The sequence below is a fragment of the Campylobacter sp. 2018MI10 genome (assembly GCF_018501175.1).
Lineage (GTDB): Bacteria > Campylobacterota > Campylobacteria > Campylobacterales > Campylobacteraceae > Campylobacter_E.
On record NZ_JAHCZD010000012.1, the window covers coordinates 1 to 57,671 of the forward strand.

Below are 57,671 nucleotides of genomic sequence, written 5' to 3' on the forward strand. Positions count from 1 at the left end.
TTATTATCAATGCAAAAGCGTGTGTTATCATATGAAGTGCATCACTAATTAATGCTAAAGAATTAGCTAAATACCCATAAATTAATTCAGCAAACATTACTACAAAAGTTACTATAAAGCTTAATAATAATGCTTTTTTATTCTTAGTAAAATCATAAGAATGAGTATGAGAATGGTCGTGGTGTTCGTGGGAGTGATTAGAATTATTATGGGAGTGGTTATGGTGTGAGTGATTACAAGAATGATTGTTTGAATGTTGTTTTATTGGTTTATGAATTAAGTCTTGATAGGTGCAAGTCATTGTTTTTCCTTTAAATTTAGTTTTAGGATAACTTTAATCCTTTTTAATTTTTATGATTATAATTCATATTTAAGTAAATGTAAATTACTTACGAATTTGTAAGTATAAGGAGTTTTTATGCAAATAAATATGAATAATGTAACCTGTCCTTTGCAAGTAGCTGCAAATATGATAAATGGAAAATGGAAAAGCATAATCATTTTTCAATTAAGTTTAGGTAATTCTTCTTTATCAAAATTACAAAAAGATATAATTGGAATTAGTCAAAAAATGCTTCTTGAACACTTAAATCAATTAAGAGAAAATGGCTTAGTAGATAAAATAACTTATGATGGCTATCCGCTAAAAGTAGAATATTTTTTAACAAATCGTGGAAAGCAAATGTTAAAAGCAATTATTATTTTTCAAGAAATAGGCATTGAAGTTTTAAAAGAAAAGAAATTATTTAATGCTTTAAATGAAAAAAGCTTATCATACATACGAAAAAGTAAGTAATTTACAATTATTTTTAAAAAAGATAATATCTATCCTTTAATTTAAATTAAGGAGATTTTATGAATACAAAAGTTCAATTAATTAGAAGTGCTTGTGTAAAAATCACTATAAATAATGTGTGTTTTTTAATAGACCCTATGTTAGCACCAAAAGGCACTTATGAAGGTTTTGCAAATACTTATAATTCACATTTAAGAAATCCTTTAGTGGATTTGCCATTTAGTTTTGAAGAAGTTATAAATGATGTAAATGCTGTAATAATTACTCATAATCATTTAGACCATATAGATGAGTATACCTGTAAAAAATTAGATAAAAATATTAAAGTTTTCGTTCAAGATAATCAAGATTATAATTATTTTAAAGATTTAGGATTTAAAAATCTTGAGATTTTAAGCGATACTTTAGAATTTCAAGGAGTAAAACTAACAAAAACTAAAGCAAAACACGGAAGCGAAGAAATATATAAAAACGAAGAATTAGCAAGGCTTTTAGGTGATACTATGGGAGTTATTTTTAGTGCAAAAGATTGTAAAAGTGTTTATTTAATAGGAGATAGTGTTTTAACAAAAGATGTTGAAAATACTTTAAAACAAAATTATGATATTGTTATTGTAAATGCTGGAAATGCTATGGTTTTAGGATTTGATGATAGTATTATTATGAATGAAAACGATATTAAAAATATTGCTAAAATATCAACTAGCAAGATAATAGCCGTTCATTTAGAAGCTATTAATCATTGTATTTTAACTAGAAAAGCTTTAAAAGAATTTGTAAATAAGAATAATTTAAGCGATAGAGTTTTAATCCCAGATGATGGGGAAAGCTACATTTTTTAAAGGAGATAAAATGAAAAAATATGAGATTTTTAATGTAAATTGCAATCATTGTGTAAATAAGATAAAAAATGCTTTAGAAGAAGATTTTGGGGCAATTAATTTTAGTGATGATTTAAAATATATTTTTATAAATGCGAATAAAGAAGAATTTGAAGATGAGCTTTTAGAATTAGGATTTAGATTAGGTAAATTAGTATGAAAAATATAAGGCTTTTTATTAATGGAATGCATTGTGTAAATTGTGCTAATTCAATCAAACAAGAAGCCTTAAAATTAGGCGTAATAGATGCAAGGGTTGATTTTATCAATAAATTTGGAGAATTTAGTGTAAATGATGATTTTGATAGTGAAAAGCTAATTTTTGCTATCAAAAAACTAGGCTTTGAAGTAAGCTTAGAAAAAATAAATGCAAAAAAAACTTACGAAGGCATTAGGCTAATTTTTTTAGCGATTTTTAGTGTTTTAACTTTTATTGATTTTAGCTTTTTATTCTCTTGTGTTTTTGCAAGTTTGGCTATTTTACTTTCGCTTGATTTTTATAAAAGAGTAATATTTCATAAAAGCTATGGAATGGATTTACTTGTAGTGCTTGGAATTAGCATTAATTATTTTTATTCATTTTTTAGTATTCATCATCATTTCTTTTTTGAAAGCACTTTTGTCTGCTTTGTGATTAGGCTTGGAAAATTTATTGAAAATAAAGCAAAAGCTAAAGCAAATTCTTTAATCACACCAAGCAAAATCCCTACAATAACCCTAGCAAACAATAAAATAATAAAAGCAAATCAAATAAATAAAGATGATGAGCTACTTATTAAAAACGGCGAAGAAATCTTAGTAGATGGAATATGTCTAAATGAAGCCTTAATTGATGAGAGCGTTATTAGTGGAGAAAGCTTTAGTCTAAGCAAAAAAATAGGAGAATTAGTCTATGCAGGTAGCATTAATAAGGGCGAATTATTAAAGATAAAAGCAACTAGCACTTATTATGAAAGCTCACTTGAAAAGCTTAAAGATGAAGCAATGAAAGCTAATAATAAGGATTTAAAAGCCTTTAAATTAGTTGATAAAATTAGCAAATATTTTGTATTAATAATTTGTATAATCGCTAGTATTACAGGACTTGCTTGGTATTTTATAGATTCTTCTAAAGTGTTTTTTTATGTTAGTAGTGTGTTGTTAATCTCGTGTCCATGTGCCTTAGGACTTGCAATTCCTATGGTAATAGTAATTTGCATTAATTTATGCTTTAAAGAAGGAATAATTTTAAAAAATCCAGAGCTAATTAACTCAATAAAAGATATAGAATGCTTTGTTTTTGATAAAACAGGCACACTTACAAATTCCGTGCAAAAAATATCGCACGATTTAAGTGAAGCTGATTTTAGGCTAATTGCAAGTATTGAAAATACTCAAAATCACCCAATAGCTAAGAGTATTACGAATAATTTTACTGATTTTTTAGATTTAAATGGAACTTGTGCTTTAAAGGATAATTCTTTAATTTATACTGATGAGAATTTAAAAGTAGAAATAAAACCTTGCGAAAATGAGTTTTTATGCTATAAAAATGATTTGTATTTAGGCAAAATTACTTTAGAAAACGAAATTAATGAAAATGCAAAAGAATTAATTAGCTTTTTAAAATCACTCAATAAAAGAATAATAATAATTAGCGGAGATAGTAAAGAAAGAGTAGAAAATCTAGCAAACAAGCTAGAAATTAGCGAATATTATTTTAGAGTTACACCTGAAAATAAAGCTACGATAATAAAGAATTTAAACGCAAAAAGTGTATTTATTGGGGACGGGGCTAATGATATTAAGGCATTAAGAACGGCTAATTTTGGTATATCATTTAGCAACGCAAATGCAATTGCTAAAAATAAAGCCGATGCGATATTGCTAAAAAATGATTTGATTAAAATCATAAAACTTTTTGAGATTTTTGATAAAGCTTATAGTAAGATTAAGCAAAATTTATTCATATCGTTTTTTTATAATTTCATAGGAATTGCTCTAGCTTGTGGGGTTTTTAGCGAGATTAATTTGCATTTAAATCCTGCACTTTGTGCTATGCTTATGAGTATTTCATCGCTTGTTGTGGTGTTTAATTCTTTGCTTTTGTTTAGAAAAAATAATTTATCTAGTTAGTAGTAACTAGATAAATACTAAATACTAAAATTTTTAAAATTCTGCCTTAAGGCTTCCGAGCTTAAAAACGCAACGCTTTGAGCTAGATTAAGCGACCTGCCATAGCTTTTCATAGGTATTAAAAAGGTATTTTCATTACTTAAAATCTCTTTAATTTCAGGCTGTGGCAAACCAAAACTCTCACTTCCAAACACTATGAAATCTCCTTCATTAAAACTAGCGTTAAAATAAGGATTTTTTGATTTTGTGCTAGCGAATTTCATTTTAGCAATATCATTATTAGCTAAAAAATCCTTTGCATTATCCCAAAAAATCGGCTCAAGTTTATCCCAATAATCAAGACCTGCGTGCATAATCTTTTTGTTTGAAAAATCCAAAAAATGAGGTCCAACAAGATGCAATTTAAAACCTAAGTTATAGCACATTCTACCTATTGTCCCTACATTTCCTGCAATTCTTGGCTCAACTAAAACTATATTAAACATTTTTCATATACTCCTTAATGGCTTTTTCTTCGCATATTAGTGCTTCTTCTTTTGAGCTAATATTCTCATATACGACTTTTATTTTGTCATTATAAATTCCTAATTCTTTAGCTCGTTTTACAATATCCTTATTTAGCCCAAGCCACTCTCTAAGCGGCATTTTAATAGCAATTTTACATAAATTATAGTCATTTAAATCATTAAAATTTGGCTCTTTTGTTAAAAAGAAAAGCATTTTTTTATAAGGCATAAATTGATAATATATATTAAAATAATCAATAAAATAAAAAAACATTAAAGCAAATCTTTTTTCCTTACAAACTAAATTCTTATTATCTTTAATCTTTTTTAAAACAGCAAAAAATTCATATTTGCTAACACTAAAACCAAAACATTTTTCAAATAATTTTAGTTTATACAAATAATAAAGCCCAATTTCAGGGTATTTTGCTTCAAATAATTTTATTAATTCATTATAAATTCTATCCTTGCTAAGGTTTGAAATATCAATTTTTTTTAAATACCTTAAATCCTTTTTCTTAGTCTTTAGCTTAAATCTTGCGATAAATTGAATAAATCTTAAAAGCCTTAGCGAATCTTCTTTAAATGTAGAATAATTCACTATTCTAATTAGCTTTTTTTTACAATCTCGTATGCCTTTATGTAAGTCTATTATTTCTTGTGTAAAAATATTAATCATTATTGTATTCATACGAAAATCTCTTCTAAGCGAGCCTTTGTATATGCTTGTTTCAACTTTTACACGAAAATCCGTATGTAAATCGCCTGTTTTTTTCTCTGTTCTTGCAAGTGCTAAATCATAATTTGCTTTTTTATATACAAAAAAACTTTTACCTACACCTAAAGCGTTTAATTCTTTAGCAACCTGCTCCATTTTACTAGGACTTACATCATAAATCTCTATATCATAATCATTTGTATTATTACTTAGATAAATATCTCTAACACAACCACCCACAAAATAAGCTCTTTTTGTGTATTTTGATAAAATTGATTGTATTGTTAAAAAAGTCTCATCATCCCAAGGAAGCATTAATTTTTTAAACGCTCTTCAATACTTGCTAGTAAAAATTCAATAAAAGATATTGTTATTTCTAATCTTTTTTGTAAATCTTCTTCATTTTGCTTGGTGTTTAAAGCTTCAAAAAGAACTAAAATTCTTTCTTTAATTTTCAATAAATATTGCTTTTCATAAGTTGATAGCATAGCTGTGCTAGTAGTTTCTTTAGCTCTTTGAATATCTTCAATCTTAGCTATTATCTCTTCTTCGCTACTGATTTCATTTACTGCTTTTACTTCATTTATTTGCTCTTCTTCAGTTTTTTCATATTCTTTTTTAATCTCTTCTGCTGCTACTTGAGATAATCTATCAATCATTTGTGATAATTCTTCATTATTCATATATTTATTAGCCACCTTTTAAACTCATTATATTCTTGTTCGCTTTTAGCATTCATAAAAAAATCATACATTAATAAATTAAGTTCAAGCTTATGCACCTTAGCACCACTTAATCTATAAATACCTTCTTTAGCTGCTTGATTGTTTTTATCACGCTTTAAAATATTTTTATATATTTCAAGGGCTTCTTCTCTTAGCCCTTGTTCTTCATAAATCTTTGCTGCGGTAATTGTTTGCATTAGCAATACTTCGCTACTAATTCGCCCATTTCTTGGGTATTTAATTTAATTTTTGCATTAGCTAAATCAGCACATCCATAGCCTTCGCTTATTACTCTTTTTACTGCATTTTCTATTTTTGATGCTGATACTTCATCGTTTAATGCAAATCTTAACATCATAGCAGCACTCAAAATTGTAGCAATTGGATTTGCTATGCCTTGACCAGCAATATCAGGAGCACTTCCGTGAATTGGCTCATAAAGTCCAACTTTTCCACCTATACTAGCACTTGCAAGTAATCCGATTGAGCCAACTACCATACTAGCTTCATCACTTAAAATATCTCCAAATAAATTCTCTGTTAAAATCACATCAAATTGCTTTGGATTTTTAATAAGTTGCATAGCAGCATTATCTACATACATATAGCTTAATTCAACTTCAGGATAATTTACAGCCAACTCATCGCAAACTTCTCTCCATAAAGCCGAAGTTTCAAGCACATTAGCTTTATCTACCATACATAATTTTTTGCGGCGTTTCATTGCACTTTCAAAACCAATTTTTGCAATTCTAATTATCTCATCACGAGTATAAACCATTGTATTATAAGCTCTATCTTCTAATTTTTCTCTAGGTTGTCCAAAATAAATTCCACCCGTTAATTCTCTTACCACAAGTAAATCAACGCCTTTTACAACACTAGCTTTAATAGTGCTAAGCTCTTCAAGCCCATCATATACAAAAGCAGGACGAAGATTTGCAAATACTCCTAAAGCTTTTCTAAGTGCTAATAATCCACTCTCAGGTCTTAAATGGCGTTCTAGCTTATCCCATTTTTCTCCACCAATTGCACCAAATAAAACTGCATTAGAATTTAATGCTACATCAATAGTTTCTTGTGGTAAAGGAACTCCAACAGCATCAATCGCAGCCCCACCCATTAAACATTCAGTATATTCTAAATCAGGGCGAACTACTTTTAAAACTCTTATAGCTTCATTGATTATTTCAGGGCCTATTCCATCGCCTTTAATTACACAAATTTTATTCATTTTGCAACCTTACTAGCGTATTCAATCAAACCACCCGCATTTAATAATTCTTGCATAAATACAGGGATTGGATTTATTTTATAGCTTTCGTTTTTTGTGATATTTTTAATAATTCCATTTGTAATATCTATATCTAACTCATCATTTTCTGCAATTTTATCAGTATCGTTACACTCTAATATTAAAAGTCCAGTATTATATGCGTTTCTATAAAAAATTCTCGCATAAGTTTTTGCGATTACACATTTAATATTTGCAGCTTTAATAGCAATTGGTGCGTGCTCACGACTAGAACCACAGCCAAAATTCTCTCCTGCAACTATGCAATCATTTTCTTTAATTTCTTTAAAAAATCCAGGTCTAGCATCTTCCATAACATAACTAGCTAATACTTTTTCATCACTTGTATTTAAATATCTTGCGGCTATGATTAAATCTGTATCTATATTATCGCCAAACTTAAAAACTCTCATTAAAGCTCCTTAAAAATTATAATTAATACCCAACATAAACTTATTAGCAAAATAATCTTTAGCATAATTTAACTTATAATTTATCCCAAGATTAAGCCTATCGTTAAAAGAATAACCTAAACCTAAATTAATATTAGTTAATAGTTTTTTTGAAAAACCATTACTAATATCAATGCTATTTTGATAGCTTATATTTTTTGCCTTTAATAAATAATGTTTGTAAAAATTATATTCTAAATCAACACTAGCTAACAAGTTTAAATAATTTAAATTTTTCTTATACTCAAGTCCTATATTTGAATAAGTAAAAAACTTTTTAAAGCTATTAATACTTACGCTAAAATCATTGCCTAATTCATTAAAAGAATTTTGTTTATAAAAAATACCATTTAAAGCGACAAAAGGATAAAAATCATTCAATTTATAAGCAAATTTTAAAGTATATGCTAAAGAATTATCATAAAATTTCGCATAATTGCCAAATCTTTCTGTCTTATTTAAAGTATTAATATAACTTAATTTATTATTGATATAAAAATCATCTAAATTAAAATTCGCATTAGCAATTAAGCCAAGAGTTCTTGCATTGTTTTTAAAATCATCATTATAAATATTTGAATTATTATAAACAAAACCTAAAGCGAATTTAAAATCATCTTTTATTAAAGCATTGCTAATTAAAGTCTCATTTGAGCTTTCTTTTAAAGAATTAATTTTATTATATTTATAGCTTTGTTCTATATTAAAATCATCTTTTAAATCATTTGCTTGAATACTTTTAACCTTTGCAATATTCATTAAACTATTATCGTATAAATCATTAGCAAAAAGCTTATTTGTATTTTTTGCTAATTCGTCTTGGGTAGTATTTAAAATACTAGCATAAAACAAATCAGCTCTTCTTAAATTGTATTCAGCTTCGCTTAAATACCCATCTAAATTAATATTATTATAAGCTAAATCATCGCTTGTTTTATCTCTTTTACCAACTTCGTATTCTAAATAATTATCAAGTTGATTAAACAATAATTGATAATTTTTGCTTGCAAAATCATTTAAATTATTAATTTTATTCAAATCAATTCTTTTAACCATAACGCTTACTTTATCATTAGTATAAGTTGGCTCATTAATTTCTAAAAAAGTTACCAATGATTGCACTGATTTAAATCTATTTTCAATGCTTCTTGCCGTTAGAATATCTACATTTTGACCTTGAGTTATATTCGCACCTGATTTAACACCTACTAAATTAAATTCCCCGTCTAATTTAGCATTACCTAAAACTCTAAAACTCTCGCCTAAATTAGAATAAATCTTGCTATTTGAACCTAATTCAAGGCTACCTAAAGTTAAACCTTCGTTTATTAAAACACTATTATTTGTAATACCACTTGCAGTTGTATTGCTTACTCTTAAAACACCATTTGTATTTGTAAAATGTGCTTGATTTTTCTTGCCAGTTAGCCACAATGTGCCGTTTTTAATCTCGCTATTACCTTTAAAAGTATTATCCCCACTTAATACTAAAGTCCCAATTCCATCTTTAATAAGACCAAAATCACCTTTAATATTATTTGAAAATACATATAAATTATCTAAATCCACATTAGCATAAAAGTCTTTTCTAAACTCAGCAACCCCATTCATAGCACGAGTAGGATTTAAAATCCCTACCCCAAAACGAGCCTTAATATCATCAGCATTATTTGTAGTGCTTGTAACCTTAAATGCGGTTGTAAATAAACTCTCTTTAATATTATCATTACTCATCCAAGGGTATTTTTCATAAATTAAAGCCGCCACACTAGCAGTTGCTGGAGTGCTATAACTTGTGCCTTCAATTCCATTTATTTTAAAAGGAGCTGAAATACAATCATCCCAACCATTTTTCTTGCAAGTATTTCCGTGATGAAAAACTTCTTTAATTGCTCCATCATTATCTTGTATGTAAAAATGCTTACCATATTCATCTGCTCTTGCAGTATCTGTTTTATATCCTAAAACAATTACCCAACCTTTTCTTAAAGGACTATCAAGTGGGATTGCGTGGGTTGTAAAAGGCTTATTAATATTATCAGTAATATTACCTGCTGCATTAAAAACTAAAGCATTATTTTTCATAATTGCCGTATAAAATATGCCTGTATTTGGACTTGAATAATCTAAATTACTATATTCATAAGATTGATTAAAAAACCTAACTCCACTATTTGATAAAGCATCAATTGTAGCGGCTAAATTAATATCATCGCCAATTTCACTTTTACTAATAGGATTTACTATATTTGCAAATTTAATCTCACTTGCAATTGTATTTGCAGTATTCATTACATTTTTGCCGTGTAAAATAGGGCTATTATTACTATCTTTTAAAATAGAATTTGAATAGTTTTTACTTATAAAATTATCATCATCTATCCTATTTGCCAATGAATTCCATTTAGTTTGATTTGTCTTTTTATAATCAAAATGCTTATTTACTAAGACATTTTTTAAATCATCAGTCCCCGAATCATTTACCCCGATAATTATTCCTTTTCCTAAAAAGCCTTGATTCCAATTAGGGCTAAATCCATAGCTAGTTTGATTATTATTTGACCTTGAAACTTCTTTGTTTGAATAGCTTGATGGATTATTTGCACTTTGAAAAGTAGCTAAATTTGTATCATAAAGCTTAGCAAAAACACTAATAGTAGCAGTATCAGTTTTAGTGTTTAACTTAGTGGCTATATTGGTTTTTTTAGGTATATTAATTACAGGCAAATTAGAATAATCCGAAGTTATTTTGGCATTTTCAACTATGTTTTGAAAATTCTCATTAGTTGATACTTTAGCTGTAGGTTTATGTGGTCTTGAAGTAGAAGTATCTTGTGAAGATTTTATATTAGGAGTTTGAGTATTAGCTTCGCCTCCACCACCACAAGCACTTAATAAAAATATAGAAGCAATTAATGATAGTTTAAAATTCATATAAAAATCCTAAATTAAATTTATTTGCAAAATAATTCTTAGCAAATGAATTATTATAATCAAAATTAAAATTAACTTTATCATTTAAACGATAAGATAAATTAATACCTAAATTAAATAAATATTGTTTATAAAAGCCATTTGATATTTTTAATTCATCAGAAAAATCATATTTAGCTAAAAAATAATAATCTTTATTGAAATTATATTCTAAATCAGCATAAGTTTTAAGATTTAGCTTTTTAAAAGCAAAATTAGAATTAATTCCTAAATTAGCATAATAAAAGTCTTTATTAAACTTATTAAACGATAAAGCTAATAGATTGCTATTTTCACTAAAACTATCTTGAAAATACTTCAAATAATTTAACCTAAAATAAGGACTAATATTATTATTTAATCCTAATTCACTTGAGATTAAAAAGGCTTTATTTTTAAATTTTGAGCTTAAATCAAATCTATTTGCATTATTTTTAATATCAAAATATGAAATCAAATTCTTAGAATAATAATCATCTAAATCTATTTTATAACCTGCTAAAAAGCCTAAAGTTCTTGAAGTGTTTTTAAAATTATCATTATAAATCCTAGCGTCATTATAAACAAAAGCAAGACCTAAATTATCAAAATTATTAGCTATTTTATATTCACTTGAACTTTCTTTTAAATCACTAATTTTATTGTAATTATAACTTACTCCAAAATTATCAAAACTTATTTTATTTAGTGATTTTATCCTTGCGATATTTAAAATTGAGTTTGTATAAATATCTTCTGCAAATAATAATTTCGTAGTAGATGCTAATTCATCTTTTGTTGTATTTATTATCGCATTTGCAATCATATTGTATTTTAAAAACTCGCTTTCGCTTAAATTACCATTTAAATTCACTTCTTTATAATTTGCCGTATCCAATGGTAAATCAGGCTTTTTTGTTTCATAAAGTAATCTATCAAATTTTGAAAATAAACTTGTGTAATTTTTCTTAGCATAAGCATTTAATTCAGGTAAAGTATTTAAATCATCAATTTTATCTACCTTAATGCTTAAATTATTTTTATCATATATTGGTTCGCTTAATTTTAAAAATGTAGAATTTGGTTTTATATTTGTAAACTCACCTTCAATACTTCCTGCTGTTAAGATATTTTCTCTTTCTTTATTTAAGGTATAGCCGTATTTAACCCCAACTACATTTAAATCTCCATTAAGAGTAGCTTTATTAATTACATTAAATTTTTCGCCTATATTTGTATAAACTACGCTTGTATCAGCTAAACTTAGATTATTAACTTCCATTCCTTCATTAACTAAAATTCCATTATTGGTTAAATTTGCAGCACTAGCATTACTCATTCTTAATATAGAATTATTAGTGATACTAGCTTTATTTGAATTACTAAGCCACAAAACACCTTTTTTAATACTTATATCTCCTGTAAAAGTATTTTTTCCACTTAAAGCAAGAGTTCCAATCCCATCTTTAATAAGCCCTGCATTACCACTAATATCATTTGAGAATACATATAAATTATCTATATCTACATTAGCATTAAAATCATGCCTTAAACTTGCAACTCCATTCATTGCTTTTGCTGGATTTATAATGCCTTCTCCAAAATGAGCTTTAACTTCGCTTTCACTTGCTCCATAAACCTTATAAGCCGTTGTAAAAATACTCTCTTTAATATTATCATTACTCATCCAAGGATATTTTTCATAAATTAAAGCACCAAGAGTTAAAATAGCTGGGGCACTAAAGCTAGTTCCTGCATTATTATTTATTAAAAAAGGAGCTGCTATACAATCATCAATTCCGTATTTTTTGCAAGTATTTCCTGCAGAATATACATATTTTCTAACCCCATTATCCATAATATAATAAATATCTTTGTAATCTTTATTTGGTTTTTTATCATAATAACCAAGTGCAATTATCCAACCTTTTCTAAGTGGGCTATTAATAGGTAAAGCATGAGCTGAAAAATCTCCTGTTGTTTCCTCATTTCCCGCTGAACTAACTACAAGAGCATTATTTTGCATAATCGCTGGATAAAATACCCCGATATTATCTTCACTAGTATCTATTGTTTTTGTTCTTGCAAATGAGCGGTTAAAAAACCTTACCCCGCTATTTGATAAATAATCAATTGTAGCAGCAAGATTTACATCATCTCCTGAACTTAACTTATTTCCATCTGAATCAAGTAAAGGCAAAGGCACATTAGCAAACCTTATATCCTTTGCTAAATAACTTGCAGTACTCATTACTAGCATTCCATGAGTTGCTTTTGCGTTTGTTTTTTCATTAATCAAAACAGAGCTTTTGTAAGTGTTAGCAGTAAAATTAGTATTTTTTAATCTATAATCTAATGATTTCCAATGCGCTCTATCTACTTCCTTATATTCATAATGATTATTAAAAGCTAATTTGCTTAAATCACTTGTCCCTGTATCTAGGATAGCTAAGATTATTCCTGTTCCTAAAAAACCTTGATTCCAATTAGAGCTAAAGCCTATATTTGTAACATAGCTTGATGAAAAATTTTGTGGTGTGAATTTTAAATAACTACTATTGTATAAACTATCTTCTAAATTAAAATTAGCAGTAGGCAAATAATTTGTATAATCTTTATTAATTGTGCTTTGATTATTTGAACTATTTGGCTCTACACTAGCAGCACCACCGCCACCACCACAAGCACTCAAAAACAATAAACTAAGTAATAAAACACTATATCTCAATGTAAATTCCTAAAAAATAATTTCGTGTAAAACATAAAAAACACAAGTTGCTAAAATAATGCTAATAAAACCTTTTTTAAACATTATATGAGAGATTAAGGCAACAAGCCCAGCCACCAAATAATCACTTGCATAAGGTGGGTTTTCATAATCTAATCCTTTATATAAAAAGCAAACTAAGATAACCATAATTAAAAGTGGCATATGTTTTTCAAGATACATTAAAAGCTCATTTGGTTTTTTTGTCCCAAAAAATATATAAGCTAAAGCCTTTAAAACAACAGCACTAAAACCAGCAATTAATAAAGCACTCATCGTATAAGACATAATTTCTTTCCTAAAATCAACATAAAAATTCCTGAAAAAATACAACTTAACATCATATATTGTTTATCTATGAAAAATAAACCTATAAGCCCAAGAGTTAAGGCTATGAAAAATACTTTATTTTCTTTATGTTTTATGTAAAGTTCGTAAGCTAAAACTATAAATAAAGCATTTAAAGAAAATCCTAAAGCACTATAATCAGCCTTAGCAAAACTTGCTATAAAATATCCTACAATACAACCAAAAATCCAATAAAAATGATTAAAAGTTAGAATTAATACGGCAGTTTTTTTATCATAATCTTTTGCACTAAGTAAGGCAAAACTCTCATCAGTTAAAGTAAAAATCGCATAGTATTTTATAAAGCCTAAATCTCTAAAATATTTTAAAGCTCCTAAAACATAGAAAAAATGTCTAAGATTTAGCAAACTTGAAGCTATTAAAATCTCTACTAAACTAGCACCAGAGCTAAGTAAAGATAATAATAAAAATTGCAATGACGCAGAAAAAACAAAAACAGCAGCCACAAAAACTTCAAAAAAACTAAAAGAATTTGAATAAGCAAGAATGCCAAATGCAATACCAATTACTATATAAGCAACAGCAACGGCAAAAGTATCAATTAAAGCTTGTTTTATCATTTTGTATACTTTTTGATATATTCATCTACATTGCTTACTTCTTGTTTTTTTATAACTTTTTCTTGTTTTACATTATTATCATCATCTTGAAAATATATGTAATCAATCCCAAAAAGTATTCCTATAAATATAATTAATGGTATTAAAAAAATCATTTTCTCTCCTAAATGTATGCTTATAAATAATAACAAATTTTTTTAAAAAAACAATTCAAAAATTTTAAAAAAATCCCCTTAAAATAGAACTTTTAAAAGGATTTATAATTTATTATTTAATTCATAAAACTTTTAAAAATAATTAATACTTTAATTATTTTTCATCAATCAATCTAGTAATTTCACTATCTTTTAAATCTTTTGCTAATTCGCTTAATTCTTTTTTGTTTTTAATACCTAAGGCTTTTAGATTTTCTAAACGAGAACTAATACTACCTTTACCATATAAATGAGTATCAATTTTTAAAAAACCATTTTCGCATTGTTTTTTTAATTTTTCATAATCTTCATAAAAACTAGCGTATTTATCATAAAATTTACCAAATTCATTAAAGACTTTTAAAGCGTTTTGATTTACTTCATAGTTTTTCCAGCCAAAATAAATCATTTTAAGTCCCATAAAAAGCGTAGTAGGACTTACTAAAAATATCTTTTTAGCTTCGGCTTTTTTAAAAATCTGCGAATCACTTTCTAAGGCTAAATCTAAAATATTTTGATAAGGCACAAATAAAATCACATATTCATTTGCAAAATCAACTGCTAATTCATAATCTTTTTTCGCAAGTTCATTTATCCTAGCGTTTAAATTATTTGCAATTTCATCTTTATAAACTTCTAAATTATCACTACTTGGTAAAGAAAACTTAGAATCAATAATAACGCATTTGTTAGGTTCAAAATACACAATCGCATCTGGTCTTTTTGTATTATTATCACTATCTTTAAAGCTTTCTTGCATAAAAAAATGCTCGTTCTCAATAAGCCCACTAGATAATAAACACTGCTTAAGCATAATCTCTCCAAAATCCCCGCGAGCCTTTTTATCACCTTTTAAAATATTAGCAAATTCATCAGCCTTTTTACCCAAATTCTGACTTGTTTCAAACATTGTTTTTATATTGTTTTCTATACTTGTATTTTGCTTTAATAAAGCTTTTTCATATTCGCTAATTTGCTCCTTTAAAGGGCTAAAAATCTTGTTTAAAAGCTCATTTGAATTATTTAATAATACTTTTGTGTTTTCTTCATAAATTAATTTTGAGCTTTTTTCATTTTGCTCTTTTAGGTTATTTTCTAAGGTTTTTAAAGTATTTTCATATTTTTCTTCTAAAGATTTTAAATTGTTTTCATACAATTTTACTTTTTCGTTTAAAGCTTCGTTTTTAGCATTTTCTAAATGGTATTTAGAAGATAAATTATCTAAAATATCTTTTGTATTTTTTAAGTTTTCACACTCTTTTTCAAATTGCTCTTTAGTATTTTTAAGCTCTTCATTTAGCCTTGAAAGTTCTGTATTTAGAATTTCATTTTGATTACGCTTGTTTGCTATTTCAGCATTTATAAAATTATTCTCGTTTTTTAATTCTTTATAATCATTTTCAAGATTACTTATTTTTTCGCTTAAAGCCGAGTTTTGAATATTTAAATTATTTCTTTCATTTTCAATTTGCACTAAATTATTTTTATAATTATTTAATTCTTGTTTTAAATTCTCACTCAAAACACTCAAATATTCTTTATCTTTAGCAAGAGATAAAAACTCGTTTTTAAGCGAGCTCTCACTCTTAAAAATATTTATATAACGAATATAAAAAATAATGCAAACTATAAAAAATACAATACTAATAATGGCTAAAATTAGCTCATTTGTCATTTTCTAAAACCTGCAATAATCTTTCGTAATCAGCCTTTGTATCAATACCAAAAGACTTTGTATTAATCTCGCACATTTTAATGATTTTGCCATTTTCAATAGCTCTTAATTGCTCTAATTTTTCAATATGCTCTAAGCTTGATTTAAGAGTTATAAATTCTTTTAAAGACTTAGCTGTATAAGCATATATGCCTAAATGATGATTGTATTTTACACCCTTTTTATCTCTATCATAAGGAATTACAGCTCTTGAAAAATATATAGCATTTTGCTTAGTATCAAGGACTACTTTTACCATATTTTCATCACTTGGAGTATCTTTTATAGTATAGCAACTAGCCATAAAAAATTCATTCTTAAATTCATTGCAAAATTCTTTAAACTTAATTAAATTGCTAAGCTCAAATAAAGGCTCATCTGCTTGAAGATTTATAATTAATTCATCATCATTAAGACCTAAAATATCAACGCATTCAGCTAATCTTTCAGTCCCACTTTCGTGAGTTTGCTTTGTTAAAATAGCTGTTAAATTATATTCTTTTGCTAATTCTAATACCTTAGAACTATCAGTGGCAATCACAACCCTATCAGCCTTACTAGCATTTAAAGCTGTGTAAATACACATAGGAATGCCTTTGATTGGCACTAAAATCTTTTCACTAAAACGACTTGATTTAAGTCTAGCAGGAATTATAATCATTGTTTTATCCATTCTATTATTGTTTTTTTAATCTCATCTACTTTTATATCTTTTGCATAATAATTAGTTGAATTTAAAGCATTTAAAAGACTATCATTCAGCTTATAATTATACTTTTTAGCCAAATCTTTAATGCCACTTAATTCATCTTTAAATATGCCTAAAGCTTTTTGAATACTAGGGGTAAACTTAGTCCATTCAGCAGTAGAGCAAATCACATTGAAACTATCATCAAGAGCATTAATAGCTGTTGCTGTGTGTGGGTCTAATAAATAATTTTTATAAGCTTTAATATTTTCTAAAGTTTCGGTATCACTGCATTTATAAGCTATAAAATGCTCTTTTAATCTAGCAAGTTCATCTTTAGTGATTTTAAAATATTTATCACTTTCAAGACTTAAATATAATTGTTTAGTTCTACTAGCTCCGAAGAAATAATACATTAAGCGTTCAAGATTTGATGATTTTAAAATATCCATAGCAGGAGAATAAGTGCATTTAAACTCACGATTTCTTAAATCATATTCGCCTGTAGTAAAGAAATCATAAAGAATTGTATTTTCATTGCTTACGATTTTGATTTTATCTATATTTGCACCCATTTGCTTAGCATAAAAACAAGCAAGTGCATTACCGAAATTCCCACTAGGAATTATCACATTTATTGGGTTTTTGTATTGAAGACTAAGATAATAATGATATAGCAATTGATAAGTAATTCTTCCAAAATTAAGTGAATTTGCAGCACTTAGATTTAAGCCTTGATTTTTTACAATTTCTTTAAATTCTTTATCATTTAATAGATTTTTTAATGTGCTTTGAGCATCATCAAAATTACCATCAATTGCTAAAACTAAAGAATTACCATAATCTACATTAGCCATTTGACGCTCTTGAACAGCACTTGTTTTTCCTTTTGGGAAAATACAAACTACTTTTGAGCTTTTGTTTTTACTAAATGCACTAAGAGTTGCTGGGCCTGTATCTCCGCTAGTAGCACAGATAATTAAATGTTTATCATTATCCATAAGTCTTGCAAGTGGTGCTAATGCTAAGTCCTTAAAAGCTCTAGTTTTTCCGTGAAATAATTCACATATATCAGTTTTACTATCAAGTTTTTTGATAACAAAAGGCTCTTTAGTATCAAAATCTAAATATTCATCTAAACTCTTTTCAAAATTACTCAAATCATCACTCAAACTTGAAAAAATCTTTTTAGCAAATTCTTTATAACCCAAACCTTTTAATTCATCTTTATTAAATACTTGCAATTTACTAGGACAAAACAATCCCCCATCACTTGAGAGTGGATTTTTAAGTGCATTTGCAAAATCACTTGTAATGTTTTCATCTCTACTTGAATAAAATATCATTATTTCTCCTTTAAAAATTCTAAATACTTATCTTTTGCTTTAAATTTATAATACACAAACTCAAAACATTCGTAATTATGGTGTTTTTTGATTATTTTATAAACCTTTTTTATATTTTTTGATTTTATTTCTAAACTAAACTCATCATCATTAATAATTTTTCCATTCCATTTATAAATACTTGTAATTTTAGCAATATGAATACACTTGCTAAGCTCTTTTTTGATTATTTTATTTGCAATTTTTTTAAGCAATTCTAAATCATTGCTGGTTGTCTTTATAAGATACATTAAATTCCTTTAAATAATTAAATATAGCTGTTTTTAACTCATCAAAAATTATTAATTCTTCATCAATTAATATAGTTTCTAAATTAAAATCTTTTATTTTTACATAATCTTTTTTAGTTAGCAAAATATATTTTGCATTGTGCTTTTGCATAAGATTTATTAGCTCTTCTTTATTAAAGCTTGAATGGTCGTTATAAAAATAATAAGCTTTTACTAAATCTTTATATTGCAATAATCTAAAAGGCTTTGCAATAGCTGATATTAAAATCATATCTTCTTTAACGTCTTTAATAAAAGAAGTCCTTTTAAAATGCAAATCTTGATAAGCATTAAAATCTGCAAATTTTTCATAACTTTTAGGAAGTCTATAAGCTCCACTTGGAAGGGTAAAATTATATTTATATTTTATATTTGAGTTTAATAAAATATCAAATTTTTTTATATTTGTCTTAGAAAAAGCATCATCTAAAATAATACATTTTGCACCCAAACTAATAGCCTTTTGAATGCCTTTAATTCTATCTTCACTAACTATTACATTTGCTTTTGTAAATAAAGCGTGTTCTAATGCTTCATCACCTGCGTTTAAATAATCGCTTAGAATTTGATTACGCAATTTTACTACAAGCAAACCTTTGCTTTTGCGTTTATAACCACGAAGAATAATAAAAATATTATCTTTATAAATAGGATAAAGCATATCGCTTAAAGCCTTGCAAAATGGGGTTTTACCATTACCGCCTACGCTGATATTTCCTACGCTAATTATTGGAATTTTAAAATCATTTTTCTTTGTAGATTTAAAGTTTTTACTAGCAATAAAAGAATATATATAAGAAAACGGCAAAAGAGTGAAAATTAAAATCTTTTGCCATAAATTAGGATTAAAAAAATATCTATCAATAAAACCCATTAAATCCAGCTTGAATCAAGAGTTTTTATAGCATCACAAACTCTTTTTACATCTTCATCGCTAAGATTTATATGAATTGGTATTGATAAAATCTGAGCATAGTTTGCTAAAGCATTTGGAAAATCATTGATTTTTAGATTATATTTTTGTTTATAGTAGCTTAAGAAATTTAAAGGTATAAAATGAATTCCTGTATTTATCCCCATTTCTTTTAGCTTTTTAGCAAAATTATCTCTATTTTTATCAACCTTTATTATGTATCTTAAAAATGTGTGTTCTGGGGTTGTTGTAGGTAATTTAATATGTTTTAAACCTTTTAGCTCTTCATTATAAATATTTGCTATTTCTCTTCTTCTTTTTAAGTAATATTTATAATTTTTTACTTTAGATAAAGCCAAAGACGCACATACTTTAGTGATTTCATACTCGTGTCCAATATCTGTTACATCATAAAAATATCCAAGATTGCCATCATCTCCCCAAGCATTTGATGAAATTCCATTTGAGTTTAATAATTTTGCTCTTTCATAAACTTTTTCATCATTAATTACTAAAAATCCGCCTGCAAACACAGGGTCTTTTCTCATAGCATTAAACCCAAAAGAAGATATTAAATCCTTAGTTCCTACTAATTCGCCTTTATACTCCATACCAAGTGCAAAACCACAATCATTTATTACAGATACATTGTATTTTTCACATAAAGCTCTAATTTCATCAAGTTTTGCTGCAAGTCCTGCGGTATGATTTACAAAAACTGCTCTTAATTTCTTGTGATTATGTTTAATTAGTGCTTCTTCTAAACTCTTTATATCAATATTAAAACTATCAAGCTCAACATCTACAAAAATAGGTTCAGCATCAAAATATCTAATACTTTGAGCAATTGTTGGAAATGAATTTACAGAGCAAATTACCTTATCTCCACGCTTTAAATCAATCGCACTTAAAGCCAAATGGTGTGCTGCTGTGTGATTATTGGTTAAAACTATACGAGAACCTTTATAAATTTCACTTAAACTATCTTCTAATAATTTAATACTATTTATATCATTATCTAATGATTTAATTAAAAACTCTTTATCATCTTCTGTAATTACATTTAAAAAACAAGAAATTTCTTTCATATTTATGACCTTTTAAATATTTTTATATTTTCTCTTTTGAACTTATTTTTATTTATTCTATCTAATAGTTTTATATAATTATTATCAATTATATTTTTTTCATAATTTTTTAAAAACTTATCAATTTCTGTATAAGTAAAACCAATATCGCTCTCATCATCTTGACCTTCATAAAGGTCTGCACTTGGTTTTTTACTAATTATATTATTAGGTAGTTCTAAAAATTTAGCAAACTCAAATAATTCACTCTTGTAAAAATCACCTAAAATATTAAAAGCACAGGCTAAATCTCCCCAAATAGTGCCATATCCCAACATTAATTCACTCTTATTACTTGTCCCTGCTACTAATAAATTATGCTTAGCTGAATAATCATATAATAAAGTCATTCTAATCCTAGCTGCAAAATTTCCTATTAATACCTTATCATTAGAACCACTTGCTTTAATAAATTCATCTAAAATGTTTTGAATATTTATAATTTCATATTTTAAAGCATATTTATTTGCTAAATTAATAGCGTCATCAAGATTTGTTTTATTTGAAATATTAGTAGGCATTATAAGACAATGTGGCTTTTTTTCGCACTCGCTTAATATTCTTAATACAATAGCACTATCAAGCCCACCACTAAGCCCTAAAACAGCACCATTAAAATTTTTTAATATTTCATTAGCAAATGAAATCATTTGATTTTTAATATTTTGCATTATTTATCCGTTTTTAGGGGCATTTTATAAAATAAATATTAATCAATTCTATTATAACTTGGCTTTAAAAAACCATCTTCTATTAATTGATTAATAGCAAGTGCTGCAACAGGTAAAGCTGTTTGGGCTGCATAATATCCTTCTTTATCTTTATCAGGACTCATTACTAAAACACCAATTGTGTATCTATTGTTTTCATCATTTGCAAAACCGAAGAAATTTGCATTATATTCTCTTTCATATTTTCCACTAACGCTAATTCTTGCTGTTCCTGTTTTACCACCTACGCTAATTCCTAAAGGCCAATATTTTGCTAAAGATTTTTGATTTGCAGTTTTTATTAATATCCTATTCATCTGCTTTGCAATTTCAAGTGGCAAGACTTCTTTTTCTGTTTTAGTATATATTTCTTTTAATTCCTTATCTTCATTATAATATTTAGCAATTTTAGGACTAATCCAAATTCCACGATTGTTAAATACATTATAAGCTGCTAAAAGTTGTATAAAGGTGGTTCTAAAACCATATCCATAAGCCATAGTATTTTTTTCTACTTCATAAGTTTTTTTAGCATCTTTTATAAAACCTGCTTTTTCATAAGGCAAGTCAATACCAGTTAAATTTCCTAAATTAAATTCCAAATAACCATTAATTAATTCTTTTACATTTTCTTTATTAGAAATTTGAACCATTCCTATATTTGATGAATGAACTATAATATCTTCAGCAATCATACTATCCATAGGATGTGTATCTGTTATGTAAAACTTATCAAGCTTCATTCTTCCGCCATAAGTCTTTACCCATTCAAAAGGGGTTATACGATTTAGTTTTAATAAATTAGCAAAAGCAATTGGTTTAATTACCGAGCCTGGTTCGTATTCAAATTCTACAGCATCGGTATTTAGATACGATAAATCACTTTTTCTATGATATGGGTCATACCTTTTGCTAGTTGCTAGTGCAATTACACTTGCGTCTTTGCTATCTAAAATGCCTATTATTACTTGCTTAGCACCAAAATTTTTTCTAGCAACACTTGCTATATTTTCTAACCCTTTTTGAAGCTTTAAATTTACATTTAAATATACATTACTACCATTAATTCTATCACTTAAAAAACTATCAGAATTTATGATTATATTTCCACCAATATCCTTACTACCTGTTATTTTATAATCACTTTTAGGACTTAAATACTGCTCATAATATTTTTCCAAACCTTTTTTTGGAATATTTGAATATATTCCATCTTCTAAACTTAGTTGAGAATAACCAAGAATTGGGGTTAAAATATCTCCTTTAGAAAAAACTCTTTCTTCTTTATGTTCAATTATCTCAAGTCTTCTTGTGCTTACTTTTCCATTTGCATTTTTAAAGGATTTAAAAAATCCTGAAACATAAAGTTTTTTAGATAATTCTTGTAAATAACTTGCAGCTTTTGAATCAATTTCTTTTGATAAAACAAAATTATAAACTTTTTTTTGCTTTAAAGCTTTTAATAATCTTGCTTTAATATCTTTCATTTCTTTATCATCAATAAAGGCATAAATCTGAAATAATTTTAAAAAATAATCTAATTTATCTAAATTAATACTTCTAATATCAATTTCAGCTCTATAAATTCTTCTACTAGTTACTAATGTATATCCATCAGCACTAATAATATCTCCATTTAAAGCACCTACTCGCTCACCTCTTTCAATACTACCTACATTCCTTTCATTAGTTTTGCTTCTAACAAAAGAAAAAATAATAAAAAAAGAAGCGAGCAACAAAAAAAACAATACTATAAAAGTCTTTTTACTAGGCTCGTAAGGTGTTTGCATTTTTTATATTTGAGTTCTACTTATCTCTTTGTATGCGTTAATAGCTTTATTTCTAACTTCTAACATAAATTTCATACTTGTTTCAGCCTTGTTAATAGCAATAGCTGCTTGATGTAAATCTTTCACATTTCCAGTAGCTACATCAGCCATAGCTTTATCTGATACAATTTGTTCTTTATTTAGCTCTTCTAATTCTTGTTTTAAAGCATCTGCAAATGAAAAACCATTATCAACTTTATTAGAATTTGATTTGGTATTTTCAATACTTTGAATCAAACTTGGATTGATTTTAATATTATTCATATTTTAAATTCCTATCTTAATAAATCAATAGCACTTTGAGCTATTGTTTTAGCACTTGTAAATGCTGCCACATTTGCTTGATAAGCCCTTGTTGCCTCAATTAAATTACTCATTTCTACAACAGGATTTATATTAGGATATGCTACATATCCTTTAGCATTTGCATCGGGATGATTTGGCTCGTATTTTAATATAAAATCCTTATCATCTCTTACTACTTTATCTACTACTACACCCATAACAGCAGGCTTTGCTTCAGGAAAATTTACAGGGTCATTTAAAGGATTTTCATACTCAAAAAAACTATTTTTAGAATTAATTTCTTCATTTAAAACATCATCAAAATTAACGGCTTTAAATACTACATCTTGCCTTCTATAAGGACCACCTTCATTTGTTCTAGTAGTATTTGCATTAGCTATATTTGAGCTAATTAAATTCATTCTAAATCTTTGAGCGCTTAGTCCATATCCACTAATATCAAAATCGCTTAAAAATGCCATAAATTATCCCTTAACTTAATTTAGAACTACTCTCAATTATAGTTCTTACAACTTCACTTTGTTTTTTTAGCACAGAATCAAGCGCACTAATCATAATTGCGTTTTTGCTTAATTCACTTGTTTCTACATCTAAATCAACGGTATTTGCATCATTTCTTTGCAAATGTCCATCTCTAGCAAAAATAGTTCCATTTTCGCTATTTTCAAATTCTAATGGTTGTAAATGCCTTTCATTAGTAACTGCTAGTTTATTACTCATACCTTTTCCAAAATGCATAAAATTTGTAGCTGCAATTTGTGCATTTTGTGTAGTTTTGTAAAGTTTATTTGCATTTTCGTTTAAGGCTGTTTCAAAATCAATATCTCTTGATTTATAAAAAGGAGTATCAATATTAGCTATGTTTGAGCTAATTAATTTATTTCTTAAATCTCTACCGGCTAAGGCACTTACAATCAATGGTTTAGATTTATAAAATTCCATTTTCTCTCCTTAAATTAAAATGCAAAAATCCCATAGCAAATAATATTCCAAAACTATTAATAATAATATACTCTTGTAATATTTACCCAATTTTCACTAAACTAGCTATTTATTTTCAAATTTTATGAAAGGATAAGTATGGCTAGTAGAAGAAGCTTTATGGGCTTTACATTAGGCGCTGCTGCGGCTGTTGGTGGTGTTTTTACACTAGTGGGTATGAAAAAAACTTGGGATCCACTTCCTAGTGTAAAAGCAGCAGGTTTTACAACCGTTGATTTATCGCCTTTAGCTGATGGAGAGCTAAGAACTGTTGAATGGAGAAAAAAACCAATATTCATTCTAAAAAAATCAAGTGATATGGAACAAAGCAATACAGATATAATAGCAGGAGATGCAAGATATACGGTAGTAATTGGACTATGCACTCATTTAGGTTGTATTCCAGCATATCATTCAGCTGATAAAGAATTTGTTTGTGCCTGTCATGGTGGAAAATTTAATGTAAGCGGAAAAAATATGTCAGGACCACCTCCTAAACCACTTGAAATTCCACCTTTTTCAATTGATGGAACTAAATTAGTTTTAGGAGAAGTTGGCAAAGAGTATGAAGAAATTATGAAAAATGTAGGAAAGGCTTAATCATGGCACATTTTGAAAAATCAAATGGAATTGTTGATTGGCTAGATCAAAGACTTGCTATCAAAAAATTTATGCAAGTTATGATGACACAATACTGGATTCCTAAGAAAATTAACTTTTTATGGGCAATGGGAGTAATTTTACTTACTATGTTTGCAATACTATTTATTACAGGACTTTTACTTGTAATGTATTATAAACCTGATGTTGCACTTGCTTTTGATAGTGTAAATAAAACTATTATGCAAGAAGTTGAATATGGTTGGCTATGGAGACATATGCACGGGGTTGCTGCGTCGGTAGTATTTTTAGTAATGTATATACACTTATTAACAGGTATTTATTATGGCTCTTATAAAAAAGGTCGTGAAATCATTTGGATAAGCGGTATGGTATTATTCGTATTATTCTCTGCTGAAGCATTTAGTGGTTATATGCTACCTTGGGGACAAATGAGTTATTGGGCTGCTATGGTTATTACTAATCTTTTTGGTGGTATTCCTTTCATAGGACCTGAATTAGTTGAATGGATTAGAGGTGATTACGCTGTTGGAGATGCTACATTAAATAGATTTTTTATGCTACATGTTTGCTTATTACCAATAGTTGTTATTGCATTTGTTGCAATTCACTTTTATGCTTTAAGATTTCCACATGTAAATAACGAAATTGCTGAAGAAATTGATTTTGATTTAGAAGCTGAAAAATATTTAGCTGGCAAGAAAAAAGAAGCTAAAGTTATATCGTTTTGGCCTGATTTCTTATGTAAAGATATTTTTTATGTTTGCTTATTTATAATTTTCTATTTTTATCTAGTATGCTTTCACTATGATTTTGCTATGGATCCAATTAACTTTGAACCAGCAAATGCACTTAAAACTCCACCACATATTTATCCTGAATGGTATTTCTTATGGAGTTATGAAATCTTAAGAGGATTTTCTTATGAAGTTGGTCTTGCTTGCTTTGGTATAGCTCAAGTAATTTTCTTTGTATTACCATTCCTAGACCGCTCAAATGTAGTAGCGCCTGCACATAAGCGTGGAGCATTTTTTGTATGGTTTTGGCTATTAGTAATTGATATGATTGTTCTTACTATTTATGGTAAATTACCTCCTGTTGGAATTAATAATACAATAGCAACTATTGCTTCTGTTACATTTTTAGCATTATTAATAGTAGTTTTACCAGTAATTACTCTTATGGAAAGAAAGGCTAAGTAATGAAAGAGTTAAAAATATTTGCAATATTAGTTGTATTCACAGGTATTGTTTATTGGGGAGTTGAGCCTTACGCTCATTCACAAATGCACGAACATACTAGCGAAGTTAATTTTGATTTTAAAGCAGGCGATATAGCTCAAGCTGAAGTTGAATTAAAAAAAGCTAATGAAAGTGGTAAAAAAGATGATATTGATTTTGCTACAAAAAAATTAGAAGATACTAAAAAACTTTGGGCTAATGTTGATAAAATAGCTAGTTTAAAAACTGATGTTGAAGCTGGAAAGGCTGATTTTGAAGCTAATTGTGCTAGCTGTCATAGAGTTGAATTTGATGAATTAGTAGCTGCTGATGATGGAATTAGCGCTCAAGGTATTATTTATCCTGATTTAAGCACAGCAGGAGCTATTTATGATAGTAAATTCTTAATGGCAATTTCTCTTAATCCTGCACTTGCTATGAAAAATAACAAAAAATATAATGATGAAAATCCACATCCTATGATGACAGCATTTTTAGAAGATGATGGCAGTATAAGTGATGAAAATGCTCAATCAGTTGCTAATATATTAGGATATTTAAATAGTATCGGAAAAGCTGCTCTTGAAGCAAAAAAAGCAAAAATTGCTAATGAAATAAATGCAAGTAAATTAAGCGATAGCGAAAAAGTTGCAAAAATTAATTTTGAGAACAAAAAAGTTATCTTTGAAGAAGCTTGCGGAAGATGTCATGATGTTAAATACGATGGTTTTATTGCTAAAGTAAATGGCGGAGATTTAAAAGATTATATGGGTTCAACGCCACCTGATTTATCAATAATAATTCGTGCTAAAGGAGATGAGTATTTACATAAATTTATAAACGATACTCAAAAACAACTTCCAGGAACTGCAATGCCTAGAGTTGGACTTAACGAACAAGCTCAAAATGATGTTGTTGCTTATTTAACTAGCGTTGGAGATAGTAAAAAAGCTGAACGCGAAGATTTAGGATACAAAATAATGGCTTATTTTGCATTATTAGCAATATTAGCTTATGCTTGGAAAAACGCAATCTGGAAAGAACTACATTAAAAAATTAAGCTAGGTTTTCCTAGCTTAATTTCACTATAATTACTCATATTCATAAAAACGTATTAAAAGTATTAAAAATATTTAATTATCCATTTTAAATTCTAAGAATTTAAAAATCATATTTTAACTTTTAAACACACTTGCAAACCAAGAAATATTCTTAAATAATGCTATGATATGAAAAATAAAGGAGAGTTATGTTTAAAATATTAATGATTTTACTAATTACAAATATTTATTCATATAAAATAAATAAGTTAAAAATAGAGCTAGATAGTATTTATAAAAGCTTTCCTTATATTACAAAAGAGATAAAGCAAGACCAAGATGAATTTCTAAAAAGCATTAGTGATTGCAAAGATGATAATAATTGCATTATAAATTCTTATAAAGCTAGAATAAAAGAGCTTAGCACTAGTCTTGAAAACTCAAAAACCTATCCTAAAGAATTAATAGAACATATAAAAATAATTCAAGAAAACTCAACTGAGTGTTATAAAGGCAATTATGTTGTAGAGTGTGAAGAAACACCACTAAATAATTTTTGGCAAGATTTTTTTAGATACAAAGATATAAAAATAAAGCCAAAAATTGTAGATGCTAAGCCTTACGCAAGCCAAGAAGTAAAGGACACTCTTAAATACTGCTGGGATTTAGGGCTTGATAGGAGAGTTTCAAAAACTGTAGAGCCAAATTATGGGGTTTATTCTTTTTTTGAAGTTGATAAAAATGGAGAGCTCTATTTTGCAAGTAAAATTAAGGGTAAAAAATACATAGAAAAACACAAAAATATAACTATAAGTGATGTAATTTTAAATGATAAAAATTACTTAGCCTTATCAGGAGAATTTGGAAATATATTGTTTATAGAAAAAGATTTTTGCAATCACCCTATGAAAAATAAGGATTTATTAAAGCTTTTAAAAAAATCTAATAAAATGAAAATGTCATATCGTTTTTACGAACATACAAAAAATGTTTTTGCGATAAACTATAGAGAAAGAGATTATATTCTAAGTTATATTATATACAATAATACAGGCTATAGCATAAATCTCAATAGTATTTTTGCTATGACTTCTGATGAATATTATGCTTATTATAAAAACTGCTCTTTTCATAAAACCAAAATAGAATATTTAGATTGTGAAACAAATTTAAAAAAGGAGAAAATTTGAGCGAATATTTAACTTCTAGTAATTTTACGCCTTTATTTTCTTTAAAAGATAAAAACGCTTATATTACTAGCTTAGTTCATTCTAGCGCTTTGTTTATTTGTTTTTGTGTTTTTATGTATATTGGAAATTTTTCTATGAAAGTTTCTAGTATTAATTTATTTATTATTGCTGCATATTTTGATGAGCGATATTTACATTATAAGTTTAAAAAACCTAATATTATATATTTTCATAAGGATTTTATTCATTTTGTTAATCATAGTTGTAGGCAAAGAGATGAGCTTAATGAAGAAGAAAAAACAATATATTTAAAAAATGCTAAAATCTATAAAACCTGTCTTAATATTCAAAGCAAACAACAATTATATAAATTAAATAATTTTTTAAGTATATTTTATATTTTTATAAGTGTTTGTAATTTTATACTTTTAGTATTTTTTAAAAATATTTATAAAATTTTTACTTTAAATTATCAAAGATTTTATGATACTTTACTAATAGAAGATGATGAGAATATTATTTGTATTTATATGAATAAATATAATTATTCGCTTTTGTATGAATATTTTTTAAATAATTTTAATATTGATATAACAAAGCTTGATGTTAAAATCAAGCCCTTTTTATTTCATTCGCACTTGGCTTATAAATACACTTAAAATAAGCAAATTAATCACAATAGCTTTTATATTAATTAGAATTTGATTTGTTTAATTTATAAAAATTAATATCATTTATTTTCACACATTTTATTATATTTTTATCTACTAATTCATCTAACATTTTTATATCTTTTTCATCAATTTCTTGTGAGCTTAATGGTCTTAAACTAATAGTTTTAAGCAAATCATCATATTTATTTATATTAGTATTTCTACTCATAATATTAACTTTTATATTAGTTATTAAACTAGCCAATTTGCTTAATTTCTCAAAACTTGCAGCCTTTACATTATAATCACTCGGTCTATCAATAGTTCCTAAATCAAGTCTAGCTGCTTTAATATCCTTTAAAATATCATTTAAAGCAATAAAATCCTTTTCATCATCATTAATACCATCTAAAACCAAGCATTCTAAAATCAACTCACCTTTATAAATTTGGCTAAATTCTTTTATACCTTGAACTATTTTATTTATATCTATATTCGTCCTATCAATTTTGCGAAATACTTTAGGATTTACACTATCAATACTTAGTTTAACGCTATCAAGATTTAATAATGCCTTTTGAATATTTTTATCAAAGATTGTGCTTGCATTACTCAAAATTAATGATTTTGCATTCTTTTTAACTTCATTTATTTTTATAATCAATTCATCTAAATATGGATATAAAGTAGGTTCGCCATTTGCACTAATGCTTATATAATCGCAATCTTTATGTATTTTCAAAGCTTCTTTTAGCTCATTTATTATATATTCAACACTTAAATTTGATTTATTTTCATATTTTAATTTAGCTTTTCCAAGCTCACAATATAAACAATCAAAATTACAACATTTCTCATTAGGACTTAAATCTATACCCAAAGATTTTTTAAATCTTCTTGAATTAACTGGGCCAAAAATTACTTTCATAAAAATACCTTTAATATTAATTACTATTGAGATTTTAGCACTAAATACTAATGGAATTTAACTTAATCAAGCGTTTATGCTTGATTAAAATTTTTGTTTAGATTTGTTTATACAACGATATATGCTTGATTCTGAAAGATTTAAAAGATTAGCTATTTCTGTAATTGAGCCTTTTATATTAAAAATACCTTTTTCATAGATTTTATCTACTATTATTTGTCTTTGTTTTGGTTTTAGATTAGTATTTTTTAGCTCATTTACGCTAAGCCCTGTTAATTCTTGAATTAGCTCATTTAAATCAAGGCTCAAAACTTCTTCATAAGCAGCTTCTTCTACAGGTATATCACTACCTAATAATTGTGCTGCTATATTTTCCATTCTACTTTTATCGTAGTTTATACATAACATTCCACTTAATTTATTGCCTTCTTTGATAAAAAATGTGCTACCTCTTATATTTTTTCCACCTGCACTTGCTTTATAATTGCTTAAAAAATCTCTTTCTTCATAAATCTTTTTATTAACAAGCTCAAGTGCAAATCCTGTAATAGGAGAATTAATACTTCTTCCGCTTATGTGATTATTAGCAATTTCTGCAATACTCATTCCATCATCATTTATATCGTGCAAAACTATTTCATAATCCTTGCCTAAAGCTTGTGCTAAAAAATGCACTAATTTTATATATTCTGTTCTTGTTTGTTGATTCATAAAGCCCTCGGTAAATGTTTTGTAAATTATAGTTGCGTAAAGTAATTATAAGCCCTATTTTAGGGCTTATTTTATAATAATTCATCTCCTGTTTTAATAAATTCAGCCATTTCAGCGTCTGGCACCATACTTCCACCTGTTGCCCATATTAGATGAATTGCGTTTTTGTGTTCAGTTTTAAGCTCATTAGAAATCATTAAGCCTTTAACCCCAGCTAAAGCCGAAGGCTCAAGTTTAATACCTTCGCTAGATGCAAGTAAGCTTAAATATCTATACATATTCTCATCACTCACCGTAAAGCTTCCATCAATTACACGCTCAAGCACTTTACCTACAAGACCACTCGCACGACCAACAGCAAGCCCATCAGCAGCCGTAATATTATCAAGCCCAATATCAGCTACACTTATTTCATTATGTTTTCCGGTAGCAAGTCCAAGTATCATACAAGGACTATGCGTTGGCTCAGCAAAAAAGCATTTTACACAATCGCCAAACTCAGCCTTAAGACCATAAGCAACCCCACCAGGACCACCACCAACACCGCAAGGAAGATAAACATAAAGCGGTCTATCTTTGCTGATATTAATATCTAATGCTTGAAATTGTCCTTTTAATCTCTTTGCAGCAACGCTATATCCTAAAAATAAATTATGCGAGTTTTCATCATCTATAAAATAACAATACGGATTATTTTCAGAACTTTTTCTTCCTTGCTCTACTGCGACACCATAATCATCTTCATAAGTAATCACGCTGCATCCGTGCTCTCTTAGCATTTTTTTCTTCCATTCTTTAGCACAATCACTCATATGAACTTCTACTTTAAAGCCAAGTTTTGCACTCATAATTCCTATTGAAAGACCAAGATTACCTGTTGAGCCAACTGCTATTTTATATTTACTTAAAAATTCTTTATATTTTGGCTCGGCAAGTTTTGAATAATCATCTTGAATACTTAGCATATTATTTTCTATTAGCAAATCTTCTGCGTGTTTTAACACTTCATATATTCCACCACGAGCCTTAATAGAGCCTGATATTGGTAAATGCGAATCAAGTTTTATATAAACATCGCCTTGAATACTAGCACCACTTAATTTTTCTAACTCTTTTTTATAATTATTCACACAAGCTAATGGGCTTTCTATAATACCATTAGTAATATTTGTAGCAGGGAAAATTATCTTAAGTAAAGGTGCAAAACGATTAAGTCTAGCCCTTGCATCATCAATTCTATCAAGCTTAATAGCACCTTTGTTTAATTCATTTAATACATCATTGCTTAGATTTGTATTAATCCAACTTGTTTCTTTCATTGCTTTTAGATTTTCAATTAACATTTTTACTCCTTATAAAATTATTGATAAAACATAGCTTAAAACTAAGCCACAAATACTTGCTACTAAAGTCGCACTTGTAAAATATTTAAACATAGCTTTTACACTCATTCCTAAGCTTTCTTTTACTAGCCAAAATAAGCTATCAGTTACGATAGTACAACCTATAGCACCACTTCCTATTGCAAGGCATAAAACTTCTTTACTAACATTACTATCCATTTGCAAGACAATTCCTGCTGCACTAATCATAGCAACCGTTGCACTTCCAACACTAGCATGTAAAATAATAGCAATTAACCAAGCTAAAAATACAGGATTTAAACTCAAACTTCCTAAAGTCTGCTTTAATGCTTCGCCAATGCCTGAAGCAATTAATATCTCATTAAAAGCTCCACCTGCTCCTATAATTAATAAAATTGAAGCAATTTGCGTAAATGAATTAGAACTAAATTCCATTAAATTTTGCATAGAATAGCCTTGCTTTAAGCCTAAAGTATAGTATGCTACAAAAACACTTATTAATAGTGCGATAATAGGATTTCCAATGAATGCAAATACTGCATTATCTTTAAATACTAAAGTCTTAAGCAACATTAAAACTAAAGGTAAAAGTATTGTAAAATAAGTAATTGCTGTGCTTGGCATAGAGTTGTAAGTAGAACTTGTATTATCAAAAACACTCATCTCATTATCTTTTGAAAAATCAAAGAATTTCAAAAACAAAACCCCACCTATAAAAGCACATATCATACCCACAACTATACTCATCCAAATTACTTGACCTATATCAGCACCTAAAGTAGCTACTATGCTAGTAGCTGCTGGGTGTGGTGGCACCATACAATGAACTGCCATTAGCGAAGTTGCTAATGCTATGCCTATTTTTATTCTGCTAACACCTATTTCTTTAGCTACAACTAAAACTAAAGGCACTAATAAGACAAATCCAACCTCAACAAATACAGGAATACCAGCAATAAATCCAACCAACATCATAACAATATCAGCTCTTTTTTTACCAAGTAGATTTAGTAATGATAGGGCTATTTTTTGCGCTCCACCACTAACTTCTAGCATTTTTCCTAAGATACTTCCACAACCAATAATAACAGCTAAAAATCCTAGCGTCCCACCTACTCCATTTTCAATAATAGAGCCGATTTTTGTTAAATCAACACCAGTTATAAGTGCGACAAAAATACTTGCTAAGCTTAATGATAAAAAAGCGTGGATTTTAAGTTTTGTAATACAAAACACAACTAAAGCAATAGAAGCTATTAAGACCGAAATTAAAGCAAAATTGCTCATCTTTTCTCCTTTATTTAAAAATCATCATTTGATTATACCCCCCCCCATCTTTAAAATTTTCTTAAAATAATAATTTTTTTGATTTTTTTTAATAAATTTTCTTAATTTTTCTTACTTTTTCATAAAATATTACAAAAAGTAACAAATTTTTATTAATTTTAGAAAAAATAATAATAAAATTTTATTATTTTTATATAATGAAAATAAGTTAATTTTAAAAAAAGGAGAAATTATGAGATTTAGGTGGCTTATAGCCTTTGTATTTTTCCTAATAGGCTTAATCGCTTATATGGATAGGGCAAATATTTCTGTCGTTGCTAGTTTTATGATGCAAGAATTTAATATAGATAAAACTCAATTTGGTTTATTAAATTCTGCATTTTTTATAGCTTATGCCGCAGCTCAAATTCCAAGTGGTATTTTAATTCAAAAATTTGGCAATAAATTTATGACTATTTTTGCATTAATTTTATGGTCAATTTTTACTATTTTAACGCCACTTGCAGGAACATTTATGCTACTTTTAGTAGTTAGATTTTTATTTGGTTTAGGAGAAGCTCCTATATATCCTAGCAATGCAGCATTTAATAATAACTGGTTTGGTAAAAAAGAAAAAGCAAGAGCAGCTTCATTTTTACTAGCAGGTTCATACTTTGGGCCAGTAATTGCTCCATTTATATCTGTTTGGCTTGTCAATAATTATGGTTGGCATAGTGTATTTTATGTATTTGGTGCGATTGGAATTTTAATCGCCTTGATTTATTATTTTATAAGTTCATCAAGACCTGAAGATAATAAATTTATTAGTAAAGACGAACTTTTATATATTCAAAGTGAAAGATTTGTAGATAGTATTAAAAAAACTCCTTGGAAAGCATTCTTAAAAAATAAAGAATTTTATGCACTTGGAATTGCATACTTTTTTTGTGTTTATATGACAGGTATGTTTATGACTTGGCTTCCTACATTCTTACTAGAAGCTAAAGGGCTTGATTTAAAAGCTATGGGATTTTACGCTGGAGCTCCTTGGCTTGCTATTTGTATATTTGTTGCACTTGGTGGTGGATTAAGCGATAAGATTTTAAAAATTACAAATAGTTTTAAAAAAGCTAGAACTTATTTAGCAGTTGCTGGATTTTTAATATTTGATATATGCTTATTTTTAGTTGTATATGTTGAAAATACAATGCTTAGTATTTTATTTTTAAGTCTTGGTTTTGGATTTTTAGGACTTCCTGTTGTTGTATCTTGGGCTGTTGCAGCTGATAAAGGTAGAAGTCAAGCAGCAGCGGTTAGCTCTTGGATGAATTTATGGGGAAATGTAGGTTCAGCGTTCTCGCCTATTTTAGTTGGCTGGATGGCACAAAAATATGGATGGAATATAGCTATATTATTTAATATAATTCCTGTAACACTTGCTATGATAGCTTATTTATTTGTCAAACCTGACAATGCTTTAGAAAGTAATTAATTTTAATAAAAGGAGAAAAAATGTTTATTTTAAACAAAAGAGTTAGTAAAGTTTCAGATGAAATTCTTAATCTTTATAAAGAGGTTTGCCCTTCAACTATAGGACATATGCAAGATTGTGGTTTTATTAGAAATTTAAAGCCACTTCATAGTGGAAAAAAATTAGTAGGAACTGCTATAACCGTTAGAATACCACACCTTGATTCTACTGCTGTTCATAAAGTATTTGATATTGTAAATGAAGGTGATATTGTAGTAATTGATACTAATAAAGATTATGAAAGAGCACCTTTTGGAGAATTAGTTTGCTATATGGCAAGACACAAAAAAGTTGGTGGAGTAATCATTGATGGTTGTGTAACTGATTTGAATGCTATTAAAAATCTTGGCGTTAATGTTTGGTATAGAAATGTTAGTGCTTTAACAACTAGAATTAAAGGAATTGAAGGCTCAATTAATGTTCCTATTGCTATTGATAATGTTGTTATAAATCCAGGAGATTTGATAGTAGCTGATGATGATGGAATACTAGTTTTAAATCCAGATATTGATAATGTTGAAGAACTTGGCAAAAGAGCAATAAATGTTCAAATAGGAGAAATTGAAACAAAAGCAAAAATAGATAAAGGCATTCCACTTAGCGAAATTTTAGGTGCAAATAAATATTTTGAGGGTTTATGATGAATAAATTAAAAATTGCTTTAGCTCAAATAAAAACCGATAGAAATTATAAAATTAACCTTGAAAAAATTATTGATTTTATGCAAAAGGCAAAATCTTTTGGTGCTGAGCTTGTGGTGTTTCCAGAAACTTCACAGGCTTTTGTGCCTAGTAATGAAGGGATTAATTTTAATACCATTGCTCAAAATATTGATGAAGAATTTGTAACAAGCATTATTAATAAAAGTAAAGAGTTAAATATCGCAGTTGTTTTTGGCTTTTATGAAAAAGATAATGAAAAAACTAAAAATAGTGTAATTTTTGCTGATTGTGGCAAAATAATCCATAAATATTCAAAAACTCACCTTTACGATGCTTTTAGCTATGATGAAAGTAAAGATATAAATGCAAGTAATGAAAAAATAAAAGCCTTTGATACAAAATGGGGTAAAATGGGGATAATGGTGTGTTATGAACTTCGTTTCCCTGAAATTGCTAGAACTTTAGCACTTGATGGTGCAAGGCTTGTATTAGTTCCTACTGCTTGGGTAGATGGCAAATATAAAGATGAACATTTTATGCTACTTACTAAAACAAGAGCTTTAGAAAACACAATATATTTATGTGCTAGTAATCAAACAAGTAATATCTACACAGGTCGCTCGTGCCTAATAAATCCACTTGGACTTGAAGAAATAAAATTTGGTGTTGATGAAGGTATTCAAATATTTGAAATTGATTTTAATAAAATTGATGAAGTTAGAAAAACCTTGCCTTGTATATCTCAAAGAAAGCCTAATTTATATAGCCTATAAACTAAATTTCGTATGCCTTAAACATACGAAATTTATAATAATTCAATTAATTGTATTTCATCACTAGCAAGTGCTTTTAAATCATTTGTAAAACCGCTTTTGCTAAATAAAATATATTTTTTAATAGGTAAATTACTATCTATTTTAGTAGCTTTTGCTTTTAAATCTTCTAAAACATTAGTTCCTACTGCTTTATTTTTATATTTACATTCAGCAACTATTAAATAATCTTTAGCGACCCCAACCGCATCAATTTCTGTATTTTTATCCCACCATCTACCACATTTTAAAAGGTCTTTATGCGTATTTAAAAGATAATTAATCGCTAAATCTTCATACACCCTACTTATAAATTCCATAAAACTTGTCTTAATTATATTAATTACATAATCTGTATTATCAAGTTCAAGTTGAGATTTATAAGGAAATATATATGCAAAATAAAATCTTAAAAAATTATCTTTTATAAAATATAAACTTTTTTTTGATTTTTCTGGATTTTGTTCGGTTATAGGAATAATTTTATAAATAATATCAAGCTCAATTAATTTATCTATAAAAGATGTTATATTATTTGGACTTTTACCTAATTTACTAGCAATATTTCCAATCTTGTGTTCTCCACTAGCAATAATTTTTAAAATTGAAAAATAAGTTATAGGTTCATTGATTTCATTTTGCAATACAAAACTAGCTTCATTATATAAATATGAATTTGGATTTAAAATATTTGCTTTAATATTTTCATAAATATCCCCTTTATCATTTATAAGCTCAAGATATTTTGGGATACTATAAAAAACGCTATATATTTCTATAAGCTCATTTTTAGTTTTATTAGGAAAAAAATCTTTTAAATACTTAAACTCAAGTGCTTCAAGCTTAATAGCACTAGTTCTTCTACCATATAAAGGAGAATTGTATGATAATGTATATTCATACATCATAGAAATAATTGAGCCACATAAAATCAAATGAATATTTTTATTCTTAAATATCTCATCACAAATATACTGAAATTGCGATGGAATAGAATTATCAAGCTTTGCAAGATATTGAAACTCATCAATTACTATTACTATTTTTTCATCTATTTTATTTGCTACATATAAAAATAAAGTTTTAATATCATTTATTTGAATTTGTTTTAATAAATCATCATTATAAAAATTAGCTAATTCATCTTTCATTCTATTAATTGTAATGTTAATATTTTCAAGGCTTGATAAAAAATAAAAAGCTTTTTTATCTTTTATATATTCTTTAATAAGTCTAGTTTTTCCAACCCTACGCCTACCATAAAGAATAGTGAAAGTAAAACCAATTTTATTAAATTCATCGTTTAAAGTTTTTAAATGTTTTTCTCTATTAACAAACATATTTAACCTTTATCGTTTTTAAATTATTATAATCTAAAAACGATAAATTTTAATTTATTCAAAACTTTTTATGTTTTCTAAATCTAAGACTTGTTTTTTAATTTTTTCTGAAAGATTTTTATCATTTACATTTGCATTAAATTTCTCAAGTAATTCATCTAAACTTAAAGCATTATCTGGATTACCTTTATTAATTTTTACTTCTTTAATAATAGTGCTTCCATTATTAAGCGTTGCTTTAAATTTACCACAAAAATACTTTGGAAATCCACCTGAAATATATTTTTCATATTTAATTTTTTTAGCAAAATTAACAATCTCTTCACGATTTAATTCATTATAAGAATTTAAATTCACTTTACCATCTATAAACATATAACTTATTAAATACGCAAATGAAAATTTTGCTTCATAATCTGTTTTTGGATTGTGTTTTTTATCTATAGGGTCGCATATAAAAGAAATAGGAACGCTATCTACATAGCATAAAATCTCCTTTATATCATCAGGCTTTAAACCATCATTTTTAAGTTCTTTAGCACAATCAATAAGCCCGTGTGCGAAATGACAACTTGGATATGGCTTAATTGATACTTCTTTTACCATATAATCTTTTCCTAAATTTTTATCAAGCCTTGTCTTATCGCATTCATCTTCTATACCAAATGCTCTAAAGATATTATCACGACCTTCAAAAATACTAACAGGAGCAAAAAGACCAGCTTTTGCATATTCACAAGCTCTAATTCCATTTAAAACCGCACTTGCTATATGAAGTATTTTAGAATTACTTCCATTACTTAAAAACTCATTTATCCCACCTGCAAAACTAGCAGCAAAACCTAAAGCATTGATTGTTTGCGAAACACTTAAATCATTGATAACACAAGCTGCAGCACTTGCTCCAAAAACTCCAGCAATAGCACTTGTATGAAAACCATTTTTATGAAATGTTCCATTACTAGCAACCCCAATTCTTCCTGCAACTTCCCAACCCATAATAAAAGCTTTTAATATTTTTTTACCATCGTTTGTTTTAGAAAATCCATAACTAAGACAAAGCGGGGTTAAAATAGCACTTGCGTGAAGTATAGCTTCTGTTAAAGTATCATCAAAATCAAGTATATGAGAACTCATAGCATTTATCATAGCAGCATTAAGTGGGGTAGCCTTAAATTCACTACCCCAAATGCTTGTATTAGCATTCTCTTCTTTAAATGCCTTAATGGTTTTTAAAATAGCATCATTTTTGCTACCCGCAAGAGCAACTCCAATGGTATCTAACATCAATTCTTTTGCTCTAGTTTTTACATCAGCTGGTATATCTTCATAACTTTTATTTACTACAAATTCAGCTAATTTTTCACTATAAAGCATAATTAATCCTTTAAAATCTCTGCGTTTTTAATTTTTTCTAAAAACTCATCAACTAATTTTGGTGCATATCCAACATAAGTAGTAGCATCAAGTAAAGCATCTATTGATTTTTCATCTAAAACTTCTCTTACTCTACTATCTGCTAATAAAACTTCTTTAAATGTTTTATTATTTTCAATTCCAATCATAGCATTTTCATATACAATCTCATGAGCGTGTTGTTTTCCAAAATGCTCACTTAATGCAAACATAACCCTTTCGGCTAAAACAAAACCTTTTAAAGTATTAAGGTTATTTAACATTGAATCTTTTTTAACTTCTAATCCGCCTAAAGCTGTTTTCATATTATCAAGAACACAAGAAAGCATTAAAAAGATTTCAGGAAGTAATTTCCATTCCATTTTCCATACTTGTCCATCTCTTTCGTGCTCGTGTCTTTCAATATCGCTTAAAATTGCAATATTTGCTTTTAAAGTATTGCTAACTGTTACAGCATTTTCGCTTATTGCTGGATTTCTTTTATGTGGCATTGTAGAGCTTCCTACTTGACCTTTGCCAAATGGTTCAGCCACTTCATTTACTTCATTATGAGATAAAATCAAAATCTGATGAGCTATTTTATTAAATGTAGCATTTATATTAGCTAATACATATCCAAGCTCAATAAATCTATCTCTTGCTGGTTGCCAAGAAATATAAGGAACTTTTAATCCTAAACTCTTTATTGTTAGTTTTTCAACTTCATTATGTTTATCACTTAAACTAGCTTTAGTGCCAACCGCACCAACTATAAGACCTACATAAAGTCTTTCTTCGCATTCAAGTATTCTTTCATAATGTCTATTAAGCTCATCAAGCCAAATAGCAACTTTATGTCCAAAAGTAATAGGAAGAGCTTGAAGCGCTAAAGTTCTTCCCATCATAGCTGTATTTTTATGCTCTACTGCTAGTTTTTTTAAAGATTTTGCTATGATTTTTAAATCATCTTTTATAAGCTTTAAAGCTTCTTTAAATTGTAAAACAAACCCAGTATCCATAATATCTTGAGTAGTTACCCCAAAATGAACAAATTCTCCATATCCATTCTCGCAAGCTTTTTCTAAGCCCCTAACGGTTGGAACTAATGGATGTTTTGTCTTTTTATATTCATTAAATATAAAATCCATATCCATATATTTATAAAATGATTTTTTAGCTATTTCTGTAGCTGCAGCTTCTGGGATAATGCCAAGCTTTGCTTGAGCTTTTGCAAGTGCAGCTTCAACATCAAGCCATTTTTGAATTCTATTTTCTTCACAAAAAATATCACGCATAGCTTTTGTGCTCCAAGAATCACCTAATAATCTCATATCAAATACACTAATACCTGTCATAATTTCTCCTTTTATTTAATTTTGTTAAATGCTTGTTCTAAATCAGCTATTAAATCACTAGCGTCTTCTAAACCTATATGAAATCTCACAAAAACCCTATTACTATCAACTTTAGTAGCAGTTCTTGGTGGCATAGTAACCGTTGCAAGACTTTCATATCCACCCCAACTAGCACCTATTGAAAAATATTCTAAATCATCTACGAATTTAATAGCTTGTTCTTTGCTAATTCCTGAATTAAATTCTATAGTTACCATACCATTAGTTCCTATGAAATCTCTTTTAAATATTTCATTGTTTGGATGGGTTGGTAATTTTGGATAAAAAATATTTTTAATTTCTTTTCTTGTTTGTAAAAACTCAACAACCTTATCTGCATTTTCTTCGTGATTTTTAAGTCTAATTCCAAGAGTTCTCATACCCCTAAGAACTAAATAACAATCATCAGGACTTGTAGTTAAACCTAAAGCTTCTGGTAATTCATTAAAATTTTTGTATTCTTTTTCATTAACAATCACACAACCCATAACAACATCAGAATGTCCGCTAAGGTATTTTGTAGCTGCAATTACGCAAATATCAACCCCAAGTTTTATAGGATTTGATAAATATGCACTTGAATATGTGCTATCAATTGCTACAGGTATATTGTGTTTGTGTGCTATTTCGCATAATTTAGGAACATCAATTATTTCATACATAATAGAACCAGGGCTTTCACATAAAATGAGTTTTGTATTTGGCTTTATTTTACTTTCAACATCACTAGCATCTGCTTTTAAAAACTCAACTTCTACTCCAACTTTATTTAAAAACAAATCACATATAGTTCTAACAGGTCCATAAATTCCATCAGTTATTAAAAAATGTGCATCCTTACTTGCATAATTTAATAAAACCATAGCAAGTGCTGCAAGTCCTGTTGGATAAAGCGAAGCTCTAAATCCACCTTCTAGCTCACATAATAGTTTTTCAAGTTCAAAAGTAGTTTCAGTTCCCCTTGCACCATAACTTAAAACTCTTTGCGTTTTTCTAAGCTCACGATATTCTTGCCAAGTTTTATGGTCTTTAAATAATATAGTTGAAGCTCTCATAACACTAGGATTTACTGCTTTTACAGGTAAATCCTGACCACGACCTAAATGAATTAATTTTGTTTTAGTTTTCATATTCTCTCCTTTTTTTAAATATAAATACAAGTGCAAATAATATTTACAATACCAGCTACTATCATAGGTATTGCTGTTCTTTTTACAACCGCAAATGGGCTAACTTTAGCAATTCCTGCTACTGCTAAAATAGCAGGTGCAATTGGACTTACGCACCTTCCAAATCCTGTCATTATTTGAATAGGTGCTATCATCATAATTGTTTCAACATTAAAAGATTTTGCAATATTTGGAATTAATGGTGCAAAACTAAAAAATGCTGCATTTCCTGAACCCATCAAAAATGCTGATAAAGAAAGTAAAATTGATACAAATATAATTATTGCTAATACACCAAATCCAGCGTCTTTTGCAAAATTAATTAAAGTATCCACAAAACCTATTGATAAAAGCCCAGCAGCAAATACTTGACCGCATACAATAAGGCTTACGGTTATTACAAATAAATGTCCCATACCTTTAAAAAATACCATAATAGAATTTAAAGTTTCAATTACGCTTTTATATCTAATCATTTCAAAAATAATTGCTGCAAATGTAGAAATCATCATAGCTACAGGAACATTCATTTTTATGCTACTTCCAACAACTTTTGAAAATCCTAATATTAAAATTAGTGGAATTATTGGCAATATCGCATAAATTTTTGGCGGATATTTTGTTTTATTTTCACCATTTTCACTAAGTTCTTTTTCAATTTCATCTTTATTAAACACAAAATTATCTTTTTTATCAAAATATTTAGATGTAAAATAAATAGCAATCGCAACAGCTAATATAATAGGTATAGTAGTTGGTAATTGATACTGAACAAAATAAGTAGCTGGATCAACTCCTGCTGTTTTAGCAGCTAATATAACATTACCACTTCCAGGGCCATGGTCAATATATTGACAAGTCCCAATAACTGTTAATGCTGATAATTTTGAAACACCAGTCCTAACCAAAATAGGATACATAGTAACCATAAGTAAAAGTCCAAGTCCAGCGTGAGATGGTATAAAAATTACCAAAAATTGTGTAACAAAATAAGAAACTATTAAAAGCATATAAGGAGATTTTACCATACTAAGTGGCTTTTCAAAAACCTTAAATAAAGCATAACTAGCCCCAACATGCTCCATATACGCACTAAAACCTGCTATACACATAAGAGTAAGCCCAAGACCACTAAGTGTAGAAGAAAGGTTTTTATTAAAAACTTCAAAAAGATTAAAAAACCAAAAATTTAAATCCCCTTTAGCGTCTAAGACTTTGCTAGTAAAAATAGCATTACTATCGTGCATAGTCGCAACTAATAATAAAAACAAACCACTAAGCAACAACGCCATATGAGCATTTATCTTTTTTGCAAGCATAAAAACTAATATAGCAATTGCTACTAGTGAAAACAAAATGCTAAACATCTCAACTCTCCTTTAAAAATAAAATTATTATTTTGAAGTAAATTTAATAAAATTTTCTTAAAATTAGATAAATTTAAGAAAATTTTAGTAAAAAAGTAATATTTTTTATTATTTTTTATCAATTAATATTTTTTTGCTAATATTTTTGCAAAATTTTTCAAAAAAGGAGAAAAAATGAATTATCCAAAGGCTATTGGACCTTATAGTGTGTGTGGTAAATCAGATGATTTAGTATTTGTTAGTGGTCAGCTACCAATTGACCCTAGTACAGGAGAGTTTGTAAAAGGCGATATTAAAGAGCTTACAAGACAAAGTTTAAGAAATATAAAAGCTATCTTAAACGAGCAAGGTTTAGATATGAATAATGTTATAAAAACAATGGTTTTATTAGCTGATATAAATGATTTTGCAGCTGTTAATGAAGCTTATGCTGAGTTTTTTAAAGAGCCTTTCCCTGCTAGAAGTGCATTTGCAGTAGCAGCATTACCAAAAGCATCAAGAATAGAAATAGAAGCGATAGCTAAAAAATAATTCCGGTGAAAATCCGGATTTAAATTCCGTAAAGTATTTTTACTTTTAAAATCAAGTTTTTATTAATTGTTTATAAGATAAAATCAGTTCTTTAATTTAAGGAGATGAGATGTTAAATAATTTATTAGTATTTGATTATGAAGACGTGCAATTAATCCCTGCAAAATGTATAATCAATTCAAGAAGCGAATGCGATACTAGCGTAAGGCTTGGTAATAGAACTTTTAAACTACCTGTAGTTCCTGCAAATATGCAAACAATCATTGATGAAGAATTAGCGATTTCATTTGCTAGAAGTGATTATTTTTACATTATGCATAGATTTGAGCCTGAAAAAAGATTAGACTTTGTAAAAAAAATGCAAGAATTAGGGCTTTTTGCGTCAATTTCTGTTGGCATTACTCAAAAAGAATACGAATTTATTGATGAATTAAAAGCAAATGAGCTATATCCTGAATATATTACAATTGATATTGCTCACGGACATAGTGACAATGTAATTAAGATGATTAAATACATTAAAAGCACATTAAAAACTAGCTTTGTAATAGCAGGAAATGTCGGAACTCCTGAAGCTGTTAGGGATTTAGAAAATGCTGGAGCTGATGCAACTAAGGTTGGTATTGGACCTGGTAAGGTATGTATTACTAAGCTTAAAACCGGTTTTGGAACTGGTGGTTGGCAGCTTGCAGCACTTCGCTGGTGTGCTAAAAGTGCTAAAAAGCCAATAATTGCAGATGGTGGTATTAGAAATCACGGAGATATAGCAAAATCAATTCGTTTTGGAGCTACTTTTGTAATGATAGGCTCATTATTTAGCGGACACGAGCAAAGTCCTGGAAAAACCATAGAAATTGATGGTAAAAAAATGAAAGAATATTATGGCTCAGCAAGTGAATTTCAAAAAGGTGAGCGTAAAAATGTAGAAGGTAAAAAAATGTATGTTCCATTTAGGGGAAATATTTTTGATACCTTAAATGAAATGAGAGAAGATTTGCAAAGCTCAATTTCTTATGCAGGTGGAAAAGAACTTCGTGATATTAGAAAAGTTGATTATGTAGTGGTTAAAAACTCAATCTTTAACGGAGATACTATCTAATTAATAAATTTTCCTAATTTAGCTATAAATTAGGAAAATACATATTCTATTAAATAATTTTTTTAATTTAAATTCCAAGCTAGTAATTATATTTCTTACAATAAAGAGCAATAATCACATAAATACAAGCTATAAAATATAAAAACAAAAAGCTAAAAACAGCTATTGCATTAACAATATCATAAAATAATCCAATCCTATCAAGGGTAATAAAACTAATATAATAAGAAAGAATTGAAATAACAAAAACAAATCTAAAAAATCTCTTATTTAGCTTAGAAAAATCATTAAAAATATAAAAAATCTCACAATATAAAAACGGAGTAAAAACTACGAATAAATGTGAAGCTAGTATGAAAATAGCAAAACCATATTTCTTCTCAATCAATGTTATCAAAATTAGCAAGATTGCAAAAAAATTAAAAAATATGAAAAATCTAGGCTTGATTTTAGTATCAAAATTAAGCATAAATGCATTTGCAAATGAGCTTGAAGCTTGTATTTCACTTATATTTTTATCTTTAAAGCACGATAAAATTAGCATAAAAATTATGTTTAAAACAAAAGTTAAAATAAAGAATAAAATAAAACTACAAATATTAAAAATAATAAATCCAAAAATCACAAAAAACCTTAAATATTTATTAGTAATAACCGCATTTAATCTCTGAATATTAGTTATTGTTAAAAATAAATTAATCACAAAGGATAAATATAAATACAAACAAGAATAAACATCACTAGCAAGATTAAAAAACGGGTCATTATTAAATGTAAAAATAGTGTATTTAGCTAAGATAAAACGGACAAAAACCCCAGTGCATTTTAAAACGAAAAAAGACAAAAGACACAAAATTACGATATTTATACTTGATAAAATATGAGTTGTTGAACTGATTTTTGATTTTAAATCCATATTAAGTGCTGTTATAATACTAGCTTTCATATTAATTCCTAATTTAAATTCTTTTAATTTTAAAATATAAAAATCATCACAAGATTGAATTTCAACTAAAATTCCTAGTTTGTATGCTTAAATTAAACTTAATTAATTCATATATTAAATTATCATTATAATTTTTCTAATTTTTATTTTGCTAATTAATAATTTTTATTATAATAAAATAAATTTAATTTAAAAGGAAATAAAATGTTAGGGAAAAATCTTTCTTTAAAAGCCCAATTATTCATTGGTTTTGCTAGTATTCTTGCATTTATTTTAATCATATTTTTTAGCGGATATATTAAAATTAATAGCGTAAATAATGATTTAAACGAAATTAGCGATGTAAATGCTGTAAAACAAAGGTATGCAGTTGATTTTAGAGGTAGTGTGCATGATAGAGCAATAGCTATTAGAGATGTTGTTTTATTAAGTGATAAAAACGAGATAAATAATGCTATATCTTTAATTGATAAATTAGAAAACAATTACAATGTAGCAGCTAATAATATGGCAAAAATATTTGCAAATGCTAATTTGGTAGATGATAAAGATAGATTGATTTTAGAAAAAATTAAAGGCGTAGAAGCAAAAACTCTTCCTTTAATAAAAGAAATAATTCAATATAAAAACAATAATGATACAAATAAAGCTCACGAAATATTATTATCTCAAGCAAGAGATAGTTTTGTTACTTGGCTAAATGTTATTAATGAATTTATTGATTATCAAGAAGCAAAAAATCAAGCATTAACAAAACAAGCAAGAGGAACAATTAGCAGCTTTTTAAGTAGTAGTATAGCAATTAGCATAGTTGCATTTTTAGTAGCGATTTTCTTAGCACTTTATATAACAAGATTAATTATTAGTTCACTTGGTGGAGAAGTAAAAGACGCAGTTAAAGCAGTAATTAGCATATCACACGGGAATTTAGATACTAAAATTGATACTAAGTATAAAGATAGTATGCTATATGCTTTAAAAGAAATGGAAAATAAATTAAAAGATATTGTAGGAGAAGTAATTCATTCTTCAAAAGAATTAGAAAATAGTGCAAAAGAAGTAACAAATGCTTCAAATAATGCTAGCAAATTATCAAACGAACAACAAAACAAATCAAGAGAATCTTTAGAAAATATAAACAATGCTAGAATAGCTATGCAAGATGTATTAAATATAGCAAATCAAACGAAAGAAAATTCTCAAAAAACGGTTGAATTATCAAATAATGGAATTAATTCTATGAGAACTACAATTAAAGAAATAGAAAAAATCACAGAAACCGTGCATTATTCTTCAGAGCAAATCAAAATGCTAGATAAACACTCAACCGAAATTAGCAATAGTGCAGAATTGATTAAAGAAATCACAGAGCAAACAAATCTTCTTGCATTAAATGCTGCAATTGAAGCAGCTCGTGCAGGAGAGCATGGGCGTGGATTTGCAGTTGTAGCTGATGAGATTAGAAAATTAGCAGAAAAAACTGACACAGCAACAAATGAAATATCAAATATGATTTCAATAATACAAAGCGAAACTCAAGCAACGGTTGATGCTATTCAAACAGCAGTTCCACAAGTAGAAAGCGGAATGAGACTAGCTAATGAAGCTAATTTGATTTTAGAGCAAATCAGCCATCAAGCAAATGATTCATTATTAAAAGCTAATGAAGTAAGTAATGCTGCTAACGCACAAGTAGAAAAACTTCAAAGCCTAAATAACGATATGATAAGTATCACAAAAAGCTCTGAAAATACCAATAAATCTATGCAAGAAAACACACACGCAGCAAATAGCTTAAAAGAAATTGCAAATACCTTAACACAACATATAAAATATTTTAAAATATAAAAAGATTTTTATCCTAGTTTTTGCTAGGATAAAAATTAAATATCAAAACTTATCAATAATCTTTATTAATAATTCTTGTAATTTAGTAGCAATACTAGGAGTATAATCAATATCTTCAATCAAATTATCAGATACAATTCTAATAGCTAAAAACGGCACATTAAAAGCTTTAGCAACTTGAGCAGCAGCTACACTTTCCATCTCTTCAACACTTGCATTATAGGTTTTATTCCAAAGATGAAGCATTAAGATTTCTTTATTAAACGCATCAGCACTAGCTATATTTACCTTTAAAACCCCTTTAGGAGCTAGGCTTATAAATTTATTTACTAAAGTTTCATCACTTGTAAAATACTCATTTTTTAAATCTTCATTATTTGTATCTAACAAAGTTAGTGGAGCTATCATTGGCTCTTTTGCTAAAGGATTGATAGTGTATAAACTCTTAGGAGTTTTATAAGAATTTGCATTATAAATTCTATCTCCTACAACTATATCTCCTAATTTAAGACCTTCTACAATAGCACCTGCTGTGCCTTGATTTATAATAATATCAGGCTTAAAATAAGTTATGCCTAAAGTTGTAGCTGCTGAAGCATTTACAAGACCTATTAAAGTCCTTGATACTACAATATCTCTTCCTTTAATTTTGCCTTCATAAAATATATAACTACCGATTTTAACTACCTTTTTATCACTCATAGCATTTACTAAAGTATCAATCTCAATAGGCATTGCACCTTGAATTAAAATCCTAGCAAAAATAAAGCTAGGAATTAATAATATTAGTAGTTTTCTCATTTATTATCCTTAGGTAATAAAATCTCAAGCAATATAGCACTAAATCCTGCAGTTGCAACTGCTGAGCCAAATAGATTTTTAAACACATCAGGTAAATGCTCTAAAATAAGTGGTTGAGTGCTTACTCCTAAACCTAGAGCAAGTGAAATTGAAAGTATCATAACAGAACGCTTATTTAATTCTTCTCTTGAAATTATTTTAATTCCAGTTGCAGCAATTGTTCCAAACATTACTAAAATAGCACCACCAATTACAGGTTCAGGTATTCTTAAAGCAAACTCCGCAACAATAGGAAAAATCCCGCAAATCATAAGCATAATACAAACAATATATCCAACATAACGACTTGCAACCCCGCTTAGTGCAATTACTGCGTTGTTTTGACCAAAACAAGAATTTGGAAAGGTATTAAAAAATGCTGATACTAAAGAGTTAAACCCATTAGCAAATACCCCACCCCTTAATCTTCTTTCGTATATTTCGCCTTTCATTGGCTGATGACTTAGCTCACTTGTAGCACTAATATCGCCAATGGTTTCTAGTGAAGTAACTAAAAATATTATCGCAAATGGCAAAATTAGGCTAGTTTCTATGCTAAGACCATAAAATAATGGTTCAGGAACTATAAATAAATTAGCCGAATGCACATTACTTAAATCAAATCTACCTAAAAATGTAGCAAGTATTAAACCAATAATAATTGAGAAAAATAAAGCTCCAACCCTAAAAATAGGCTTTTTAAAAGAGTTAAATACTACAATTGATAATAATACTACTCCACTTAAAGCTAAGTTTTCTAAACTTGCAAATTGTAAATTCGCAGGAATATCCTTGCTCATACTAGCAAATCCACCGCCTGCACTAATAAGTCCTGCACTAATTAAAGTAAGACCTATTATCATTACAACAATGCCACAAACTAGATTTGAAATAATTCTTTTTACATATTTTAAACTGATTGATACTAGCATTTCAGTGATACTACATAACATAAGAGTTCCAAAAATTGCTGCTAAAATCTCTGCATCACTTAGGTTTTGATTTCTTAGCACCAAACCACCTGTAATGATTGCTGAAACGAAATTAAAGCTTGTTCCTTGAACACTTAATAAACCTGAACCAATTTGAAATTTTCCAACCTTTAAAGTCATCATTTGAATAAATCCAGCTACCCCACTAGCAAATAATGACATAGAAATAATCCTAGTAGCATTTTCAGGGCTAAGTCCTAATTCTTTTCCTATTAATAATGAAGGAGTTATTACTGCTACAAACATAGCTAATAAATGAACAAGTGCAGCTAAAACAGCACGCACAAACGGAGGCCTATCTTCTAATTTATATATTAATTCATCTTTCATTTTATTCCTTTGTAATCTTTAAAAACTCTAATAACCTAAATGCTACATACTCATAGCCCGACTTAGTAAGATGTGTATTTTTTAATGATTTTTTATCATTTATCCAAGCAATTTTTCCCCCTTCTTTTTGCATTAAATTATCTATATCAAAAATATAAACACCACTTGTCTTTGCCACTTGTTTGATTAAAGTTTTTACTAAAGCATTATTCTCTCCTTTAACATAGTTTTTATTCACAAATAATGTTGGTTCTGGCGGGATTAATAATATTATTTTTGATTTTTTTGTTTTGAAAAGTTCTATAATATTTAAATAGTTATTAATGAAATTCTCTTGATTAATCTTATTTGACACACTCTCATTTGTGCCAAAAGAAAAAATTATTAAATCATAATCTAATTTCTTAGCAACACTTTTAGCTAAGTTATAATCTATTCTTGAATAATTAAAAATACTAGCTCCATTAATACCTAAATTATCAATATAACTAGAATTATTAGTAATAAAACCACCGATTTTATTTGCCGTTGTAGAAAAATTAATCTGATTTGTATTTTTTTGATAATTTTTTATATTCCAAATTCCTGATTTAAATTCTAAATACTCAACATTATTAGCCTTGAATTTAAGATTTATATTAATTTCACATTTTGCATTGCAATTTGCATTAATTCCGCCAAAACTTAAATTAGTTTTTGTATTTATCAAATACTCTACATTAAATCCTAAATTATTATAATCTGCTAAATACTGATTGTGCCATTTAGGTAAAATCGCAGGAACAAATCCTAAAGAGTGAATATTTAAAGCCTTTCTAAAATATTCGGGAATATAATCACTTGCTAAATGAGAATCTCCTATAAATGCTATTTTTTTATAAGGAATTAAAAGATTGCTTTTAGGTTTTACTTGGATTTCTTTTGGTTTATCAGACTGAAAATTAACTAAATTTGTTTTAACTTTTGCTTCTTTGCTTACAAGAATTTCATTTTGGCTTTTTTGAGATATTTTAGGGGATTTATAAATCTTATCTGTTTTTATCTCTTTTATAAATAAACTATCCACATAACTACAAGATGAAAAAAATATAACTATACTAAGATAAATAATAATTCTCATTGTATTTCAACTGTTTTAAAAAAATCTTGTGAAATCAACTCATACCCAAGTGGAGTAAAGTGTATGCCATCATTTGACCTAATCCTTTTGCTTTTGCCATCTATCTTGATATAAAAATCAAAATGCTCGGTTAATACAGAATCTAATTTTATGAATTGATAATTATTTTTTTTAGCCAATTCATAAAATACTTCATTTAATATTTTTATTTTTTCATTTTGCTCATCGTTTTTAACTACAGGTAATTCATACCAAAAAATATTAGCGTTATAATCTCTTGTAATTTTTACAAGTTCATCAATTCTTTTTGTATAAAAACTCTTCCATTCACTATCGCCAAATTTTAATACCTTGTTGTTTTCATTAGCATTCCATAAATCATTTACACCTACTAAAATTACTACATTTTTAATTGCACTTTCTTGTAAAGAAGATTTTAAAACCTTTGCATAATCATAGTATTTTTTTCTAAGTAATCCTGTGCTTTGCTTTGCTAAATTCTCACATTTAATATTTTGTTTTTTTAAAGAATTGCATATACTTAGCCCAACACCTTGCATTAAACTATCGCCTAATAAAATTACTCCATTATCTTTACTTAAAACTAATTTTTGATTATTGTGAATTTCTTGCTTAGCAATTAGCTTAATCATATATAAAGTATCAAGATAGCATTTATGAAATACCTTTATTTTATTATTATTTTCATTGCTTATTTGTGGTTTTATTTCTTTTACCTTTGTAAAAAACACATTGTATTCTAGATATTCTTTAAATTCATTGCTTTTTTTAAAAAATACAAAATCTAAATCTATATTTTTATGATAATTTACTTCATAATATTCTTTTAAAGAGTCGTTAAATAAGCTAATAAAAATAATGCTTGAACTAATAATTATTAAAATAAATTCTCTCATTAAAACCCTGCATATATAAAGTTAGGAATTCCACTTGGCATATAAATAAACACAATTAATAAAACTAGATTAATTACAATAATTTTTATAAAAATATTTAAATGTCTTAAAATATTTACAACCAATGCTAAGTGGTTTTTAGAATAAAAATTAATTATAAATAAAACAAATACTACTAAAAATATATAAATTTCTCTTTTATCAATGAAATTAAATTTCAAGAAAAATGAAAAATATTCTCTAACCTCATCAAAACTCACAAAATAAAAAAAGCTCCAAACAATACTAACATAAGTAAAAGTTATAAATGAAGCTACAAATTTATTAAACCTATAAGAAAATAAAGAAATAAAAATCAGCCCTAAAGCGTGAGCTAAACCCCATAAAGCAAAATTATACGAATTTCCGTGCCAAATACCCGAAATAACAAAGGCAATAATAATATTTAAACTTGTTCTATTTACCCTATTTCCACCAAGTGGAATATAAATATAATCACGAATAAAACTTGATAAACTAATATGCCATCTTTTCCAAAAATCTTGAATGTTTCTAGCTTTAAATGGATTATTAAAATTCTTAGGCAATTTAAAGCCAATCATTAAAGCAAATGCAGAAACTAAATTAATATAAGCACTAAAATCTAAATATAATTTGATTGAATACAAGTAAAAACAATTTAATAAACCTAAAAAACTTAAATTATTTAAATCATTTAAAAATGCGTAAAAATACTTATCCACAATAGGTAAAATCAAAAATACTTTTACTAAAGCAAACAATAAATTAGCTAGTATTAAATCCTTGTGTTTAAAGCGTTTTAAAGTATTAAATTGCTTAATAAAATCAACATATCTAAATATAGGACCACTAACAAAAGTAGCAAAAAAACTAAGATAAGTAAAAAGCGTTAAATAACCAACTGGCTCTTGTTTTTCTTTATAAACCCAAACAATATAAGTAATTGCATTAAAAGTATAAAAACTAAGCCCTAAAGGAAAAATTATATCAGCAATCATAATATCAAAATAGCTTAGAACATAATCAACACTATCTTTAATACTTGAATAATATTTGAATATACATAGATTTAACACTATAAAAAATATAGCAGTATAAAAGATATTTTTAGAATTTCTAACATAAACGCTCAAAGCAAAAAAATGAATAAAAAAGCTAAAAACAAACACTACTAATAAGCAATAAGGATTAAATAAATATAGTATTAGTATATTAAACCCTAACAATAAAGCATTTTGCTTATTTTTGCCTAGTAAATTAAATACAATGAAAAATATAAATATTAATATTAAAAACTCAACAGAAAAAAAGCTCAAATCAATATTCCTTTAAAACATTTGCTAAGAATTTAGCACCATTTACATTTTCATATTCATATAAATTATTAGCGTATTCTAAGGCATTTGTTTTAAGCAAATTCAATACAAATTCTTTATTTAAATTCTTTTCTTCACAAATAAATGCTAGTTTGTTTTCTACTAAATGCAAGGCATTAAAATATTGATGATTTTTATAAGCATATTTATACGGCACAAAAAGTGTTGGCAAAGCTATATTTATTAGCTCAAAACTAGCACTAGCACCTGCTCTACTAATAGCAAAATCAGCTTCTTGCATATATTTATCAATCTCTTTTGAAAAACCTATTAGTGTTGGTTTAATTTCGTATTTCTCATACGCTTTTTCGTATTTATCATACTCTTTAGCACCACATTGATGAATTAATTTAATATTTAATTTTAATAATTCAGGATAAAGCTCTAATGCAAAATCATTCAAAAATCTAGCTCCTTGAGAGCCACCTATTATTAAAATCGTTTTAATTTCGGTTCTTTTTCTTTTATTGAGTGCAAATTTTTCTTGCACAGGGTAAGGGCAAAACTCTTTTTCATAAGCTGAAAAAAACCTTTTAGCAAATGGTTTTGTAAGGCGATTTGCAAGACCAATTTTTGAGTTTTGTTCGTGAATTATTAGTGCTTTAAAACTAATAATTGCAGCTATACTAGCAGGCACACTTGAATATCCACCAACGCTTAAAACACAAGTAATTTTATGCTTTTTAAATATTTTAAGGCATTCAAATACTAAAGCTATTAAAGAAAATAAAACTTTAATCTTGCCTAAAATTCCTTGATTTACAAAACCACTACTTTTTAAAAAATAGCAATTGCTACCTTCAAACCATAAACTATCTTGTCCTTTAGTGCTACCTATATAAACAAACTCATCTAATTCTTTTGACACAGCTTTAGCTACTGCTAAATGCCCGCCTGTTCCACCACCAGTAATTGCTATCATTCTTTATTTTCCAAATTAATATTTTCTCCTGTATTTTTAAAAATACTTAATAATATTCCAATAGCTATAGAATTAGCCAACATAGAGCTACCCCCATAGCTTAAAAATGGCACTGCAATTCCTTTTAAAGGAATTAAAGAAATAATTCCACCAATATTCATTAAAAAAGTAGCCATAATACAAACACCATAGCCTATACAAAACAAATAATTTTGCTTATTTTTCATATAAGTTGATAATTTTAATACCGAAGCTATTAAAAAACCAAATAATAAAGAAACAAACAAAAATCCTAAAAATCCTATTTCTTCGGCAATGCCTGATAGGATAAAGTCAGTATGAACCTCACTTAAAAATCCTAATTTAAAAACCCCTAATCCAAATCCTTGCCCTAATAAATCTCCATTTGTAATAGCATTTAAACTATGTGATATTTGATAAGGCTCACTTGAATGGGCTATTTTAAGACTTTCTTGAATGCTTTCAGGGAAAATTGGTAAAACAAAATCTTGAATACTACCCCACCACTCAAGCCCTCTTTCAAGTCTTCTAGGATTATAAGCTATTAATGAAATTCCAGCAGCAATTGCAGCTAAAAATAAATATAAAATATTTCTAAATCTAACCCCAGCAGCTAATGCCATAATAAACAATGTAACAGCAGTTACAACACATTGTCCTAAGTCATTTTGAGTAATATAAGCATAGCCAAAAATAAAACAATATATAGCTATAGTTGGAGCTAATAATCGCAAATCTTGTAAAAATTTTCTTTTATTTTCATCAATCTTTCTTGAATATGTAAAAGCCAAAAAAGCTATAAAAGAAATTTTTACAAATTCTAATGGTGCAATGGAAAAACCAAAAAGCCTAATCCATCTTCTAGCTCCTTTAGTTTCAACAACTAACGAAGCAGGTAAAAATGGTAAGACAAAACAAGCTAAAACACTGCAACCTAAAATAACATATAAAATTCTATAACAAGCCTTTTCGCTAATTAATTGAAAGGTAAAAATAATAAGCACTCCAACAATTGCAAAAAGGGTTTGAGAAAATAAAAAACCATAAGGAGATTTTTGTCCCCCATAGTTAAAAAAACCCATAGAAAAAACAAAAACTATGCTAAACATCATAAGTATTAGCACTATTTCAAAAATTCTTAAATGGGTTTTAATCAATTTTATTGCCTTTTGCCACTAATTGATTGTAAAGCTATTATTAATTCATCTAAATTTTCATAAGGAATATGAACTTTCCATTCTGGAATATTTTCTTTTAAACACACAGCTATGCTTAAAACATCATTGCTACCATCTCCATAAGGGTTTTTAATATTAGCTAATGATATTTTGCCACTTTGAGTGCCTTTGAGTAAAATTGAACTAATTAGTTCAGCTTTCATTTATTAATCCTTTTTAATTTTGCTTGCATTTTTAGCCACTCACTTTGCTCCATTATAGGAAATCCACCATAAACCTTACCACCAGCTAAATCTTTACTAACTCCGCCTCTAGCAGCAATAATAGCACCATCGCCAATTTTTAAATGCCCACTCGTTGCACTCTGACCGCCCATTACGACAGCATTTCCAAGCTCACTTGAACCCGCAAGTCCTGTTTGAGATACTACTAAGCAACCTTGACCTAAAACACAATTATGTCCTATTTGAACTAAATTATCAATTTTAGTGCCTGTTTTTATAAGTGTTTTTGAAAACACTGCTCTATCAATACAAACGCACGAACCAATCTCAACAAAATCTTGTAATTCTACATAACCATTATGATAGATTTTAAAATGTCCTTTGCTATTACTTGCATAGCCAAAACCATCGCTTCCAATAACACTTCCAGCGTGAATTATACAATGATTTCCTATTACACTATCATTGTAAATTGTAACATTTGGGTATATTATTACATTATCTTTAATACAAACTCCATCGCCAATATAAGCACCTGCTAAAATAGTGCAATTACTTCCTATGCTAACATCTTTACCTATATAAACATTTGGCATTATTGTTGTATTTTCGCCTATGATTGCGTCTTTACCAACTCTAATTAAATCCTTAGAAAATACCTTACTAAACAATGCAAAAATATATTTTGGGTCTTCGCAAATAACTGCTTTTACATTTGTTGGTAAAAGATTTGCTAATTTTTCACTAATTAATACTGCACCTGCTTTAGTAGTTTTTAAAGCATCACATTCTTTTATACAAAAACTAAGCTCATTTTCATTTGCATCTTCTAAGGAATTTAGATTTGAAATTTGCATTTCAAATTCTATTTTAATTCCTACATTTTCACATAATTCTTTTAAACTTTTCATATTAATTTTCCATCAAAACAACGCCGCTTCTAGCACAATCTTTAGGATTGTATTTTTTAATCGTCTTTAAAAAATTATCCACTCTATCGCTAGTATCATTTACGCAAATTGTCATATATTCATCATTTGAGTGAGCTATTGTTCCATTATAGCCTTTTAATAAACTATCAAGACCAGCTAGATTTTGGTCTATATTGATTTTTACCAAAACACATTCACGCTCAACAAATTCGCAATCTTCAAAAACTTTATAAGTAGAAATTAATTTATGAAGTTGTTTAGTAATTTGCTCAAAAACAGCTTCATCTCCACTTGTAATTATATTAATTCTTGAAAACTCTGTCCCTGCAATAGGAGCAACAGTTAAGCTATCTATATTATAACCACGACCAGAAAATAACCCTACTACTCTACTTAAAACCCCGTGTTGGTTTTCTACAATAACGCTTAACGCCCTTCTCATTTGCTATCCTTTGTGATTAATTTTTGTGGTAATATCATATTATAAATTGCAGCACCTGCTGGAACCATTGGTAAAACATCTTCAAATCTTGAAATAACAACATCAATCACGCAAGTTCTAGGGCTTTTTAAACATTCATGATATGCTTTAATAAATTCATCTTTGCTCTTTACTCTAAAGCTATCACAGCCAAAACTTCTTGCTAACATTTCATAATCAGGTTGCACATCTTCAAGATTAGTTTCTGAATATCTTTCATTATAAAATCTAGTTTGCCATTGGCGAACCATTCCTAAATAAGCATTATTTAAAATAATATTAATTACTTTTTTACGCTCTGCAGTTAGCGTCATTAATTCTTGAATATTCATCAAAAACGAACCATCACCAGCAAAATTAAGAACTACTTCATTATTTTTTGCAAATGCAACTCCTAAAGCAGCAGGAATTGAATATCCCATAGTTCCTAAACCACAACTTGTACTAAGTCTTCTTGGCTCACTAAATTTAAAAAATTGTGCTACCCACATTTGGTGTTGCCCTACATCGGTAATAATATTTGCATTAGGAGTAATTTTCGCACATTCATTAATTACCCATTGTGGTTTTAAGATTTCATCGCTATCTTCATAACTAAATGATGGGTATAAACTCTCGTGTCTATCTAAAACACTATGCCAAGTTGATAAATCAAATTCAAATTCTTTTACCTCATCTAAAAGATCGCTAATAACACTACCAACATCTCCGACTATAGGAAAATCAGCTTTAATGATTTTAGAAATTGAAGTTGGGTCAATATCAATATGAGCAATTTTTGCTAATTTTGCAAACTCGCTAGTTTTACCTGTAATTCTATCATCAAATCTAGCACCTAATGAAATTAATAAATCACATTCGCTCATAGCCATATTAGCTCTATAGCTTCCGTGCATTCCTGCCATTCTTAGATTATACGGATTATCGTGTTCTAATACTCCTAAACCCATTAAAGTGC

At 27.6% G+C, this 57,671-nt stretch carries 59 protein-coding genes (1 of these 59 running past the window's edge); 15 read left to right on the forward strand and 44 right to left on the reverse strand.

The features are described from left to right. Positions 1 to 301: cation efflux transmembrane domain-containing protein (locus tag KJR01_RS06380; protein ID WP_214117836.1), on the reverse strand; the 301-nt coding region annotated here is incomplete at its 3' end. Between the two features lie 117 nt (positions 302 to 418). Here KJR01_RS06380 and KJR01_RS06385 point away from each other — a divergent pair. The 4 genes from KJR01_RS06385 to KJR01_RS06400 are packed head-to-tail and all read left to right on the forward strand — an operon-like array spanning position 419 to position 3,792. Continuing rightward, a complete protein-coding gene (locus KJR01_RS06385; protein WP_250325158.1) occupies positions 419 to 796 on the forward strand; it encodes a winged helix-turn-helix transcriptional regulator in 378 nt (125 codons plus the stop codon). A 59-nt stretch (positions 797 to 855) separates the two neighbouring features. Next, positions 856 to 1,638, forward strand: coding sequence for an MBL fold metallo-hydrolase (locus KJR01_RS06390; RefSeq protein WP_214117837.1), 783 nt, complete (start codon positions 856 to 858; stop codon positions 1,636 to 1,638). Between the two features lie 10 nt (positions 1,639 to 1,648). Then, positions 1,649 to 1,837, forward strand: a complete 189-nt coding sequence (locus KJR01_RS06395; RefSeq protein ID WP_214117838.1) for a heavy metal transport/detoxification protein — start codon at positions 1,649 to 1,651, stop codon at positions 1,835 to 1,837. After that, on the forward strand, positions 1,834 to 3,792 hold the full coding sequence (locus KJR01_RS06400) for a heavy metal translocating P-type ATPase (RefSeq protein ID WP_214117839.1): 1,959 nt from the start codon (positions 1,834 to 1,836) through the stop codon (positions 3,790 to 3,792). Before KJR01_RS06395 ends, KJR01_RS06400 begins: the two co-directional genes overlap by 4 nt. A 17-nt stretch (positions 3,793 to 3,809) precedes the next feature. Here KJR01_RS06400 and KJR01_RS06405 read toward each other — a convergent pair whose 3' ends face one another. The 22 genes from KJR01_RS06405 to KJR01_RS06510 form a co-directional block, all read right to left on the reverse strand. Continuing rightward, the gene (locus KJR01_RS06405) at positions 3,810 to 4,277 is read right to left on the reverse strand and encodes a tRNA (cytidine(34)-2'-O)-methyltransferase (protein WP_214117840.1); all 468 of its coding nucleotides are present in this window, start codon (positions 4,275 to 4,277) and stop codon (positions 3,810 to 3,812) included. Then, complete coding sequence (locus KJR01_RS06410) at positions 4,270 to 5,331, reverse strand: tRNA nucleotidyltransferase/poly(A) polymerase-related protein (protein ID WP_214117841.1); 1,062 nt, start codon at positions 5,329 to 5,331, stop codon at positions 4,270 to 4,272. The genes KJR01_RS06405 and KJR01_RS06410 overlap by 8 nt, the downstream gene beginning before the upstream one ends. After that, positions 5,331 to 5,699: a CiaD-like domain-containing protein gene (locus KJR01_RS06415; RefSeq protein ID WP_214117842.1), complete on the reverse strand. Its 369-nt coding sequence runs from the start codon at positions 5,697 to 5,699 to the stop codon at positions 5,331 to 5,333. Before KJR01_RS06415 ends, KJR01_RS06410 begins: the two co-directional genes overlap by 1 nt. Next, the gene (locus tag KJR01_RS06420; protein WP_214117843.1) at positions 5,696 to 5,938 is read right to left on the reverse strand and encodes a hypothetical protein; all 243 of its coding nucleotides are present in this window, start codon (positions 5,936 to 5,938) and stop codon (positions 5,696 to 5,698) included. The genes KJR01_RS06415 and KJR01_RS06420 overlap by 4 nt, the downstream gene beginning before the upstream one ends. Continuing rightward, complete coding sequence (gene leuB / locus KJR01_RS06425) at positions 5,938 to 6,975, reverse strand: 3-isopropylmalate dehydrogenase (protein WP_214117844.1); 1,038 nt, start codon at positions 6,973 to 6,975, stop codon at positions 5,938 to 5,940. Before leuB ends, KJR01_RS06420 begins: the two co-directional genes overlap by 1 nt. Next, a complete protein-coding gene (locus KJR01_RS06430; protein ID WP_214117845.1) occupies positions 6,972 to 7,448 on the reverse strand; it encodes a 3-isopropylmalate dehydratase small subunit in 477 nt (158 codons plus the stop codon). The genes leuB and KJR01_RS06430 overlap by 4 nt, the downstream gene beginning before the upstream one ends. Before the next feature lie 9 nt (positions 7,449 to 7,457). Next, on the reverse strand, positions 7,458 to 10,421 hold the full coding sequence (locus KJR01_RS06435; protein ID WP_214117846.1) for a S8 family serine peptidase: 2,964 nt from the start codon (positions 10,419 to 10,421) through the stop codon (positions 7,458 to 7,460). Continuing rightward, complete coding sequence (locus KJR01_RS06440) at positions 10,411 to 13,167, reverse strand: S8 family serine peptidase (protein WP_214117847.1); 2,757 nt, start codon at positions 13,165 to 13,167, stop codon at positions 10,411 to 10,413. The genes KJR01_RS06435 and KJR01_RS06440 overlap by 11 nt, the downstream gene beginning before the upstream one ends. Positions 13,168 to 13,176: 9 nt before the next feature. Continuing rightward, positions 13,177 to 13,494 (reverse strand): AzlD domain-containing protein, encoded by a 318-nt coding sequence (locus KJR01_RS06445; protein ID WP_214117848.1) that lies wholly within the window; start codon positions 13,492 to 13,494, stop codon positions 13,177 to 13,179. Beyond that, positions 13,479 to 14,135 carry an AzlC family ABC transporter permease gene (locus KJR01_RS06450; RefSeq protein ID WP_214117849.1) on the reverse strand — a complete coding sequence of 219 codons (657 nt, stop codon included), beginning with the start codon at positions 14,133 to 14,135 and terminating at the stop codon, positions 13,479 to 13,481. Before KJR01_RS06450 ends, KJR01_RS06445 begins: the two co-directional genes overlap by 16 nt. Continuing rightward, positions 14,132 to 14,290, reverse strand: coding sequence for a hypothetical protein (locus KJR01_RS06455; RefSeq protein ID WP_214117850.1), 159 nt, complete (start codon positions 14,288 to 14,290; stop codon positions 14,132 to 14,134). Before KJR01_RS06455 ends, KJR01_RS06450 begins: the two co-directional genes overlap by 4 nt. 154 nt (positions 14,291 to 14,444) lie before the next feature. Beyond that, positions 14,445 to 16,004 (reverse strand): DNA recombination protein RmuC, encoded by a 1,560-nt coding sequence (locus tag KJR01_RS06460; protein WP_214117851.1) that lies wholly within the window; start codon positions 16,002 to 16,004, stop codon positions 14,445 to 14,447. Then, positions 15,994 to 16,704, reverse strand: coding sequence for a 3-deoxy-manno-octulosonate cytidylyltransferase (gene kdsB, locus KJR01_RS06465; RefSeq protein WP_214117852.1), 711 nt, complete (start codon positions 16,702 to 16,704; stop codon positions 15,994 to 15,996). Before kdsB ends, KJR01_RS06460 begins: the two co-directional genes overlap by 11 nt. Then, positions 16,701 to 18,077, reverse strand: coding sequence for a threonine synthase (gene thrC, locus KJR01_RS06470; protein ID WP_214117853.1), 1,377 nt, complete (start codon positions 18,075 to 18,077; stop codon positions 16,701 to 16,703). Before thrC ends, kdsB begins: the two co-directional genes overlap by 4 nt. Continuing rightward, a complete protein-coding gene (cutA, locus tag KJR01_RS06475) occupies positions 18,077 to 18,367 on the reverse strand; it encodes a divalent cation tolerance protein CutA (protein ID WP_214117854.1) in 291 nt (96 codons plus the stop codon). The genes thrC and cutA overlap by 1 nt, the downstream gene beginning before the upstream one ends. After that, positions 18,339 to 19,280, reverse strand: coding sequence for a tetraacyldisaccharide 4'-kinase (locus KJR01_RS06480; protein ID WP_214117855.1), 942 nt, complete (start codon positions 19,278 to 19,280; stop codon positions 18,339 to 18,341). Before KJR01_RS06480 ends, cutA begins: the two co-directional genes overlap by 29 nt. Next, complete coding sequence (locus tag KJR01_RS06485; RefSeq protein WP_214117856.1) at positions 19,280 to 20,407, reverse strand: DegT/DnrJ/EryC1/StrS family aminotransferase; 1,128 nt, start codon at positions 20,405 to 20,407, stop codon at positions 19,280 to 19,282. Before KJR01_RS06485 ends, KJR01_RS06480 begins: the two co-directional genes overlap by 1 nt. 2 nt (positions 20,408 to 20,409) lie before the next feature. Beyond that, positions 20,410 to 21,117 (reverse strand): NAD(+) synthase, encoded by a 708-nt coding sequence (nadE, locus tag KJR01_RS06490; RefSeq protein ID WP_214117857.1) that lies wholly within the window; start codon positions 21,115 to 21,117, stop codon positions 20,410 to 20,412. Positions 21,118 to 21,155: 38 nt separating this feature from the next. After that, a complete protein-coding gene (locus KJR01_RS06495; RefSeq protein ID WP_214117858.1) occupies positions 21,156 to 22,946 on the reverse strand; it encodes a penicillin-binding transpeptidase domain-containing protein in 1,791 nt (596 codons plus the stop codon). Between the two features lie 3 nt (positions 22,947 to 22,949). Beyond that, on the reverse strand, positions 22,950 to 23,249 hold the full coding sequence (gene fliE, locus KJR01_RS06500) for a flagellar hook-basal body complex protein FliE (protein WP_214117859.1): 300 nt from the start codon (positions 23,247 to 23,249) through the stop codon (positions 22,950 to 22,952). Between the two features lie 11 nt (positions 23,250 to 23,260). Further along, positions 23,261 to 23,752 (reverse strand): flagellar basal body rod protein FlgC, encoded by a 492-nt coding sequence (gene flgC, locus KJR01_RS06505; RefSeq protein ID WP_214117860.1) that lies wholly within the window; start codon positions 23,750 to 23,752, stop codon positions 23,261 to 23,263. Between the two features lie 10 nt (positions 23,753 to 23,762). Beyond that, positions 23,763 to 24,233: a flagellar basal body rod protein FlgB gene (locus KJR01_RS06510; protein ID WP_214117861.1), complete on the reverse strand. Its 471-nt coding sequence runs from the start codon at positions 24,231 to 24,233 to the stop codon at positions 23,763 to 23,765. Between the two features lie 138 nt (positions 24,234 to 24,371). Between KJR01_RS06510 and KJR01_RS06515 the strand changes: the two genes are divergently transcribed. The 5 genes from KJR01_RS06515 to KJR01_RS06535 all read left to right on the forward strand — a co-directional run bounded on the left by KJR01_RS06515 (position 24,372) and on the right by KJR01_RS06535 (position 29,002). Then, on the forward strand, positions 24,372 to 24,872 hold the full coding sequence (locus KJR01_RS06515; RefSeq protein ID WP_214117862.1) for a Rieske 2Fe-2S domain-containing protein: 501 nt from the start codon (positions 24,372 to 24,374) through the stop codon (positions 24,870 to 24,872). A 2-nt stretch (positions 24,873 to 24,874) separates the two neighbouring features. After that, on the forward strand, positions 24,875 to 26,095 hold the full coding sequence (locus tag KJR01_RS06520; protein WP_214117863.1) for a cytochrome b: 1,221 nt from the start codon (positions 24,875 to 24,877) through the stop codon (positions 26,093 to 26,095). Further along, positions 26,095 to 27,165 (forward strand): c-type cytochrome, encoded by a 1,071-nt coding sequence (locus tag KJR01_RS06525; protein ID WP_214117864.1) that lies wholly within the window; start codon positions 26,095 to 26,097, stop codon positions 27,163 to 27,165. The genes KJR01_RS06520 and KJR01_RS06525 overlap by 1 nt, the downstream gene beginning before the upstream one ends. Positions 27,166 to 27,362: 197 nt before the next feature. Further along, positions 27,363 to 28,343 carry a lysozyme inhibitor LprI family protein gene (locus KJR01_RS06530; protein WP_214117865.1) on the forward strand — a complete coding sequence of 327 codons (981 nt, stop codon included), beginning with the start codon at positions 27,363 to 27,365 and terminating at the stop codon, positions 28,341 to 28,343. Beyond that, positions 28,340 to 29,002 (forward strand): hypothetical protein, encoded by a 663-nt coding sequence (locus tag KJR01_RS06535; protein ID WP_214117866.1) that lies wholly within the window; start codon positions 28,340 to 28,342, stop codon positions 29,000 to 29,002. Before KJR01_RS06530 ends, KJR01_RS06535 begins: the two co-directional genes overlap by 4 nt. Before the next feature lie 31 nt (positions 29,003 to 29,033). Here the strand turns inward: KJR01_RS06535 and KJR01_RS06540 are convergent, their stop codons facing one another. The 4 genes from KJR01_RS06540 to KJR01_RS06555 form a co-directional block, all read right to left on the reverse strand. Next, complete coding sequence (locus KJR01_RS06540) at positions 29,034 to 29,924, reverse strand: radical SAM protein (protein WP_214117867.1); 891 nt, start codon at positions 29,922 to 29,924, stop codon at positions 29,034 to 29,036. Positions 29,925 to 30,008: 84 nt separating this feature from the next. Then, positions 30,009 to 30,635: a helix-turn-helix transcriptional regulator gene (locus KJR01_RS06545; RefSeq protein ID WP_214117868.1), complete on the reverse strand. Its 627-nt coding sequence runs from the start codon at positions 30,633 to 30,635 to the stop codon at positions 30,009 to 30,011. Between the two features lie 71 nt (positions 30,636 to 30,706). After that, the gene (gene dsdA, locus KJR01_RS06550; RefSeq protein ID WP_214117869.1) at positions 30,707 to 31,978 is read right to left on the reverse strand and encodes a D-serine ammonia-lyase; all 1,272 of its coding nucleotides are present in this window, start codon (positions 31,976 to 31,978) and stop codon (positions 30,707 to 30,709) included. Between the two features lie 9 nt (positions 31,979 to 31,987). Beyond that, positions 31,988 to 33,286 (reverse strand): GntT/GntP/DsdX family permease, encoded by a 1,299-nt coding sequence (locus KJR01_RS06555; protein WP_214117870.1) that lies wholly within the window; start codon positions 33,284 to 33,286, stop codon positions 31,988 to 31,990. A 232-nt stretch (positions 33,287 to 33,518) separates the two neighbouring features. Between KJR01_RS06555 and KJR01_RS06560 the strand changes: the two genes are divergently transcribed. The 3 genes from KJR01_RS06560 to KJR01_RS06570 are packed head-to-tail and all read left to right on the forward strand — an operon-like array spanning position 33,519 to position 36,231. Further along, positions 33,519 to 34,757: an MFS transporter gene (locus KJR01_RS06560; RefSeq protein WP_214117871.1), complete on the forward strand. Its 1,239-nt coding sequence runs from the start codon at positions 33,519 to 33,521 to the stop codon at positions 34,755 to 34,757. A 20-nt stretch (positions 34,758 to 34,777) separates the two neighbouring features. After that, positions 34,778 to 35,437: an RraA family protein gene (locus KJR01_RS06565; protein WP_214117872.1), complete on the forward strand. Its 660-nt coding sequence runs from the start codon at positions 34,778 to 34,780 to the stop codon at positions 35,435 to 35,437. Continuing rightward, a complete protein-coding gene (locus KJR01_RS06570; protein WP_214117873.1) occupies positions 35,437 to 36,231 on the forward strand; it encodes a nitrilase-related carbon-nitrogen hydrolase in 795 nt (264 codons plus the stop codon). The genes KJR01_RS06565 and KJR01_RS06570 overlap by 1 nt, the downstream gene beginning before the upstream one ends. Before the next feature lie 32 nt (positions 36,232 to 36,263). Here the strand turns inward: KJR01_RS06570 and KJR01_RS06575 are convergent, their stop codons facing one another. Genes KJR01_RS06575 through dcuC form a run of 5 tightly spaced genes read right to left on the reverse strand, consistent with a single transcriptional unit; the run spans position 36,264 to position 42,935 of the window. After that, positions 36,264 to 37,610: an ATP-binding protein gene (locus KJR01_RS06575; protein WP_214117874.1), complete on the reverse strand. Its 1,347-nt coding sequence runs from the start codon at positions 37,608 to 37,610 to the stop codon at positions 36,264 to 36,266. Positions 37,611 to 37,664: 54 nt separating this feature from the next. Next, positions 37,665 to 38,987: an MmgE/PrpD family protein gene (locus KJR01_RS06580; protein ID WP_214117875.1), complete on the reverse strand. Its 1,323-nt coding sequence runs from the start codon at positions 38,985 to 38,987 to the stop codon at positions 37,665 to 37,667. A gap of 2 nt (positions 38,988 to 38,989) precedes the next feature. Further along, complete coding sequence (gene purB / locus KJR01_RS06585) at positions 38,990 to 40,360, reverse strand: adenylosuccinate lyase (RefSeq protein ID WP_214117876.1); 1,371 nt, start codon at positions 40,358 to 40,360, stop codon at positions 38,990 to 38,992. Between the two features lie 11 nt (positions 40,361 to 40,371). Then, positions 40,372 to 41,529 (reverse strand): trans-sulfuration enzyme family protein, encoded by a 1,158-nt coding sequence (locus KJR01_RS06590; RefSeq protein ID WP_214117877.1) that lies wholly within the window; start codon positions 41,527 to 41,529, stop codon positions 40,372 to 40,374. 14 nt (positions 41,530 to 41,543) lie between these two features. Further along, entirely contained in the window at positions 41,544 to 42,935 is a 1,392-nt protein-coding gene (gene dcuC / locus KJR01_RS06595; protein WP_214117878.1) for a C4-dicarboxylate transporter DcuC, read from the reverse strand. Positions 42,936 to 43,109: 174 nt separating this feature from the next. Here dcuC and KJR01_RS06600 point away from each other — a divergent pair, with 174 nt between their 5' ends. Together KJR01_RS06600 and KJR01_RS06605 are read left to right on the forward strand one after the other, a co-directional pair. Then, positions 43,110 to 43,466: a RidA family protein gene (locus tag KJR01_RS06600; RefSeq protein ID WP_214117879.1), complete on the forward strand. Its 357-nt coding sequence runs from the start codon at positions 43,110 to 43,112 to the stop codon at positions 43,464 to 43,466. Positions 43,467 to 43,575: 109 nt separating this feature from the next. Continuing rightward, the gene (locus KJR01_RS06605; RefSeq protein WP_214117880.1) at positions 43,576 to 44,565 is read left to right on the forward strand and encodes a GMP reductase; all 990 of its coding nucleotides are present in this window, start codon (positions 43,576 to 43,578) and stop codon (positions 44,563 to 44,565) included. 79 nt (positions 44,566 to 44,644) lie between these two features. On the opposite strand, the gene KJR01_RS06610 is transcribed toward KJR01_RS06605, so the two are convergent. Further along, complete coding sequence (locus tag KJR01_RS06610; RefSeq protein WP_214117881.1) at positions 44,645 to 45,511, reverse strand: hypothetical protein; 867 nt, start codon at positions 45,509 to 45,511, stop codon at positions 44,645 to 44,647. Positions 45,512 to 45,715: 204 nt separating this feature from the next. On the opposite strand from KJR01_RS06610, the gene KJR01_RS06615 reads away from it, so the two are divergent. Then, positions 45,716 to 47,359 carry a methyl-accepting chemotaxis protein gene (locus KJR01_RS06615; protein WP_214117882.1) on the forward strand — a complete coding sequence of 548 codons (1,644 nt, stop codon included), beginning with the start codon at positions 45,716 to 45,718 and terminating at the stop codon, positions 47,357 to 47,359. A 42-nt stretch (positions 47,360 to 47,401) separates the two neighbouring features. On the opposite strand, the gene KJR01_RS06620 is transcribed toward KJR01_RS06615, so the two are convergent. The 11 genes in view from KJR01_RS06620 to KJR01_RS06670 are tightly spaced (at most 2 nt apart) and all read right to left on the reverse strand, a layout consistent with a single transcriptional unit that may run on beyond the window. Continuing rightward, positions 47,402 to 48,160: a 5'-methylthioadenosine/S-adenosylhomocysteine nucleosidase gene (locus KJR01_RS06620; protein ID WP_214117883.1), complete on the reverse strand. Its 759-nt coding sequence runs from the start codon at positions 48,158 to 48,160 to the stop codon at positions 47,402 to 47,404. Continuing rightward, a complete protein-coding gene (locus tag KJR01_RS06625) occupies positions 48,157 to 49,521 on the reverse strand; it encodes a uracil-xanthine permease family protein (protein ID WP_214117884.1) in 1,365 nt (454 codons plus the stop codon). The genes KJR01_RS06620 and KJR01_RS06625 overlap by 4 nt, the downstream gene beginning before the upstream one ends. Before the next feature lies 1 nt (position 49,522). Next, positions 49,523 to 50,641, reverse strand: coding sequence for a GDSL-type esterase/lipase family protein (locus tag KJR01_RS06630; protein ID WP_214117885.1), 1,119 nt, complete (start codon positions 50,639 to 50,641; stop codon positions 49,523 to 49,525). After that, positions 50,638 to 51,558 carry a DUF459 domain-containing protein gene (locus KJR01_RS06635; protein ID WP_214117886.1) on the reverse strand — a complete coding sequence of 307 codons (921 nt, stop codon included), beginning with the start codon at positions 51,556 to 51,558 and terminating at the stop codon, positions 50,638 to 50,640. The genes KJR01_RS06630 and KJR01_RS06635 overlap by 4 nt, the downstream gene beginning before the upstream one ends. Beyond that, positions 51,558 to 52,895 (reverse strand): MBOAT family O-acyltransferase, encoded by a 1,338-nt coding sequence (locus KJR01_RS06640; RefSeq protein ID WP_214117887.1) that lies wholly within the window; start codon positions 52,893 to 52,895, stop codon positions 51,558 to 51,560. The genes KJR01_RS06635 and KJR01_RS06640 overlap by 1 nt, the downstream gene beginning before the upstream one ends. A gap of 1 nt (position 52,896) precedes the next feature. Next, on the reverse strand, positions 52,897 to 53,877 hold the full coding sequence (locus KJR01_RS06645) for a UDP-N-acetylglucosamine--N-acetylmuramyl-(pentapeptide) pyrophosphoryl-undecaprenol N-acetylglucosamine transferase (protein WP_214117888.1): 981 nt from the start codon (positions 53,875 to 53,877) through the stop codon (positions 52,897 to 52,899). Beyond that, on the reverse strand, positions 53,874 to 55,055 hold the full coding sequence (locus KJR01_RS06650) for an FtsW/RodA/SpoVE family cell cycle protein (protein WP_214117889.1): 1,182 nt from the start codon (positions 55,053 to 55,055) through the stop codon (positions 53,874 to 53,876). The genes KJR01_RS06645 and KJR01_RS06650 overlap by 4 nt, the downstream gene beginning before the upstream one ends. A 2-nt stretch (positions 55,056 to 55,057) precedes the next feature. Continuing rightward, positions 55,058 to 55,279: a hypothetical protein gene (locus KJR01_RS06655; protein WP_214117890.1), complete on the reverse strand. Its 222-nt coding sequence runs from the start codon at positions 55,277 to 55,279 to the stop codon at positions 55,058 to 55,060. Beyond that, positions 55,276 to 56,211 (reverse strand): UDP-3-O-(3-hydroxymyristoyl)glucosamine N-acyltransferase, encoded by a 936-nt coding sequence (gene lpxD / locus KJR01_RS06660; protein ID WP_214117891.1) that lies wholly within the window; start codon positions 56,209 to 56,211, stop codon positions 55,276 to 55,278. The genes KJR01_RS06655 and lpxD overlap by 4 nt, the downstream gene beginning before the upstream one ends. Position 56,212: 1 nt before the next feature. Next, positions 56,213 to 56,674 carry an acetolactate synthase small subunit gene (gene ilvN / locus KJR01_RS06665; protein WP_214117892.1) on the reverse strand — a complete coding sequence of 154 codons (462 nt, stop codon included), beginning with the start codon at positions 56,672 to 56,674 and terminating at the stop codon, positions 56,213 to 56,215. Continuing rightward, positions 56,671 to 57,671 carry the 3' portion of an acetolactate synthase large subunit gene (locus KJR01_RS06670; RefSeq protein ID WP_214117893.1) on the reverse strand. 703 nt of this gene lie beyond the right edge of the window, so only the last 1,001 of its 1,704 coding nucleotides appear in the window; its start codon lies off the right edge, out of view; its stop codon occupies positions 56,671 to 56,673. The genes ilvN and KJR01_RS06670 overlap by 4 nt, the downstream gene beginning before the upstream one ends.

Excerpts from the sequence above, each read along its gene's own strand:
- KJR01_RS06385 (WP_250325158.1), top strand. The coding sequence starts at position 419 with ATGCAAATAAATATGAATAATGTAACCTGTCCTTTGCAAGTAGCTGCA.
- KJR01_RS06390 (WP_214117837.1), top strand. The coding sequence starts at position 856 with ATGAATACAAAAGTTCAATTAATTAGAAGTGCTTGTGTAAAAATCACT.
- KJR01_RS06395 (WP_214117838.1), top strand. The coding sequence starts at position 1,649 with ATGAAAAAATATGAGATTTTTAATGTAAATTGCAATCATTGTGTAAAT.
- KJR01_RS06400 (WP_214117839.1), top strand. The coding sequence starts at position 1,834 with ATGAAAAATATAAGGCTTTTTATTAATGGAATGCATTGTGTAAATTGT.
- KJR01_RS06405 (WP_214117840.1), bottom strand. The coding sequence starts at position 4,277 with ATGTTTAATATAGTTTTAGTTGAGCCAAGAATTGCAGGAAATGTAGGG.
- KJR01_RS06410 (WP_214117841.1), bottom strand. The coding sequence starts at position 5,331 with ATGCTTCCTTGGGATGATGAGACTTTTTTAACAATACAATCAATTTTA.
- KJR01_RS06415 (WP_214117842.1), bottom strand. The coding sequence starts at position 5,699 with ATGAATAATGAAGAATTATCACAAATGATTGATAGATTATCTCAAGTA.
- KJR01_RS06420 (WP_214117843.1), bottom strand. The coding sequence starts at position 5,938 with ATGCAAACAATTACCGCAGCAAAGATTTATGAAGAACAAGGGCTAAGA.
- leuB (WP_214117844.1), bottom strand. The coding sequence starts at position 6,975 with ATGAATAAAATTTGTGTAATTAAAGGCGATGGAATAGGCCCTGAAATA.
- KJR01_RS06430 (WP_214117845.1), bottom strand. The coding sequence starts at position 7,448 with ATGAGAGTTTTTAAGTTTGGCGATAATATAGATACAGATTTAATCATA.
- KJR01_RS06435 (WP_214117846.1), bottom strand. The coding sequence starts at position 10,421 with ATGAATTTTAAACTATCATTAATTGCTTCTATATTTTTATTAAGTGCT.
- KJR01_RS06445 (WP_214117848.1), bottom strand. The coding sequence starts at position 13,494 with ATGTCTTATACGATGAGTGCTTTATTAATTGCTGGTTTTAGTGCTGTT.
- KJR01_RS06450 (WP_214117849.1), bottom strand. The coding sequence starts at position 14,135 with ATGATAAAACAAGCTTTAATTGATACTTTTGCCGTTGCTGTTGCTTAT.
- KJR01_RS06455 (WP_214117850.1), bottom strand. The coding sequence starts at position 14,290 with ATGATTTTTTTAATACCATTAATTATATTTATAGGAATACTTTTTGGG.
- KJR01_RS06460 (WP_214117851.1), bottom strand. The coding sequence starts at position 16,004 with ATGACAAATGAGCTAATTTTAGCCATTATTAGTATTGTATTTTTTATA.
- kdsB (WP_214117852.1), bottom strand. The coding sequence starts at position 16,704 with ATGATTATAATTCCTGCTAGACTTAAATCAAGTCGTTTTAGTGAAAAG.
- thrC (WP_214117853.1), bottom strand. The coding sequence starts at position 18,077 with ATGATATTTTATTCAAGTAGAGATGAAAACATTACAAGTGATTTTGCA.
- cutA (WP_214117854.1), bottom strand. The coding sequence starts at position 18,367 with ATGTATCTTATAAAGACAACCAGCAATGATTTAGAATTGCTTAAAAAA.
- KJR01_RS06480 (WP_214117855.1), bottom strand. The coding sequence starts at position 19,280 with ATGGGTTTTATTGATAGATATTTTTTTAATCCTAATTTATGGCAAAAG.
- KJR01_RS06485 (WP_214117856.1), bottom strand. The coding sequence starts at position 20,407 with ATGAAAGAAATTTCTTGTTTTTTAAATGTAATTACAGAAGATGATAAA.
- nadE (WP_214117857.1), bottom strand. The coding sequence starts at position 21,117 with ATGCAAAATATTAAAAATCAAATGATTTCATTTGCTAATGAAATATTA.
- KJR01_RS06495 (WP_214117858.1), bottom strand. The coding sequence starts at position 22,946 with ATGCAAACACCTTACGAGCCTAGTAAAAAGACTTTTATAGTATTGTTT.
- fliE (WP_214117859.1), bottom strand. The coding sequence starts at position 23,249 with ATGAATAATATTAAAATCAATCCAAGTTTGATTCAAAGTATTGAAAAT.
- flgC (WP_214117860.1), bottom strand. The coding sequence starts at position 23,752 with ATGGCATTTTTAAGCGATTTTGATATTAGTGGATATGGACTAAGCGCT.
- KJR01_RS06510 (WP_214117861.1), bottom strand. The coding sequence starts at position 24,233 with ATGGAATTTTATAAATCTAAACCATTGATTGTAAGTGCCTTAGCCGGT.
- KJR01_RS06515 (WP_214117862.1), top strand. The coding sequence starts at position 24,372 with ATGGCTAGTAGAAGAAGCTTTATGGGCTTTACATTAGGCGCTGCTGCG.
- KJR01_RS06520 (WP_214117863.1), top strand. The coding sequence starts at position 24,875 with ATGGCACATTTTGAAAAATCAAATGGAATTGTTGATTGGCTAGATCAA.
- KJR01_RS06525 (WP_214117864.1), top strand. The coding sequence starts at position 26,095 with ATGAAAGAGTTAAAAATATTTGCAATATTAGTTGTATTCACAGGTATT.
- KJR01_RS06530 (WP_214117865.1), top strand. The coding sequence starts at position 27,363 with ATGTTTAAAATATTAATGATTTTACTAATTACAAATATTTATTCATAT.
- KJR01_RS06540 (WP_214117867.1), bottom strand. The coding sequence starts at position 29,924 with ATGAAAGTAATTTTTGGCCCAGTTAATTCAAGAAGATTTAAAAAATCT.
- KJR01_RS06545 (WP_214117868.1), bottom strand. The coding sequence starts at position 30,635 with ATGAATCAACAAACAAGAACAGAATATATAAAATTAGTGCATTTTTTA.
- dsdA (WP_214117869.1), bottom strand. The coding sequence starts at position 31,978 with ATGTTAATTGAAAATCTAAAAGCAATGAAAGAAACAAGTTGGATTAAT.
- KJR01_RS06555 (WP_214117870.1), bottom strand. The coding sequence starts at position 33,286 with ATGAGCAATTTTGCTTTAATTTCGGTCTTAATAGCTTCTATTGCTTTA.
- KJR01_RS06560 (WP_214117871.1), top strand. The coding sequence starts at position 33,519 with ATGAGATTTAGGTGGCTTATAGCCTTTGTATTTTTCCTAATAGGCTTA.
- KJR01_RS06565 (WP_214117872.1), top strand. The coding sequence starts at position 34,778 with ATGTTTATTTTAAACAAAAGAGTTAGTAAAGTTTCAGATGAAATTCTT.
- KJR01_RS06570 (WP_214117873.1), top strand. The coding sequence starts at position 35,437 with ATGAATAAATTAAAAATTGCTTTAGCTCAAATAAAAACCGATAGAAAT.
- KJR01_RS06575 (WP_214117874.1), bottom strand. The coding sequence starts at position 37,610 with ATGTTTGTTAATAGAGAAAAACATTTAAAAACTTTAAACGATGAATTT.
- KJR01_RS06580 (WP_214117875.1), bottom strand. The coding sequence starts at position 38,987 with ATGCTTTATAGTGAAAAATTAGCTGAATTTGTAGTAAATAAAAGTTAT.
- purB (WP_214117876.1), bottom strand. The coding sequence starts at position 40,360 with ATGACAGGTATTAGTGTATTTGATATGAGATTATTAGGTGATTCTTGG.
- KJR01_RS06590 (WP_214117877.1), bottom strand. The coding sequence starts at position 41,529 with ATGAAAACTAAAACAAAATTAATTCATTTAGGTCGTGGTCAGGATTTA.
- dcuC (WP_214117878.1), bottom strand. The coding sequence starts at position 42,935 with ATGTTTAGCATTTTGTTTTCACTAGTAGCAATTGCTATATTAGTTTTT.
- KJR01_RS06600 (WP_214117879.1), top strand. The coding sequence starts at position 43,110 with ATGAATTATCCAAAGGCTATTGGACCTTATAGTGTGTGTGGTAAATCA.
- KJR01_RS06605 (WP_214117880.1), top strand. The coding sequence starts at position 43,576 with ATGTTAAATAATTTATTAGTATTTGATTATGAAGACGTGCAATTAATC.
- KJR01_RS06610 (WP_214117881.1), bottom strand. The coding sequence starts at position 45,511 with ATGAAAGCTAGTATTATAACAGCACTTAATATGGATTTAAAATCAAAA.
- KJR01_RS06615 (WP_214117882.1), top strand. The coding sequence starts at position 45,716 with ATGTTAGGGAAAAATCTTTCTTTAAAAGCCCAATTATTCATTGGTTTT.
- KJR01_RS06620 (WP_214117883.1), bottom strand. The coding sequence starts at position 48,160 with ATGAGAAAACTACTAATATTATTAATTCCTAGCTTTATTTTTGCTAGG.
- KJR01_RS06625 (WP_214117884.1), bottom strand. The coding sequence starts at position 49,521 with ATGAAAGATGAATTAATATATAAATTAGAAGATAGGCCTCCGTTTGTG.
- KJR01_RS06630 (WP_214117885.1), bottom strand. The coding sequence starts at position 50,641 with ATGAGAATTATTATTTATCTTAGTATAGTTATATTTTTTTCATCTTGT.
- KJR01_RS06635 (WP_214117886.1), bottom strand. The coding sequence starts at position 51,558 with ATGAGAGAATTTATTTTAATAATTATTAGTTCAAGCATTATTTTTATT.
- KJR01_RS06645 (WP_214117888.1), bottom strand. The coding sequence starts at position 53,877 with ATGATAGCAATTACTGGTGGTGGAACAGGCGGGCATTTAGCAGTAGCT.
- KJR01_RS06655 (WP_214117890.1), bottom strand. The coding sequence starts at position 55,279 with ATGAAAGCTGAACTAATTAGTTCAATTTTACTCAAAGGCACTCAAAGT.
- lpxD (WP_214117891.1), bottom strand. The coding sequence starts at position 56,211 with ATGAAAAGTTTAAAAGAATTATGTGAAAATGTAGGAATTAAAATAGAA.
- ilvN (WP_214117892.1), bottom strand. The coding sequence starts at position 56,674 with ATGAGAAGGGCGTTAAGCGTTATTGTAGAAAACCAACACGGGGTTTTA.